The organism is Gelidibacter gilvus (assembly GCF_004115975.1).
Lineage (GTDB): Bacteria > Bacteroidota > Bacteroidia > Flavobacteriales > Flavobacteriaceae > Gelidibacter > Gelidibacter gilvus.
Window position 1 is genome coordinate 1 of sequence record NZ_SDDZ01000019.1, and the last position, 57,671, is coordinate 57,671.

The 57,671-nt window shown below is 36.1% G+C and carries 55 protein-coding genes (1 of these 55 running past the window's edge); 25 read left to right on the top strand and 30 right to left on the bottom strand.

The features are described 5' to 3' along the window. Positions 1-645 precede the first annotated feature (645 nt). Complete coding sequence (gene ligD, locus ESZ48_RS18085) at positions 646-3,360, top strand: DNA ligase D (protein WP_129018912.1); 2,715 nt, start codon at positions 646-648, stop codon at positions 3,358-3,360. A 553-nt stretch (positions 3,361-3,913) separates the two neighbouring features. Here ligD and ESZ48_RS18090 read toward each other — a convergent pair. Together ESZ48_RS18090 and gntA are read right to left on the bottom strand one after the other, a co-directional pair. Then, positions 3,914-4,513, bottom strand: a complete 600-nt coding sequence (locus tag ESZ48_RS18090; RefSeq protein ID WP_129018913.1) for a DUF1989 domain-containing protein — start codon at positions 4,511-4,513, stop codon at positions 3,914-3,916. Beyond that, positions 4,510-5,178 carry a guanitoxin biosynthesis heme-dependent pre-guanitoxin N-hydroxylase GntA gene (gene gntA / locus ESZ48_RS18095; protein WP_129018914.1) on the bottom strand — a complete coding sequence of 223 codons (669 nt, stop codon included), beginning with the start codon at positions 5,176-5,178 and terminating at the stop codon, positions 4,510-4,512. The genes ESZ48_RS18090 and gntA overlap by 4 nt, the downstream gene beginning before the upstream one ends. Positions 5,179-5,702: 524 nt before the next feature. Between gntA and ESZ48_RS18100 the strand changes: the two genes are divergently transcribed. Together ESZ48_RS18100 and ESZ48_RS18105 are read left to right on the top strand one after the other, a co-directional pair. Then, positions 5,703-6,104: a hypothetical protein gene (locus ESZ48_RS18100; protein WP_129018915.1), complete on the top strand. Its 402-nt coding sequence runs from the start codon at positions 5,703-5,705 to the stop codon at positions 6,102-6,104. Positions 6,105-6,398: 294 nt separating this feature from the next. Beyond that, positions 6,399-7,445: a glycosyltransferase gene (locus ESZ48_RS18105; RefSeq protein ID WP_129018916.1), complete on the top strand. Its 1,047-nt coding sequence runs from the start codon at positions 6,399-6,401 to the stop codon at positions 7,443-7,445. A gap of 109 nt (positions 7,446-7,554) precedes the next feature. Here ESZ48_RS18105 and ESZ48_RS18110 read toward each other — a convergent pair whose 3' ends face one another. Continuing rightward, positions 7,555-7,872 (bottom strand): hypothetical protein, encoded by a 318-nt coding sequence (locus tag ESZ48_RS18110; RefSeq protein ID WP_129018917.1) that lies wholly within the window; start codon positions 7,870-7,872, stop codon positions 7,555-7,557. A 340-nt stretch (positions 7,873-8,212) separates the two neighbouring features. Between ESZ48_RS18110 and ESZ48_RS18115 the strand changes: the two genes are divergently transcribed. The 4 genes from ESZ48_RS18115 to ESZ48_RS18130 all read left to right on the top strand — a co-directional run bounded on the left by ESZ48_RS18115 (position 8,213) and on the right by ESZ48_RS18130 (position 12,513). After that, complete coding sequence (locus ESZ48_RS18115; protein ID WP_129018918.1) at positions 8,213-9,343, top strand: helix-turn-helix domain-containing protein; 1,131 nt, start codon at positions 8,213-8,215, stop codon at positions 9,341-9,343. A gap of 161 nt (positions 9,344-9,504) precedes the next feature. Continuing rightward, positions 9,505-10,131 carry a DUF6448 family protein gene (locus ESZ48_RS18120; RefSeq protein ID WP_129018919.1) on the top strand — a complete coding sequence of 209 codons (627 nt, stop codon included), beginning with the start codon at positions 9,505-9,507 and terminating at the stop codon, positions 10,129-10,131. A 128-nt stretch (positions 10,132-10,259) separates the two neighbouring features. Next, positions 10,260-10,487 (top strand): heavy-metal-associated domain-containing protein, encoded by a 228-nt coding sequence (locus ESZ48_RS18125; protein ID WP_129018920.1) that lies wholly within the window; start codon positions 10,260-10,262, stop codon positions 10,485-10,487. A gap of 106 nt (positions 10,488-10,593) precedes the next feature. Further along, the gene (locus ESZ48_RS18130) at positions 10,594-12,513 is read left to right on the top strand and encodes a heavy metal translocating P-type ATPase (RefSeq protein ID WP_129018921.1); all 1,920 of its coding nucleotides are present in this window, start codon (positions 10,594-10,596) and stop codon (positions 12,511-12,513) included. 145 nt (positions 12,514-12,658) lie between these two features. On the opposite strand, the gene ESZ48_RS19820 is transcribed toward ESZ48_RS18130, so the two are convergent. The 3 genes from ESZ48_RS19820 to ESZ48_RS18145 all read right to left on the bottom strand — a co-directional run bounded on the left by ESZ48_RS19820 (position 12,659) and on the right by ESZ48_RS18145 (position 14,037). Continuing rightward, on the bottom strand, positions 12,659-13,117 hold the full coding sequence (locus ESZ48_RS19820; protein ID WP_129018922.1) for a TspO/MBR family protein: 459 nt from the start codon (positions 13,115-13,117) through the stop codon (positions 12,659-12,661). Between the two features lie 48 nt (positions 13,118-13,165). Then, positions 13,166-13,390, bottom strand: a complete 225-nt coding sequence (locus ESZ48_RS18140; protein WP_129018923.1) for a hypothetical protein — start codon at positions 13,388-13,390, stop codon at positions 13,166-13,168. A 293-nt stretch (positions 13,391-13,683) separates the two neighbouring features. After that, a complete protein-coding gene (locus tag ESZ48_RS18145) occupies positions 13,684-14,037 on the bottom strand; it encodes an IS30 family transposase (protein ID WP_129018924.1) in 354 nt (117 codons plus the stop codon). 301 nt (positions 14,038-14,338) lie between these two features. Here ESZ48_RS18145 and ESZ48_RS18155 point away from each other — a divergent pair, with 301 nt between their 5' ends. Beyond that, the gene (locus tag ESZ48_RS18155; RefSeq protein ID WP_129018925.1) at positions 14,339-14,776 is read left to right on the top strand and encodes an RrF2 family transcriptional regulator; all 438 of its coding nucleotides are present in this window, start codon (positions 14,339-14,341) and stop codon (positions 14,774-14,776) included. A gap of 140 nt (positions 14,777-14,916) precedes the next feature. Next, entirely contained in the window at positions 14,917-16,239 is a 1,323-nt protein-coding gene (locus ESZ48_RS18160; RefSeq protein ID WP_190246301.1) for an NAD(P)/FAD-dependent oxidoreductase, read from the top strand. Positions 16,240-16,593: 354 nt separating this feature from the next. Here ESZ48_RS18160 and trhA read toward each other — a convergent pair whose 3' ends face one another. The 9 genes from trhA to ric form a co-directional block, all read right to left on the bottom strand. Then, a complete protein-coding gene (trhA, locus tag ESZ48_RS18165; protein WP_129018926.1) occupies positions 16,594-17,232 on the bottom strand; it encodes a PAQR family membrane homeostasis protein TrhA in 639 nt (212 codons plus the stop codon). A 647-nt stretch (positions 17,233-17,879) separates the two neighbouring features. Further along, a complete protein-coding gene (locus ESZ48_RS19825; protein ID WP_129018976.1) occupies positions 17,880-17,969 on the bottom strand; it encodes a YceI family protein in 90 nt (29 codons plus the stop codon). A 16-nt stretch (positions 17,970-17,985) separates the two neighbouring features. Next, a complete protein-coding gene (locus ESZ48_RS18175; protein WP_129018927.1) occupies positions 17,986-19,725 on the bottom strand; it encodes a thiamine pyrophosphate-dependent enzyme in 1,740 nt (579 codons plus the stop codon). 31 nt (positions 19,726-19,756) lie between these two features. Then, positions 19,757-20,311 carry a YceI family protein gene (locus ESZ48_RS18180; RefSeq protein ID WP_129018928.1) on the bottom strand — a complete coding sequence of 185 codons (555 nt, stop codon included), beginning with the start codon at positions 20,309-20,311 and terminating at the stop codon, positions 19,757-19,759. 105 nt (positions 20,312-20,416) lie between these two features. Continuing rightward, a complete protein-coding gene (locus tag ESZ48_RS18185) occupies positions 20,417-20,848 on the bottom strand; it encodes an RrF2 family transcriptional regulator (protein ID WP_129018929.1) in 432 nt (143 codons plus the stop codon). Positions 20,849-20,850: 2 nt separating this feature from the next. After that, on the bottom strand, positions 20,851-21,174 hold the full coding sequence (locus tag ESZ48_RS18190) for a metal-sulfur cluster assembly factor (protein WP_129018930.1): 324 nt from the start codon (positions 21,172-21,174) through the stop codon (positions 20,851-20,853). Continuing rightward, the gene (locus ESZ48_RS18195) at positions 21,155-22,453 is read right to left on the bottom strand and encodes a cytochrome C oxidase subunit I (protein ID WP_129018931.1); all 1,299 of its coding nucleotides are present in this window, start codon (positions 22,451-22,453) and stop codon (positions 21,155-21,157) included. Before ESZ48_RS18195 ends, ESZ48_RS18190 begins: the two co-directional genes overlap by 20 nt. Before the next feature lies 1 nt (position 22,454). Beyond that, positions 22,455-23,264 carry a DUF2249 domain-containing protein gene (locus tag ESZ48_RS18200; protein WP_129018932.1) on the bottom strand — a complete coding sequence of 270 codons (810 nt, stop codon included), beginning with the start codon at positions 23,262-23,264 and terminating at the stop codon, positions 22,455-22,457. 4 nt (positions 23,265-23,268) lie between these two features. Further along, positions 23,269-24,225: an iron-sulfur cluster repair di-iron protein gene (gene ric, locus ESZ48_RS18205; RefSeq protein ID WP_129018933.1), complete on the bottom strand. Its 957-nt coding sequence runs from the start codon at positions 24,223-24,225 to the stop codon at positions 23,269-23,271. A gap of 147 nt (positions 24,226-24,372) precedes the next feature. Between ric and ESZ48_RS18210 the strand changes: the two genes are divergently transcribed. Further along, positions 24,373-25,164 (top strand): DUF2249 domain-containing protein, encoded by a 792-nt coding sequence (locus tag ESZ48_RS18210; protein ID WP_223266505.1) that lies wholly within the window; start codon positions 24,373-24,375, stop codon positions 25,162-25,164. Between the two features lie 63 nt (positions 25,165-25,227). Here ESZ48_RS18210 and ESZ48_RS18215 read toward each other — a convergent pair whose 3' ends face one another. The 4 genes from ESZ48_RS18215 to ESZ48_RS18230 all read right to left on the bottom strand — a co-directional run bounded on the left by ESZ48_RS18215 (position 25,228) and on the right by ESZ48_RS18230 (position 28,633). Next, the gene (locus ESZ48_RS18215; RefSeq protein ID WP_129018934.1) at positions 25,228-25,641 is read right to left on the bottom strand and encodes a hypothetical protein; all 414 of its coding nucleotides are present in this window, start codon (positions 25,639-25,641) and stop codon (positions 25,228-25,230) included. Between the two features lie 56 nt (positions 25,642-25,697). Continuing rightward, complete coding sequence (locus ESZ48_RS18220) at positions 25,698-26,279, bottom strand: c-type cytochrome (protein WP_190246302.1); 582 nt, start codon at positions 26,277-26,279, stop codon at positions 25,698-25,700. A gap of 128 nt (positions 26,280-26,407) precedes the next feature. Then, positions 26,408-28,015, bottom strand: a complete 1,608-nt coding sequence (locus tag ESZ48_RS18225; RefSeq protein WP_129018936.1) for an FMN-binding glutamate synthase family protein — start codon at positions 28,013-28,015, stop codon at positions 26,408-26,410. 318 nt (positions 28,016-28,333) lie between these two features. Then, on the bottom strand, positions 28,334-28,633 hold the full coding sequence (locus ESZ48_RS18230; protein ID WP_129018937.1) for a cupin domain-containing protein: 300 nt from the start codon (positions 28,631-28,633) through the stop codon (positions 28,334-28,336). A gap of 919 nt (positions 28,634-29,552) precedes the next feature. Here ESZ48_RS18230 and ESZ48_RS18235 point away from each other — a divergent pair. From ESZ48_RS18235 to ESZ48_RS18250, 4 genes are all read left to right on the top strand, one after another. Further along, complete coding sequence (locus ESZ48_RS18235; protein ID WP_129018938.1) at positions 29,553-30,353, top strand: (Fe-S)-binding protein; 801 nt, start codon at positions 29,553-29,555, stop codon at positions 30,351-30,353. A gap of 101 nt (positions 30,354-30,454) precedes the next feature. Beyond that, positions 30,455-31,201 (top strand): succinate dehydrogenase/fumarate reductase iron-sulfur subunit, encoded by a 747-nt coding sequence (locus tag ESZ48_RS18240; protein ID WP_129018939.1) that lies wholly within the window; start codon positions 30,455-30,457, stop codon positions 31,199-31,201. A 186-nt stretch (positions 31,202-31,387) separates the two neighbouring features. Beyond that, the gene (gene acnA, locus ESZ48_RS18245; RefSeq protein WP_129018940.1) at positions 31,388-34,174 is read left to right on the top strand and encodes an aconitate hydratase; all 2,787 of its coding nucleotides are present in this window, start codon (positions 31,388-31,390) and stop codon (positions 34,172-34,174) included. Between the two features lie 24 nt (positions 34,175-34,198). Beyond that, positions 34,199-34,534, top strand: a complete 336-nt coding sequence (locus tag ESZ48_RS18250) for a carboxymuconolactone decarboxylase family protein (RefSeq protein ID WP_129018941.1) — start codon at positions 34,199-34,201, stop codon at positions 34,532-34,534. Positions 34,535-34,860: 326 nt separating this feature from the next. Here ESZ48_RS18250 and ESZ48_RS18255 read toward each other — a convergent pair whose 3' ends face one another. The 4 genes from ESZ48_RS18255 to ESZ48_RS18270 all read right to left on the bottom strand — a co-directional run bounded on the left by ESZ48_RS18255 (position 34,861) and on the right by ESZ48_RS18270 (position 39,349). Then, entirely contained in the window at positions 34,861-35,550 is a 690-nt protein-coding gene (locus ESZ48_RS18255; protein WP_129018942.1) for an ATP-binding cassette domain-containing protein, read from the bottom strand. Continuing rightward, on the bottom strand, positions 35,547-37,091 hold the full coding sequence (locus tag ESZ48_RS18260) for an ABC transporter permease/substrate-binding protein (RefSeq protein WP_129018943.1): 1,545 nt from the start codon (positions 37,089-37,091) through the stop codon (positions 35,547-35,549). The genes ESZ48_RS18255 and ESZ48_RS18260 overlap by 4 nt, the downstream gene beginning before the upstream one ends. A gap of 419 nt (positions 37,092-37,510) precedes the next feature. Continuing rightward, a complete protein-coding gene (locus tag ESZ48_RS18265) occupies positions 37,511-37,795 on the bottom strand; it encodes a hypothetical protein (RefSeq protein ID WP_129018944.1) in 285 nt (94 codons plus the stop codon). A gap of 825 nt (positions 37,796-38,620) precedes the next feature. Next, on the bottom strand, positions 38,621-39,349 hold the full coding sequence (locus ESZ48_RS18270) for a sterol desaturase family protein (protein WP_129018945.1): 729 nt from the start codon (positions 39,347-39,349) through the stop codon (positions 38,621-38,623). 317 nt (positions 39,350-39,666) lie between these two features. Here ESZ48_RS18270 and ESZ48_RS18275 point away from each other — a divergent pair, with 317 nt between their 5' ends. Both ESZ48_RS18275 and ESZ48_RS18280 read left to right on the top strand, forming a co-directional pair. Continuing rightward, positions 39,667-40,017, top strand: coding sequence for a hypothetical protein (locus tag ESZ48_RS18275; protein WP_129018946.1), 351 nt, complete (start codon positions 39,667-39,669; stop codon positions 40,015-40,017). Positions 40,018-40,251: 234 nt separating this feature from the next. Continuing rightward, positions 40,252-40,413: a DUF1328 family protein gene (locus ESZ48_RS18280; RefSeq protein ID WP_129018947.1), complete on the top strand. Its 162-nt coding sequence runs from the start codon at positions 40,252-40,254 to the stop codon at positions 40,411-40,413. 204 nt (positions 40,414-40,617) lie between these two features. On the opposite strand, the gene ESZ48_RS18285 is transcribed toward ESZ48_RS18280, so the two are convergent. After that, positions 40,618-41,013, bottom strand: a complete 396-nt coding sequence (locus ESZ48_RS18285) for a hypothetical protein (protein WP_129018948.1) — start codon at positions 41,011-41,013, stop codon at positions 40,618-40,620. 2 nt (positions 41,014-41,015) lie between these two features. Next, positions 41,016-41,873 carry a TIGR02587 family membrane protein gene (locus ESZ48_RS18290; RefSeq protein ID WP_129018949.1) on the bottom strand — a complete coding sequence of 286 codons (858 nt, stop codon included), beginning with the start codon at positions 41,871-41,873 and terminating at the stop codon, positions 41,016-41,018. Positions 41,874-42,121: 248 nt separating this feature from the next. Between ESZ48_RS18290 and ESZ48_RS18295 the strand changes: the two genes are divergently transcribed. From ESZ48_RS18295 to ESZ48_RS18320, 6 genes are all read left to right on the top strand, one after another. After that, positions 42,122-42,733 (top strand): hypothetical protein, encoded by a 612-nt coding sequence (locus ESZ48_RS18295; RefSeq protein ID WP_129018950.1) that lies wholly within the window; start codon positions 42,122-42,124, stop codon positions 42,731-42,733. Positions 42,734-42,987: 254 nt separating this feature from the next. Next, positions 42,988-43,986: a hypothetical protein gene (locus tag ESZ48_RS18300; protein WP_129018951.1), complete on the top strand. Its 999-nt coding sequence runs from the start codon at positions 42,988-42,990 to the stop codon at positions 43,984-43,986. Positions 43,987-44,145: 159 nt separating this feature from the next. Then, entirely contained in the window at positions 44,146-45,360 is a 1,215-nt protein-coding gene (locus tag ESZ48_RS18305) for a DNA polymerase Y family protein (protein ID WP_129018952.1), read from the top strand. Continuing rightward, the gene (locus tag ESZ48_RS18310) at positions 45,360-48,317 is read left to right on the top strand and encodes a DNA polymerase III subunit alpha (RefSeq protein WP_129018953.1); all 2,958 of its coding nucleotides are present in this window, start codon (positions 45,360-45,362) and stop codon (positions 48,315-48,317) included. Before ESZ48_RS18305 ends, ESZ48_RS18310 begins: the two co-directional genes overlap by 1 nt. A gap of 289 nt (positions 48,318-48,606) precedes the next feature. After that, positions 48,607-51,996, top strand: coding sequence for a PAS domain S-box protein (locus ESZ48_RS18315; protein WP_129018954.1), 3,390 nt, complete (start codon positions 48,607-48,609; stop codon positions 51,994-51,996). Between the two features lie 11 nt (positions 51,997-52,007). Next, a complete protein-coding gene (locus tag ESZ48_RS18320; RefSeq protein WP_223266506.1) occupies positions 52,008-52,403 on the top strand; it encodes a response regulator in 396 nt (131 codons plus the stop codon). Between the two features lie 255 nt (positions 52,404-52,658). Here ESZ48_RS18320 and ESZ48_RS18325 read toward each other — a convergent pair whose 3' ends face one another. Then, a complete protein-coding gene (locus ESZ48_RS18325; protein ID WP_129018956.1) occupies positions 52,659-53,105 on the bottom strand; it encodes a hypothetical protein in 447 nt (148 codons plus the stop codon). Between the two features lie 458 nt (positions 53,106-53,563). Here ESZ48_RS18325 and ESZ48_RS18330 point away from each other — a divergent pair, with 458 nt between their 5' ends. After that, positions 53,564-54,016 carry a response regulator gene (locus ESZ48_RS18330; RefSeq protein WP_129018957.1) on the top strand — a complete coding sequence of 151 codons (453 nt, stop codon included), beginning with the start codon at positions 53,564-53,566 and terminating at the stop codon, positions 54,014-54,016. Between the two features lie 454 nt (positions 54,017-54,470). Further along, positions 54,471-55,217: a DUF3891 family protein gene (locus ESZ48_RS18335; protein WP_129018958.1), complete on the top strand. Its 747-nt coding sequence runs from the start codon at positions 54,471-54,473 to the stop codon at positions 55,215-55,217. A gap of 193 nt (positions 55,218-55,410) precedes the next feature. Here the strand turns inward: ESZ48_RS18335 and ESZ48_RS19405 are convergent, their stop codons facing one another. Continuing rightward, the gene (locus tag ESZ48_RS19405; RefSeq protein WP_190246303.1) at positions 55,411-55,575 is read right to left on the bottom strand and encodes a hypothetical protein; all 165 of its coding nucleotides are present in this window, start codon (positions 55,573-55,575) and stop codon (positions 55,411-55,413) included. Between the two features lie 53 nt (positions 55,576-55,628). Continuing rightward, entirely contained in the window at positions 55,629-56,096 is a 468-nt protein-coding gene (locus tag ESZ48_RS18340; RefSeq protein WP_129018959.1) for a hypothetical protein, read from the bottom strand. 204 nt (positions 56,097-56,300) lie between these two features. On the opposite strand from ESZ48_RS18340, the gene ESZ48_RS18345 reads away from it, so the two are divergent. After that, positions 56,301-56,957, top strand: a complete 657-nt coding sequence (locus tag ESZ48_RS18345) for an SOS response-associated peptidase family protein (protein ID WP_129018960.1) — start codon at positions 56,301-56,303, stop codon at positions 56,955-56,957. A gap of 44 nt (positions 56,958-57,001) precedes the next feature. On the opposite strand, the gene ESZ48_RS19830 is transcribed toward ESZ48_RS18345, so the two are convergent. Together ESZ48_RS19830 and ESZ48_RS18355 are read right to left on the bottom strand one after the other, a co-directional pair. Continuing rightward, positions 57,002-57,139, bottom strand: a complete 138-nt coding sequence (locus tag ESZ48_RS19830) for a helix-turn-helix domain-containing protein (RefSeq protein ID WP_129018961.1) — start codon at positions 57,137-57,139, stop codon at positions 57,002-57,004. Between the two features lie 12 nt (positions 57,140-57,151). Beyond that, positions 57,152-57,671 carry the 3' portion of a helix-turn-helix transcriptional regulator gene (locus tag ESZ48_RS18355; RefSeq protein ID WP_129018962.1) on the bottom strand. Its footprint extends 278 nt past the window's final position, so only the last 520 of its 798 coding nucleotides appear in the window; the start codon falls outside the window, past its right edge; its stop codon occupies positions 57,152-57,154.

The following is a 57,671-nucleotide window of genomic DNA, read 5'->3' on the forward strand; positions in this document are numbered from 1 at the left end:
TGGTATAATACAAAAAGAATCCATTCAAGCTTGGATTATTTAACACCACTTGAAATGGAACTTAAATTAAAACACATTATCAAAAATGCGGCCTAAAAAATTAGTCCCATTTTTATTAGGTAGTCCATAATCTAAATAGAACCTTAATAGTTTCATTTTAGTCGAATTATATTTATTTCATTATCCATTCGTTACCCTTAAAAACACGTTTAAAATTATATTTATTGTGTTACTTTTTAATTTGAAAAAGTTCTCCTCAGCATAGTATTGCGTTTAATTTAGTTGTCATAACACACATTTTGTTAATAACATAGCTAATACTTACAACAATATGCACACCGTATTTAAAAATATCAGTTAATGCGTGGACCGTGTAATAGAATTTAAAATCGAAGAGGTTGAGAAACCAATATTAAAATTAGCTCAGATATTATAAAATCTAATTTCGTCGTTATTGAACCTCTGCCCTTAGCGTTCAGATATGGCGATTGATTAAATCTGTAACTTTTATTCTCTATGTATAGGTCTGGGTTTAGTAGAGGCGTTAAAATTAAGAAAGAGATAATGGAAGTGTGCGGTTATTATAGTAGATGTACAGAAAACTAAGTTTGAACTAAGAATATCAAAATAACAATAGAGATTATTATGGCTTTAGATAAATATAACAAGAAAAGAGATCCAAAGGTAACTCCAGAACCTTTTGGTGGCAAAAGCGATAAACAGATCCTGAATTTTGTAATCCAAAAACATGATGCCTCTCATTTACATTATGATTTCCGATTGGAAATGGAAGGTGTGCTCAAAAGTTGGGCAGTGCCGAAAGGTCCATCAACTGATCCACAAATAAAGCGTCTTGCAATAATGGTTGAGGATCATCCCTATGACTATCGCAGCTTTGAAGGAATTATTCCCCAAGGCGAATACGGTGGAGGAACTGTCATTGTTTGGGATGAAGGCACCTATGAACCTGTTGATTTTGACGGAGAAACTAAAAACGAGAAAGACAAGCATCTGTTAAAGGAACTTGAAGGAGGCAAATTAAAATTTATATTAAAAGGCAAGAAATTAAAAGGTGAATTTGCACTTGTAAAAGTTCATGGCCGTGGAGAGAACGAATGGCTTTTGATGAAATTGAAAGACAAATATGCATCAAAGGAAGATATAACTAAAAAAGACAAATCTGTGGTTTCTAAAAAAACCATTGAGCAAGTTGCAAAAACGAGTTCTAACATCCTTGGTAAAGACAAAAAAGAGGATGAAACGAAATCCAAAAAAGAAAAGCCCTCTAAACAAACCTCAAAAAAACAGGAAGACAAGGACGAAAATGCAGACAGTTCAGCGATGGATATCGATAGTATTTTAAAAAAGGCTAAGAAAGCTAAATTTCCCCATGCGATTAAACCGATGCTTGCCACATTAGTAAACGAACCCTTTGATGATCCGGATTGGAGCTATGAAGTTAAATGGGATGGTTTTCGTACGCTGGGGTACGTCAATAAAGGAAAGGTAAGGTTATCGTCAAGAAACAATAAATCCTTTACCGAAAAATATTATCCCATTGCATCTGCTATGGAACAATGGAAGCTGGATGCCGTATTAGATGGCGAAATAGTTGTAATTGGAAAAGACGGCAAGGCAAATTTTAGTGCTTTGCAGAATTGGCGAAGTGAAGCAGATGGAAATTTGGTTTATTACGTTTTTGATCTTTTATGGTTCAACGGCAAAAATACAATGGATCTACCTTTGTCAGAGCGTCAGGCGATTTTAAAAGATATTCTGCCAACGGAAGATGACCATGTTCGTAACAGTGAGGCATTTATAACCAACGGCATCGAGTTTTTTGAAACTGCCAAGGAGATGCAACTCGAAGGTATCATGGCAAAACGTATGAGCGGAAAATATTTTGAAGGTAGTCGTTCGAAGGAATGGTTAAAAGTAAAAGTAAATTTAAGACAGGAAGTTGTTATAGGTGGATATACGAAAAATGCGGGCTCTCCTAAACCTTTCAGTTCTTTGCTTTTAGGAGTATACGAAAAAAAGCATTTACAATATGTCGGGAAAGTAGGTACTGGATTTTCCGTCAAACTACAAAAGGAGATGCTCGAAACTTTTAAACCATTAATTACCTCGAAAATTCCTTTTTCTACAACGCCCGACGTAAACAAACCTTCGCGATTCAGACCAAACCCTCCCAATGCAGAAGTCATTTGGCTTAAACCTTCTTTGGTCTGTGAAGTGAGTTTTACGGAAGTTACAGAAGATGGTGTTTTCCGCCATCCATCATTTCAAGGATTGCGTTCAGACAAAAAAGCATCTGAAGTGGTACGCGAAACCGCAACAGACACATCAAAAGTTGTAAAAGACGAAAAAGACAATCCTTCTAAGAAAAAGAACAAAATAATAAAATCTCCTGCTGATAAGAATAGGAAAACTTTACTAAATCCTACTGAGGAAACGCAAGTTAAGAAAATAAATAAACACGATTTAAAGTTCACGAAACTCAGTAAAATCTATTGGCCCGAGGACGGTTATACTAAGCGAGATATGTTCAATTACTACTATCAGGTCGCAGAATATATCCTCCCCTATTTGAAGGATAGGCCACTATCTCTAAACCGATTTCCTGGCGGCATACACGGTAAGAGTTTTTATCAGAAAGATGTAAAGGGAAAGGCTCCGGACTGGGCAGTGACTTATCCATACAGTACAAGTGACGGTGAGAAGAAAGAGTTTCTGGTGGGTAATAATGAAGATACTCTGTTGTGGGCGGCTTCATTAGGTTGCATTGAGATGAACCCTTGGTTAAGCACAATCCATAATCCGGATAATCCAGATTATTGTGTCATTGATTTGGATCCTGCCGATCAAACAACTTTCGATCAAGTTATCATAGCAGCGCAAGAAATTAAAAAAGTACTGGATGAAATGAAAATTCAGGGATTCGCTAAAACATCTGGTTCAACGGGGATCCATATTTATATTCCTTTGGGAGGAAAACATTCTTATGATGAGTCTCAAATGTTCGCTAAATTAATTGTCAGTATTGTACAAAAGCGACTCTCAGAATTTACTAGTTTGGAACGCTATATTAAAAATAGAGATGGTAAAATGTATCTCGATTATCTTCAAAATCGACCCGGAGCTACTATCGCCGCCCCCTATTCCTTACGACCTAAAATAGGGGCAACAGTCTCTATGCCATTGCATTGGGATGAAGTTAAGAAAGGATTGACAATGCAAGATTTTACAATAAAAAATTCGATTGCCAGAATTAGAGACCAAGGAGATATTTTTCAGGGAACTTTAAAAAAGGGCATCAATATGGAGGCTGCCCTTGAAAACGCAAACTCTCAATTATAAATTGAGAAAACAAACCGATTTAAAGTTTTTGAAAGAAAACTCTTGAAATATATTCGATTTATTCTTCAGATCTAAAATCTAGTTTGACTTTTTGAAAATTGGAAGTACATTTTTAATAATATTTAATATAACTAATATTTAAAATCTTGACAGATAACAAAGACAAAAAAGACTATAGAGATCGTTCAAAGATAAGCTCGAGCGAAACCTATGAAGTTGAATAATGGTCAAAAAAACGGAACATTACAATAAACGAGCTTAAGATTGCTATAAAAAATTCTGGAAGCAATGGCGTGACGGGACTGGAAAAATATTTGAACAAATAGAACTAAGAAATTTATTTGCTCAAAATTATGACAATGAGATAAATTAATGAACTTTTTCGTAAAATATCGATTGCTTACATCACGTCGATAATAAAAGGAGTTATTCCGTACTTTGATTATAAAGTACAGAGCAGTTTCTCTTACAATTTTATTCAGAACGCAATATTATAATTCCAAGAGACCGTCTAGCAAATTGGGAATAGATAATTTTATATAATTTACTCGAACTAAAAACCATCTCCCTCAGTAATTACATAATGAATTGGTTTGAAAGTTCCACCATTTGAATCTTCTGCTGAACAGGCGGTAAGCCCGACAATGAGATCCATTTCAGCAGTAAATCTTACCAGATCTCCAGGTTTTGAAGTCGGCGGCAAAACTTTTAATCTACCTTTTTCATCAAACTGGACGTTCATGAAAATATTGAATGCGGTAGGAATATCATCGATTTCAATCCCAAAAGATTTCAAATTGAGGTGCAAATTTTCTAAACAACTCGGATGGTATCCAGATTCGTTATACATAATTTGAAATGTTTCTGGACTGCAGGGTGCTAAAAGAAAATCATTGCGACCGTTTGTATCTGCCTTGATTTCCATCATTTTGTTTGACCGATTACTCCAGAGAAAATTACCTGTGCTCAGGAGAATACTTTCTTCAAAGTCCATGGTCTTACCGGAAGATATTTTCTCCTTTAAATCATGTTTATTAAAAAGAACCATGTCGCTTACCTGTTGACCACGGGGATCTAGAACAGTCAGTGTATTTCCTTTTTTCAGTTCAAAAGCTGCACCAGTTTGTGGTGGTATTGTGTGTGTATAATTCATGATTCCAAAGTTTTTTGATGAAATGGACATTTCCAGTTATTTTCAACTGCACGTCCACTGTACTGTTTAGCCTCCGTGTCTTTACCGAAATCGCGCAAAACAGGATTTATGGTACCCTGAAACCTTTTATCCCGTTGTCTGATTCTTTTTTTAATGGTCTGATAAGTCCCCATTTCCCTTAATTTCTCAAATTGCCAATGTAAGTTTAATACTATCGTACAGTAAGGTGCACGCCTTGCAAGCCTAGAACTTTTGGGATGCATTCCCACAATATAAAAAGCTCTGCCTTTTAAACTGAAACTAAATTTTGAATTATTCGGGTCTTCACTTACGCGAGGATCCCATGCTGTAGTATCATTATCGTGAAGTCTCTGTAAAAACTGCCAAAGCTTTTCCTCAAATTCTTCTTCAGTTTGAATATTCTCATATTTAAAACAGAATATAAGGGATTCAAATTCATTGGAATCAAAATCATAATGTTCAATGTAGGCTTCTATATCCTTAAGAACGGACGCCGTATTTTCAGCTGACGATAATTTACCATAAATCTTCAAATGATATTTGTTCATTGCAAAAACCGCATTTGCCATGATACAAGGATGCTTTTGTTTAACTATAAAATTTTTATATTTTTCTTCTATTTCATTATCTTCAACCAAATCCATAACTTACTTTTTAATTATACTTGGACATTTTCAAGTATCCATTGTCGGACAAATTCCCTACTATCATTATGTATTACGACTACATCCCGGCATTGGATCCGACTGCTACCTTTATGGAAAAATAGAAACTTGACATTTTGAGAAAATTCTTTGATCTTTAACAGCGTTTGAAATGTAAAATTATGATTTTTTCAAAGGCTGATTTAATTCTTTAAATAAAAATTTGAACTCAATACGCATCCTTCTCTTGTTATTTTATTTATTAAAACACCAAATTTCTTAAGTAAGTCCTAACTTGAAAAAGAGTAAAGTGTAAGAACGGTGCACAAGTTTCGTTGTCTGAAAAACGCAAATGAGAAGTTATATTATCAAGAATCGAACTCTTTCATATTAATCCTTCTAAAAGTCCACCAACAATAAAAAATCGTCCACTTTTTCTGTAAGAACATCAATATGTTTCTTAATTTTATATGACTTATAAGCGGGATAAACAAAACGCTTTTACTACTTTAATTTCCAACTCGATGCAAGTATCAGAACAAGTGGCTCATCTTTTTTTACTAGCAATTCCCATAGCGTGTATATCTTGGACCATAACGCAAGAAGAATTATTTAAAGAGCCTAGAGATATCTGTACTCGAAAATCTGAATCCTGTAAAACCCTGTTGCAGCGCAAATTCTTTTATGTTTTTACCTGCGAATATTGTTTTAGTCATTACGTGACTCTCGCGTTTGTAATTATGACTCAGTTCCATTTGTTATTTCCGGACTGGCGAGGATATATTATTGGAGGTTTTTCGCTCGTCTGGATTGCAAATGTTTATATGAGCCTATTTAGGTTAATTCGAGTGGAAATGAAAAAAGAAAACATAAAAGCAAATATTGAAAAAACAATATTACATGAGAAAAAAAATAAAACTGAATGAGATATTCTGATCTGTTTAAAAAAAAAACGAGCAACTCAAAAAACAAGTTAGAGCTGGTGTGGAGTTAATATGAATAAGGTTTCGAAAACACTTCTAAAGAAAAACATCTATGAAACCCTGAAAGCTACTCATCTTACTAACTTCTTTAAAAAGGGGTTAAGGATTCTTGGTTAGCGACTAAAACTTAAACTAAACCAAATTTTTGAAAAGCGATTTTTAAAAAATTTGATGAAGAATTGACTAATTACCTTGCCCGAAAGAAAAATTTTTAATTTTTTAAAATATTTTGATGTTATGAAAATTGGTATTATTGCCCACAATGATCATCCCATTTTCGAACCTTTTCAAGGCGGTTTAGAGATGTTTACCTCTTTGTTGGTAAATGAATTGGTTAAGCGTGATTATGAGGTTTACACCCTTTGCAATCGCGGATCTCAACTAAGCGGCGAAATGGTTTTTTATACGGAATTGGATCAAAATCTAAATGATGATCCGGTAGATTCTGAATTGAATAAATTCGGGGAATTTTATAGTTCCATCAATACTTTTTTGGCAATTAATTTTGATGTCATTCACAATCACTCTATCAGTCATCATGCCATTGTGTTGGGTAGCGTGATTGACATACCTTTCGTAACTTCGTTTCACTGTCCGATATTTGATAACATTTATGTGGCTATAAATGCAATAAAAAATCGGCCAAATCAAATTTTCACAACCGTTAGTAACCACTTAAAGGTTGACTTTCAAAAACATTTACTAAATGTTCGCACTGTATATAATGGTATTGATCTAAATGCATGGGAAATCTACGCTCCAAAAGAAGATTATTTCTCATGGTGTGGACGGATATGTAAAGAAAAAGGACTCATGGAAATCATGGATTTATGTCATGTTAATAATTTGAACCTTAAAATTGCTGGACCGATTTCCGACCGGAGTTATTTTGAGGAATTCATTACTCCAAGACTTGAAAAATATGATCATTGTGAATACTTGGGTCATTTAAACCAGAAACAGGTCAATCAATTATACGCGCAGTCCAAAGCGTTTTTATTTTCAAGTATCTGGCAGGAGCCGTATGGGATGGTTATAGCAGAAGCGCTTGCTTCTGGAACACCAGTTATCGCGAATGATATAGGCGCAGCAAGCGAAATTATTACAGACGACTGTGGTATTCTATTCGATATAAACAAACCTGAAACATTTGTCAGGGCAATCGCAGGCCTAAATACATTGGATCGTGTCAACTGTCGTGAAAGGGCCGAGAACTTTTGCTCTCATCTTAGGATGGTAGATGCATACGAACAAATTTATATAGAGATCGCTTCAGAAAAATAATAACTGATATTATCCTTAAGCAGTCAATCCATATAAAATTAAAAGATTAAATTTTATCGGGTATTTTGAGAGTAAATTTCAACTAGCCGACATTTCTGAAATGACATCCTTACTTCTGCGCCTCTTCGAGATCATATTTTTCGATTCTGTCCTTTCCTTCTTCCAGTTCTTGGCAATTTGGACACACGTGAACGATGCCGTCTTTAATATGATACCCATCAATATGTTTCTTAACGAAACCTTGCACAAGCATATATGAATCTTTGTGATTGTTGACGTCAACTTGTTTATCCTTATATAAATCTCTTATTTTACCATCGTATTCCTGAAAACCCCAACATAAATTACAAACACCTTCTGGCGCTTCATTAACAGTTTCTTCTTCGGGTTGTTTAAAAAACTCTACAATTGTTTTTACAATATCCATGATTTTTACTTTTTTAAGTGTTCTTGTAATTTACCATTTTATAAAAAGGAATACAAGAAAAACAAGAGATATCTCTCTGCGAATATTCCAAAATGATTGTAGTATTGTGTGTTCATTTATTTAGCTACCCTCATTTTTAAAACACAGAAAATCGCCGTAATCCAAATCAAAAAACTTTTTATTATTCAATTTTCTAAAAACAAAATTTATTAAATGGATAAAGAAGCTGCTGAAATAACAGAGATATTTAGATAAATTATCATAGTTTTGATTAAAATGAAGTCTGTTTTGCAAGAGACCAATAATTCTTCAGAAATCATATAATAGCAACGATAAGACGATGACCTATCTATTTTTCATAGCTTCATTTAATGCATTTTTCTTTCTTGCTTTATTGCTTCATAAAAGATCAAAATTACTTCATGATCGCATCTTGATTTTTTGGCTTTTATATATGGGAATTGCCACGGCCACTTATGCTTTAACCATTGACTTTTTCCCTAATGCGCCATTCTTATCCAGTGGAATTATCGCTCTATTTTTATTGCATGGACCTTTCTTATACTTATATGTCTCCGCACTTACATCAGGACGCAAGCACTTTCGCATTAAAAAGATTTGGCATTTTATACCGTTCGTAGCATTTATAGCATACTTGCTTATCGCTTCCAATTTCCCCGAATATGTAAAGGGAATAAGAGTGGACCATGTTTCCCATGAAGCAGAAACGCCTTTGCTATTTCTTTTCTTCCTCATTATAACCGCGATTTCAGGACCTGTGTATTTTCTCATGGCCTATAAAAAGTTTAACCAAAGCAGGAATTCTTCCCGTCATATTTCTTCTAAAGAAGTGAACTTCGACTGGCTGGGTAAACTGATTCTGATTTTTGGAATTGTTTGGACCGCTTTAATCGTTATCGCCGTAATCCATCACATTTTCAATTTGTTTTCAATGGCTTTTTGTACAAATGGACTATTTCTGTCTCTTTCAGTATTTATTATCTTGATAGGATATTTTGGATTAAAACAAAAGGAAGTGTTTATCAGTTTTTCATTAGAAGAACCCAAAGCACTAAGCGATGAAAATAAAACGAAGTATGGTACTTCAAGGTTAGAAGGTACCGAATTGCAAAAATGTTACCATCAAGTTGGCCGTTATATGGAACTTAAAAAACCATATTTAGATCCCGATTTAAGCTTACCAAAGTTGGCAGAAAATCTAAATGTACCTTCGCACCATCTTTCGCAAGTTATCAATGAAATGCACGGCAGCGATTTTTCTGATTTCATCAATCACTTTCGAGTGGACGAAGTAAAAAGAAAGATCCAAGATAAGAATTTTCAAAATTATTCCTTGCTAGGAATTGCGTTTGAAAGTGGGTTCAATTCCAAATCTGCTTTTAATCGCGTGTTCAAGAATTTGACCGGGATTACTCCTAGTGAATTCCGAGATTCCCTTCCTTCCGCCTAAATCCCATTTTTTCTACGTTTTAAGACCCAGTTTATAAACTGGGACGTCTACTTTGCCCATAATGGGTGCCAAATTACAATGCAGGTCGCTCAGCAGGGAGATGATCAATACATTTGTACACAGAGAATAAAAACTGATTATTAATTCAAAACAGATGTATTATGAAAACTCAAGAAAGAACAAAAGCCCGCACAATTAAATCCAAGATGTCTACCGTTTTACTGGCACTAGCATTTATGTTTATCGGCATTTCTGGATACGCACATTGCGATTCCTACGACGGCCCCGTCATTAAAGATGCTTTAAAAGCCTTAGATCAAAATAATGTCGAACTAGTTTTGAAATGGATCGAACCTCAGCAGGAAAAGGAAATCATATCCATGTTTAAAAAGACCTACAAATTAAAATCAGGCGATACGGAAGTCTATGCGATTGTTGAAAAACATTTTTTGGAAAACCTTGTGCGTTTGCACAGAGAAACCGAAGGCGAACCATATACCGGCTTAAAACCTGCAGGATCAATGACGAAATTGGTAGCAATGGCCGACAATTCAATAGCGAAAAATAGTGTGGAAGAAGTAATAACCACTGTAACCAATCATTTGGAACAAGTATTAAGAAAGCGATATGCCAAGGTAGCCAAACTCAGTAAAACCAAAGACCAATCCGTAAAACTAGGAAGAGACTATGTTGAGGCCTACGTACAATACACGCACACGCTTGAAGCATTAGAAAATTTAATACACGCCCCTATTTCACATTCGGGAGGTGGACATGCAGGACATTAAGAAAACTTAGTTCGATGACGGATGATGGAGAATGGATGACAGATGACCGATGACGGATGATGATGACGATGACGATGACGATGACGATGACGATGACGGAAAATAATTAACAAATAATAACAAAAAAAATGAAAACTATAAAAGAAATAAAAACCGTAAAATTTCAGTTGGAGACCCTTACCTGCCCTAGCTGTAGTCAAAAAATAGAAGGCGTTCTCAACAAAGAACAAGGGGTGGAAGAAGCAAAAGTACTTTTTAACTCCAGTAAAGTAAAGATACAGTATGATAGCGATGAAGTGACTTCCGATCGATTGAAGGAACTCATAGAAAAAGTTGGATATCCAGTTTTATCATAAATTAAAAAATACTAAGGCCGGAAATATCCTTGTTCTATCTTTTTTTCAAAAGAGAAGCGTGAATATTATCGGCCTAACTGATTATTATCATTAAACACAATAAGCCATGAAAGCTAAAGAAATTAACAGAATTATGTATGCAGCAGGAATCTTGCTCTTAGCTGCCTTAATGAGTTATTTATTCAATTGGAACCAATCCGTGTTAAATAGATTTTTAATTATTGCCACACTTTTAGCGGGGTATCCTACTTTCCTAAAAGCTTGGAAAGCCGCTCGTTTAAAAATGTTCAGTATTGATCTCTTGGTTACGATAGCAGTAATTGGAGCATTGATCATTGGAGAATATATGGAATCGGCCGCTGTAACGTTCTTATTTCTATTTGGGGCATTTTTAGAAGGACGGTCTTTGGAGAAAGCCCGTGCTTCCATTAAATCTCTAATGGATATGGCACCGCAAGAAGCCACCGTATTGCGCAATGGCAAACGCTTGGTAATAAAGGCGGAAGACGTGGTTGAAAACGATATGGTAATTATTCAAACGGGGCAGAAAATACCAATCGACGGGCGTGTGGCATCGGGTAATGCCTCGGTAAATGAGGCAGCAATTACCGGCGAATCCGTACCCATTAGCAAAGTTGTAGATGACCAAGTGTTTAGTGGAAGCATTTTGGATAGCGGCTATCTTGAGGTAATTGCAGAGAAGGTTGGTGAAGAAACCACGTTCTCCAAGATTATTGAATTGGTGGAGGAAGCTCAAGAAGGAAAAGCAAAAACCCAACGATTTTTAGAGAAATTCGCAGCCATTTATACACCGGGTATTATGGTTCTTTCCGTTCTGGTTTGGATCATAACAAGAGACGTACATTTATCACTTACCTTTTTGGTCATCGCCTGTCCAGGTGCCTTGGTTATTTCCGCACCGGTTTCTATTGTTGCAGGAATTGGAAATGCTGCCCGCAATGGAATTTTGATCAAGGGCGGAGAGGTCATGGAAAATCTCGCTAAACTAAATGCCATTGTGTTTGATAAGACCGGTACCCTAACAAATGGGAAGCCTGCGGTTACCGCTATTAAGGGATTTGGCTTGAGCGAAAACGAATTGCTATTAATGGCTGCAGAAGCAGAAGTGATCTCAGAACATCATTTAGGAAGAGCAATTGTAAAAGAAGCTGAGAGAAAAGGATTAAACCTTCTAAATAAACCTACTGAAGTAACTGTCTTAAAAGGCCGCGGAATTGAAGTAAACCTCTCTGGAAAACTGCTTTATATCGGAAATAGAAAAGGACTTTTTCAGAATAAACTCCATATTGAGAAAGAAGTAGAATTCTATGCCACAGAACAAGAGAAAGCTGGGAATACCGCTGTCTTTATTACTAATGATAAAAAAGTTATTGGAATTATTTCTATTGCTGATACCATAAGAGAAAAAGCGAAAGAAACCATTGCGCAACTTAAACGTGAAGGTATTGAACATTTGGTAATGCTTACGGGTGATAATAACCATACAGCCCATATCGTTGGTGAGCAATTAGGGATGGATAGTATTTACGGTGAACTGCTTCCCGAAGACAAGGCCCAAAAGGTTAAAGCGTGTATGGGAAAAGGAATACATCTCGCGATGCTCGGGGATGGCGTAAATGATGCCCCTGCAATTGCTTCAGCCGATGTTGGGATTGCAATGGGCGTTGCAGGCACTGATATAGCTATGGAAACAGCAGATGTTGTTTTGATGGCGGATAACCTCGACAAATTGGTTCATGCATTAAAACTTTCTAAAGCTACGGTGCGCAATATGAAACAAAACATGTTTTTTGCTGTAGGTACGGTCGCTTTATTATTGGCTGGTGTACTTACAAAAAACGTGAACTTGGCTTCCGGTATGTTAATTCACGAATTGAGTGTGCTCTTTGTAATTTTAAATGCCATAAGATTGGTTAAATACAAACCCTTCCGCTCAAATAAACACGCCACTGTAAAAAAGCATAAAAACAGTCTTCCAGCGCGGAAAGTCTGTGTTGAATGTTAGAAATACTTAGAAGAATATTTCTTTAGATTTAACGGAAAAAATCATAGAAAATTAATTTTGATTAAAATTATTGAACGTTGTTTCAATCATAAATCAATGACGTTTCATAAAATCAAAATTAATACCACTTAAATGGGTAACGCTATTAGTTTTTTATTAGAATATAAGCATTTAGGGATGTGGCAAAGATTAACCAAAGAAAATAGGGAACCACTAAAAGCGATTTAAGCTTCACATTTGACCAGTAAAAAAACATGAAGAACCCGACAACCACAGAAAGCGCAGTTATAAGAAAAAATCCTGCTAAAACTTGTTGGTATTGAAAGAATATAGGGTTCCAGGCAAGGCTCAATATATAATACACTATTAATAGGCCAAGAAGGAGTTTTTTATTTTCCACCAAAGGCCACAAATATGACAGATAAATACTGAAACAAATCAGTAATAGAGTCCAACATATGCCAATGACTAATCCTGGGGGAGTCCAAGGAGCCGTGTTAATCCCAACATACCATTCAGACCTTGGACCTTCCCCTCCTAGTAAACGTCCAAGTCCGATAGAAGCAAAGTTTAGTATTAAAAATAATATAAATCTGTAAATCATTTGCAGCTGTTTTTAAAATTCTAAATTATTCGAAAGTGATAATTTGTTTTATTCTATAATTTCGTAGTCAATAGACAGTTTTCGCAAAGCTCTTAAAGCAGAGCCCGTGTCTTTATCTTCCACCTCGATAGCTACAGCATCTCCCTCTAAAAGTATATCTGTAAGTTCATTCGATAAGGATTCATTAATGTTTAATGAAATCTCTACAATACATTTGGATATAGCTCTTCTATCAGGTCTCGGGGCATCACAAGACAATAAGTTTAGTTTCATAATATTAATTTATTTAAGCATGATACTAAAGTTGAAAATTAGCAATATTCAATTATAACTAAATCACTATGGACTAAATGGCCATAGGTTTTTTAAAACAGACTGAAAGTCGGTTGAATTCGTGAAATTTAGAGTAAATAACTTACGCCAGTATTGTCAGGAAACGAGCGAATTTGTGGAAATTCGTGAAATTCGTGTCAAAAATTTTTAGAAGCTAAAACGGCATGCTCAAAAGTATATAGTTTTAAATAAACTTAAGACTAATAAACCTATTCTCATTTTATGTCCCACTACTATAAAAAAAACGCAGCTTCTGTGTTAAGCAAAAGTTTTACCACGACTTCAATGGTGTTCAAAACTAAATCTTTTCTCGGTCCATTATTCAGTTTTTCCATAATATCTGGAACTCGTTTATCCATAATAGAAGAAAAATCTGTTTTCTTCGGAAAATACTGCCTTATCAAACCGCTGAAATTTTCATTTGCAACACATTTCCAAGAGCAACAAGGGTTTGAAAAGTAAAAATCTATTTGCCAAGCATCGGCCACATCCTTATCCCCAGCGAACTCATTTCTGAATTTTGTGCCGATATTCTCTATGCCTAGATCCTCAAATGCAGTAATCCTTATTATCACTGTAGTCTTCAATCATTTTATGGATCAAATCGAAAAGTTGTGTAATTTTAAGATTATGCAAAAATTGTCGTTAATCTATAATAGAAGGAATTCTACATGTCTGAAACCCCTGAACTGCGCCTTAAAAACCTTTATTTTGGCATTGATAGATTCCGCTGATATAAAGGAGAATTAAGTTACCATCAACCTAGTTTTTAAACCATAATTACGTCTGATTAAGATATCATTTAATAGCTACAAAAGACAAGTCCATCTTTTATGTATATTTGTAGGATAAGAAATCTTAATTGCATTCTTTCAAATCTATAACAGTATGATTTCAAAATCCTGCAAATACGCCATCCGTGCCACCGTTTTCATTGCTTCCAAAGCCAGAGAAAACATCAAGGTCAGCATTAAAGAAATTGCTGAAGAGATTGAGGCTCCTGTCGCTTTTACAGGAAAGATCTTACAGACCTTAAATAAAAATAAGATCGTTACTTCTCTCAAAGGACCTTATGGTGGATTTTATTGTGACGAAATTCAACTTGATTCTCCAATTATTGAAGTGGTCCGTACCATTGATGGAATGGGCGTGTTTACCGATTGTATCTTTGGTCTACATCAATGTTCTGATTCCCACCCCTGCCCTATGCATTTCCAATATGCAAAGAACCGCGATGAGATATACCATTCCTTCAAAAACACTACCATTCGAAGCTTGGCTGATAACCTAAGCACTGGTATTGCCTTCCTTAAAAACCCGAAATAAAGAACAAGTAATATCTTTCCCTAAAAAATGCTGTTTTAATAGAAGACAAATTTGTCTTCTATTAGAATATATGTATCTTTGTACTATAGAATGATACAACATTCATTTCATGAATGAAACCCAAATAAAATCATAGCCCGATGAAAAAAGACAAAATAAAATCCGAACGTAAACATATCGTAATTATAGGTGGTGGTTTCGGTGGAATAGCCACTGCAAAAGCATTAAAAAACGCAGATGTTGATATTACTATTATTGACAGACTAAACCATCATCTATTTCAGCCACTTTTATACCAAGTCGCTACAGCGGAACTGTCTCCAGGTGATATCGCTGCTCCCATTCGCGCCATCGTGAATGAAGATCCTAATATAAAAGTGATTTTGGGGGAGGTGAAAAAAATTGATCCTAAAGTAAAAACTATATATTTAAACAATGGTCATTCTATCCCTTTTGATCAACTGGTAATGGCCACCGGTGCTCAATACAATTACTTTGGTCACGAAGAATGGGCAGAATTCGCCCCTGGAATGAAATCAGTTAGTGATGCCTTAAAAGTTAGGGAGCAACTTCTAATGTCCATGGAAGAGGCCGAACAATTAGACGATTCCAATAGAAGAAAGTCGCTTCTGACCTACGTAATTATCGGCGGAGGCCCAACAGGTGTTGAGATGGCAGGAGCCATTGCAGAAGTTGCCGGTAATGGGGCAAAGCATGGCTATCATACCATTAAACCGGAAGATGCCAAGATCTACTTAATTGAAGCCGGCCCACGAATTCTAAACGCCTTTCCTGAATCTTTAGGAAAGAAAGCAAAGAAAATGCTAGAGAAAATGGGTGTAAAGGTTTTATTGAACACGCCAGTAACCCATATTGAAAAGAATAAAGTCCATCTTCAAGTTGGATTGATAGAAACCCCAAATATTATTTGGGCTGCTGGAATCAAGGCATCTCCTCTCTTAGATTCATTGAAAGTGGAACAGGATCACTCTGGTCGTGTACTTGTTGGATCAGATTTAAGCATTCCAAAATATCCTGATATTTTTATTATTGGAGATTCAGCACATAGCGAAAACAAAGATGGAATACCATTGCCAGCCTTGGCTCCTGTTGCTACACAACAGGGCAAATTTGTGGGTAAACTACTTGCTAAAAGCGAAAGAAGATCCGAGGCTAAGTTTGTTTATATAGACAAGGGAACCATGGCTACCATTGGCCGTGCAAAGGCGGTCGCGGATATTAATGGTTTAGAGTTCAGCGGCTTTTTTGCTTGGTTCCTATGGTCATTTATCCACGTACTCTCCTTGATTGGATTCAGAAATAAAATTGGAGTTTTTATGACATGGATGTGGAGTTATTTCACTCATAAAAGAGGTGTACGTCTCATAACCGATCGTTCTAGATGTGAGTCTTGTACTACTTATGAACGACCCCATAACGAACTCATGGAAATGCCAGTTTAAAATTGGTTCAAACAAAAGATAATAGCCGTTACAAATATGGAGCGGCTATTTTCTTTTAAAATTTGGGCATGTTTAAAATGAAATAAAAATTTATTTTATCCATAAAACTAACAACGGAAAAATCAAATACTTAATTTTTACTACTGTCCCCCCTTAAATCTCTCGAGTAAAGTTTTATATGTTAACGATTTATCTTAGAGATTAGCGCACATTCAAGTAATCATTGTAATAATAATTCCAACGCTCCAAGTTTCTTCTTTCATATCATTACATCGTGCTCATCAATAAAAGAAGGAAAGTAACGTTCAGATTGAACAATGGAATAAGTCAGCTATAGAGTTACTTTATTTACCTTTAAACCGCCATTAAAATTGCCACATAATGACAAACCGCTGCCGCTAGAACAAAGAAATGCCAGACGGCATGATTATAGGGATATTTTTTCCAAAGGTAAAATATAACACCCAAAAGATAAAGGACACTTCCTATAAGAATCATTGCCAATACTCCTGTTGGAATAGCATCAAAAAAAGTACGCCCTCCAACCACCATAATACATCCCATCGCGATGTAAGCGAGTGTAGAAATAACATTCCATTTTCCCGTAAAGAATATTTTAAAAATAATTCCCACTGCGGTCAGGCTCCAAAGTACAGTCAACAATGTTATACCAAAAGTATTGTTCATGTAAATCAATAGAAATGGAGTATACGTACCAGCTATTAAAAAATAAATACTGATGTGGTCAAGAATCTGTAAAACTCGTTTTGCTTCGGCATGTTGAAAGCCATGATAGAGTGTGGACGACGTAAAAAGTTGTAAAAAGCAAAAGCCATAAATCGCTGCGCCGATAACTCCTGGCGTATTATCACTTTTTATGGCTAAAGCTATCAGGATAGGAACCCCTACAATACCAAAAATAATTCCGAAGCCATGAATAATGCTGTTTACAAGTTCTTGCTGGATTTTTATATTTGGATTTGAAGCTTGCATAAGAATGGATTTTGGTTAAGTAGTTGTGGAACGAAATTTTTATAAAATTACAGTATTAGTAAAGAAATAGTCCACAGAATTGGGGGCCGTACTTTTTGTTTAAACAATCAATAATGGCATCAACTCTCTGATACCCAAAATCCCTCATTTCGTTTTTCGAAGGCGTAAGCGAATGGCCAATTCCATTATTTCTTATTAATCTGTACTCTATAATCTTTGGACGAATAGGATCCAATTTGGAAAGGTCTTTTTAAGTAATGGTCCAATAATCATAGGAGCGACATTGACAATATCTTCCAACTCGCCTAGCTTAATACATTCAAAGTTTAGATTATTTCCAAGACAAAATTAAATAATACATTCTTTGATTTCCTTCCAAGCTGCATTTTTCCCGTAGTTTCACAAATTGAATCTTAGCACTTAATTTGATTTCATCTCCAACGATAAGGTCTCTTCTGCATTTTTTCCATTCCAAATCAACCCAAAATCTCTACGATCGATCTTTCCTGAAAATGATAGTTCCACTTTTTCTCCTGAATCTTAACCAGTAGTTATTTTACTAAAATCAACTGTAATAATCATAGATTTCGTGATATTTTTAATAGTTTATTTTCCCATGGATTCTCTTGTCGGATATATTCAATTCCTCAGCAACAAAAAAAGTGTGGATATTTCTCCATATCAAAAAAATCAACTGACTTTAGTTCTTCGTTGCGCTTGACATCATCAGTTTTAATCGAATTAACTGTGGCCTCAAAACAATTCCTTCAGATATTTAATATTGGACTTTGCAATATCAATCACGTCGCCAGTATGACCATTCAACATTAATTTTCCCATACTTGTGGCAAACCCCTTTATTTGATCGAAATCTACTTTTGGAGGCATGGCCAAAGCATCAGGATCAGTAAAAACATTTACAAGAGCAGGACCATCGTGCGCCAGCGCTTCTCGCAAGGCGCCTTTAAGGTCTTGACATTCGGTTACACTCCATGCTTTAATGTCCATGGCTTCTGCAACCTTGGCAAAATCAGGGTTTTTCATATCGGTTTGCCATTGAGGATATCCAGCTACTTGCATTTCCAGTTTGACCATTCCCAAAGTACGATTATTGAAAATAATAATTTTTGCTGGGATGTTGTACTGGCTTATCGTCATCAAGTCCCCCAAAAGCATGCTAATGCCGCCGTCGCCACATAAAGCAATAATCTGACGGTCTGGTCGGGAAAGGCCTGCGCCGATGGCCATGGGCATTGCATTTGCCATGGAGCCATGATTAAAGGATCCAGTGAGGTAACGATTACGTTTTCCCTTTATGTATCTAGCAGCCCAAACGGCTGACATCCCTGTATCAACAGTGAAAATAGCATCATCCGCAGCGACTTCATCAATCACAGACGCCACAAACTCAGGATGGATCATTTTTTCTTTGGATTTTTCGTCTACATACGACGCATATTTTTCTTCTTGCTCTGCATGTAATTTCCGCATCTCTTTTAAAAACTCATCGTCAGATTTTTTATCAAGCAGGGGTAATAACGCTTGCACTGTATCTTTTATATCCCCAGCATAGCCATAATCTACTTTGGCGCGGCGACCGATGCGTTCGGGTTTATGATCGATTTGAATAATGGTGTTTTTCTCAGGCAAAAAGTCGGTGTATGGAAAATCAGTACCCAACAAAATTACCAGATCAGCTTCGTGCATAGCTTTAAACCCGGATCGATTGCCTAATAAACCGTTTAAACCTACAGCATAAGGATTGCTGGTTTTATCAAAAAATATTTTACCGCGAAAACTAAAACCCATAGGAGCATCTAGTTTTTCTGAAAGCAGCATCGCTTCTTCTTGAGCGTCTTTACAACCATAACCACAGAATAACATCACTTTCTTATTGGAGTTAATGACTTCCGACAATTGTTCCATTTCTTCTTTTCCTGGGATAAGTCTGGAGTTAGTGTAGTAATTTTTATGCGAAGTACTTATCTCCTCAACAGCGGCCTGAGATACATCGCCTGGCAAACCAACTACCGCTACTCCCCGCTCTTGAATAGCATGTTGAATCGCGGCCTGAAATGCCTGAGCCGCCTGTTGCGGTGTGTTGGCCATAACACAATATTTACTGCAATCGTCAAATAGTTTGACGACGTTTGTTTCCTGAAAATTATCCATCCCCATTCTATCGGAGTTTATGGTGGTGGCGATGGCTATTACAGGATTTCCCGAACGGTTCGCGTCGTATAGTCCGTTGATCAAATGTATATGGCCCGGGCCACTACTACCCATGCAACAACCAATACCATCTAGTTCGGCGTCCATAGAAGCGGCATATGCTCCTGCTTCTTCATGGCGTACATGAATCCATTCCAGTCTTCCATCTCGTCGTACAGCATCATTGATGGGATTTAAACTATCTCCAGTAACGGCGTACAACCTTTTAACACCTGCGTTGACTAAATTTTCTACTAATAAATCTGCTACATTCTTTGCCATATCTTTGATTTAACTAACACATAATTTGATTTTATTTGATTTCCTTCGCAGTTGCATTTTGACTTTGTTTCACGAATTGAATCTTCGCACTTAATTTGATTTCATCGCCAACAATAAGATCTCCTGCAGCATTTTTACCATCCCAAGTCAACCCAAAATCTCTACGATCGATCTTTCCTGAAAATGATAATTCCACCCTGTCTCCAGAATTTTTCCCAATACTAGTTTTACCAGAATCTATTGCAAGAGTTATTGATTTCGTAATATCTTTAATGGTTAAATCCGCTTGTATTTTCTTTTCGTTGGCATTAAAATCCTCTGCAACAAAACGGATGTACGGATATTTTTCCATATTGAAAAAATCAGATGATTTCAGATGTTCGTCGCGCTTGGCATCATCAGTTTTAATTGAATTAACTGAGGCCTTGAAACTAATTTTGTTGACTGATTCAAAATCATCGGTTTCAGTTTCTACCTGACCTTCAAAGACTTCCATTTGGCCAATAACGTTAGTAATAAAAAGCTTTCGTACTTTAAAACTGGCTTCACTATTTTTTTGTTCGATATTCCATTTTGTCATTTCCATCGTTTTGAAATTTAAAATTACAGATATAAAGATACGTAGATTATCATAGAAGATAGAATTATCCTTTAATAAAAAATGAGATATCTTTCATTTTTTCGACCATAATTAACCGATCAGATAGGCCAAACCATTTTCAACTGGCCCGCAAAGCGCACTAATAGTTTTGGTATCAAATAAGTCTTGTATAATTTCTCTTCCTTTTTTATAGTCATCATGAATAGGACAGGGATGTTCCGATGAGCATTTGCTTAAACCCAAGCCACATTTCTCAAATAGATCCTTCCCATCGATGGTGTCCACAATGGTAATTATAGGTTGCAGCTGTTGTTCCTTGGTAATGTAAAACCCTCCAGACGGCCCTCTGGTACTGTTAATTATATTTTGACGTACTAAATTCTGCAAGATTTTACTCACTGTGTGTTCACTAGCGTTGATATATTGCGAAATATCCTTAACACCTATTTTTTCTCCAGTTTCTTCTTTCGAAGCCAAATAAATAACAGCTTTTATGGCCGTTTTACACGTATTGCTTATCATTTTTATGAGGATAAAAATAAATTGCCCGCTTCAGAAATCATACTCTGATCCCAAGGTGGTTGAAAAGTTAACATAATCTGTATGTTATTATCCGGAAAAGGTTGTTGCACCGCTTGTGTCGCCGCTTCTACGATAGATTCTCCCATCGGACAAAAACGAGTAGTTAAAGTCATGATAACGATAATGTCATCACTGTCTTCTTTGAAGTCAGTTTCATAAACCAAACCCAGATCTACAATATTTAAATCGATCTCGGGATCCATGACATGATATAAGGCTGCGATTGCAATTTCATTTTTATCGGGATTATTTGTTTTTATATTCATTTAATTTTGCTTTATGAAAGAGAATTTTAAATACATTAAAGTTATACAGCACCGCAGTAATTAACAGAAATACGGCACCAATGTTTAAAAATAGAACATTCGTTCGAACAATCCCCAAACCGAAGATTATAAAACCAAACAGGTAGACCACGCCATTCACAATAAAAATCTTATTGTCAAAGAGTTCTTTAGGATTTGGAGTTTTTCCTAATCCAGCAATACTACTATATACTCTATTCCAAACAATAAAGGGCAAGGTCTTAAAGGTCATCCCCAATATGATGGTGGTTATCCAACCGAAAAAAATAGTGAATCCATATAACATGACTAACTGCAAGCTATTTACATTTGCAAACAGGATAATGATGGCAATCAATACAATTACCGGAACCATCGTTAATGCCACGGATAGCATAGAAATTTTCACTTGTTCATCTACCTTTTTACGAATACGTTTCGCATAAGATCGGTAAATGTGATTTCCGAATAGTAGAACACTTACTCCAATTAATAAGGTGGGCATAAAATATAGTTCTACTTTGACAGAAAGAAAAAACATAATTATAAAACTGATTAATCCCGTATTGATTAGTGCGTAAATGAGCCATAACCTCTTTTTGTTTTCATATTTAGAAATGAGGAACATAGGTATCAACCGGGAACCTACCCCAAAGATCATTAATAAAAACCACCCGATAATCCCTAAATGGGCATGGAGTGAAAGGAAGTTAATAGAATTTATTGATAAGAAATTTGAGCTGAAATTCCAGACTAATAAAAGCCCTAAAAAAGTCGTTGTGAATAGCCATAAAACCGAAGTGAATGCAAATACAGCGTGTACATTTCGGCTTTTGCTATGATATATGCTCAACGAAAGATTGAGGACGTAACTGATAACCGCGAGATTGATAAGTATACTACCAGCCTTTGCTACCAATCCCATATTAAACTCGTAAAAAGCAAAAACCAATAATGGAATCCCAAAAGCAGCAAAGATAAATGACAAATAAGCAAGGATGTTGCTGTGCAATTTGCCTTCTATCATTACAGGAAACAACTGATGACTGGCGCCCAAAATGATCATAGTTCCCCAGCCGAGTGCCATAGTATGCGTAATAGCCAACGTATGCGGATTAAAATAATGCGCTGTAAATGCCGACGTATTTATCAGCATTAAAATAGTTGCTATTAGAAATGAAAGTGCAGCATAACCATAAAAAGGCAACACAACTTTATAGGACGTGTTTTTAATAGGACTATTATTTCCGGCTAAAAACATCTTAATTCCTAAAAATTAAAAGTCGAACTTCTCCTTCGCTCATTTCCTTTATGCGATAATCAAAATCTCTGTCGGATAATTCAGGAAGCAAAAATACTGGAATTCGTTTATGATACACATAAAGTGCTTCATCCGCTGGCAGTTTATCAAGTTCCTCTAATATGGTCATCATCGGCTGGGGCATTTCTAATTGCCGCACATCTACAGTGACCAACTTATCAATAAACCGTTGCATCATGCCATCCCATCCACTGTGTGCACTATCTGTTTTTGGAGCTTCAACCGCGGTCTTATCAGATTTCTTATAGAAATAAGTTTCTACCAAATCATTACTTATGACATCTGCATAAACATCAAACCCTTGTTTTTCTAACATTTTTATTAAAGGAACGGGCTCAAAAGTATTGATCACTTTTAAAGCTTCTCCCTCGTGAACAGATTTGACTTTATCTAATATTAAAGTCAAAGGGTCCTTCCCTGAGGCTAATAATTCGCGGACATCAAAATCGATAATTTGATTTTTTCTAAGTGTCGTGATAAATTCAGGGAGTTCTTTTTTATCTTCAACAACAGCTTTGGTATCGGTATCAATTTCGAAACCTAAGGGCTGGAGCTTGCTAAAGAAGTCATCTACTTGACAGCCTCCCATCTCAGAAGCCATAGCAATGCTTGTTCTTCCTGCGAGTTCTTTTCTGAGTTCTAGGTTTCTTAGCGTTTCAAATTTTGGATTGATGCTTATGATTGCCTCCAATGCATCAGGATGTGCATTAATTAGGTAGGCGATTTTAGTATTTGCATTAATGGATTTCATCGCCCTATTGTATTTGATTTTCCAATTCGATCGCCTTAGGAAAAAGGATGTTATTTTCTAAATGGATGTGTAAATCTAGGTCATCTTCAAATTCATCCAACATACGGTACAGAAGCGTGTAACTGGCACATGCATCTTCAGGGAGCGTGTAATAGTTAGTGAGTTTTCTGATGTCATTCATTTCATTACCGACAAATGCATGTTCCGCTTCGTGTTGCATTATGAAGTGCTGAAACTCATTTGAAGTCAGCGTTTTTTGAGAAGCCGTTTCCTTTGTTCTATTTACAAAAGTCTTCAATAAAGGGAATAACCTTATTTCTTCTTTTTCCATGTGGGCAAGTAAATCTGCACCAACTGCTTTTACCAGATTATTGATTTCAATCAATTCGGGATGACGTTCGCCATGGACTTCCATTACCTTTTGGGCATAAGCTGTGATATCAGGCAAGTTTTTTCTAACATAACGATGGTGGACATTTACAATATAATCAGAAAGAAAATCTAAATCCCATTCGTCATAAGACATTGGGCGCGATGCCGGTTCTTTATCTGTCTGTTGCAACTCCTGCTCTACTTTGGTCACATCCAGACCTTTTTCAGCACAAGCTTCTTTTATGGTTTTCTTCCCTTCGCAACTAAAATCCAGACCATATTTTTTAAAAATCTCTGCTTTTCGTAAATCTTTTGCGGCCAATTCTCCAAGCGTTTCTTCAATTTCTCCAGAAACTCGTTTTTTGATTTTCACTTTCCACCATTGCGGTCCTTCTTCCAAATATTCCCAAGTAAAGATATTTCCTTTTTGACCCAATAGCTGATAATAAAGTGGTTTGGGATCATGATCATTGTGTATGGTCAAACTCTCTCCTTCATCCAATTGATCAAAACGATTAAATATAGTAGGGTGTTTTAGTTGAGGATCTAGTAAAGTAACATTTAAGATATTTTCAAGTGTTGTTTCCATTTTGTCATGTTTTATAAAATGTGATTTATGAGTTTTAGGGATGATTTTTTGTAAAATTAATTATATTTTCTAAATAAAAGTATTAAAGTGCTTTTATTCTTTAATAAAACGTTTTTTGATAAGTTATCTCAAATTAAATCAGTAAAATTGTCATTTAAAAATAAAAACATCTTTATAGCATACATTATTATGGATACTAAAACACAAACAGAAGCGCTGGATATGCGCATACATGTTCCAATTGAAAGACATAAAAAATTAATACAACTCTTTAAAGAATTACCTGTAGATGAGAACTTTATCTTTATCAATGATCATGACCCTATTCCTCTTTATTATGAGTTTCGTTCTATTTATGGCGATGTAGTAGGCTGGGAATACCTCAATCGTGGCGGCAGAGAATGGACGGTCAAAGTAACGCGTACGGAGGCTTCGCAGGGCAGAGAATTTACAGACATCTCAACCTTACTTGATCTTCGGAAAGCAGAAGAAAAGGAATGGAAGCAAATTGTATTTCATCGTTACGGTATGATGGAAGAAGGAGATACGATGGAACTTATTGCTGCCACAGAACCTAAAGACATTCATGGCATTTTTATAAATAAATTTGAAGGACAACACTCTTGGATATACAAAAAGCAAGAAACTAATGAAGTGGTTATTCACATCACTAAAAAAGTTAAAAGTGGTTTAGGAGATGATGGTTTTGCTGTAGTTCAAGAATTTGATTTGCGACCGTTCCCTCCAACAGAACGTCATGAAATGTTTTATAAAGGTTTTGCAGATACAAAACCTGGTGAAGCGTTTGAGTTTATCAATGATCATGATCCTTTGCCTCTTTACTATCAAATGGAAGCAGAAAGTAAAGATCCGTTTAAATGGGAATATATTATTAAAGGCCCCGATGAGTGGAAAGTTAGAGTTATTAAGACCAAGTAATAATATTTTTAAGGGAGCACAAAAGGCTCCCTATTTTTTTATAATGCAGAATGGGTCTCTCTATTATTCTTGAGTGAGACGAACAATGTTGTCAAAATCATAATCTGCCCTTGTTAATGCTCTTTTGGCTACTTGGATAGCAATAGGTGCCGGATTTGGAGGATGAACGGGAACCTCTTTTGTCGCCATAAGTTCTTCTAAAAGCTCTTGGTTTTGCCCTTGTGTTAAGGCTTCACAAATATCATACAATCCTCCGGGTTCCTCTTCAGCTAGATTGTGTTTTTCTAAGATATAGCGTATCACATTTATTAAAGACACTGTAGGTGGAGGCACCATTAATGCGGTAATAGCACCATGCTCCAATCGATACTGTGGAATGACCTCTTTTATTACTTTAGGATTTAATTTTAAACAACAAACATAACTCCTTGTAATTCGGTCTTTTTCACTGACTACGTTATAATCAAGACTATTCACTCAGACAGAGATTTTAAGTCTAATTGAGCAATACTTTATCATTAACGTAGATGTTATTATTCCCCTTTACGTGATTGATAATCTTCTAAGTCCGCATTCCCTTCTCCATTTTCTTTAAACCATTTTTCCATCATCTCATACTCTTCTGGAGATATATTTGGCAATTGTCTTACGAAAGCCGTAACGCCCCACATTTCCTCATCTCCATGAGTTGGTCCAAGTCCAGGCATTCCTGTATCTTTAATTCCATTTTTAATAATCCAAAAAAGTTCGGCATCTGTCCATTTTCCAACAACTGCTTTATCAGTCAGATCAGGAGCAGCTGGATAAATATACATCCAAGGATCTGATTTTCGACCTGGTGCTCCGTGACACGTTTGACAGGCTTTGGTGTAGGCTCCATAAAATTTCCGAGCAAGTTTTTTATCCTCAAGGTTTATGTCTTCAGGCACGTTAATATATTTCGAATGGCTACGAACAGAGCTTTCCATCGTTTTTCTAAATACCCACTCGATAGGAGCAATGTGTTTATCTGTAGCACCTACGTTATAAACACCCCCAAAAACAACGGTAATAAATACTGCTATTAAAAGCGTTACAATAATTAAAGTCAGCGTAATAAGTGATTTTTTTTTCATGATTGTTTGTTTCATTCGTTATTTGTAACTGAAGTCATGCCATTCCCTGTTGTAAATCAGAGCCAACCTCGACCAAGACGTCCTGATAAAATTAAATCCTTTATTATGAAAACAAAAAATACAGTAATCTAGAATTCTACTTCCGGATGGATTCCCCAACGCGTTTTATCAGCAAAGGCAAAATCCATTTTATATTTCTCTGGAATGTTTCCATTAAGCATAGAACCTGGTTTTATTGAGGGAAAAAGTTCTTCATAAGTAATCATATCATTAAATGAAATACGACGATAAATATGAGAACGTGTCATATTTTTAGGTTCATCCAAACCAGTTGCTCCTAAAAGTTCAACAAAATTTTTAATTGTTAATTCATGATATCTAGCCACACGGACTTTTTTATCTTCAGGAACCAAGCCTACTGTCAATTTAGGATCCTGAGTTGTAATTCCGGTCGGACATCTATTTGTGTTACATAGTAATGCTTGGATACATCCCAAAGCTAACATCATGCCTCGCGCTTGATAACATGCATCAGCTCCCAAAGCAATAGCACGGGCGACATGAAAAGCAGCGGTAATTTTACCTGATGCAATAATTTTAATATGTTGACGTATTCCCATGCCTCTAAGAATATTATGAACAAAATCAAGACCGTCAATCAAGGGGGCGCCTACATAATTGGTGAATTCGGGAGGTGCCGCCCCTGTGCCGCCTTCACCACCGTCTACTGCAATATAATCAGGATATATATCGAGTTCCACCATCGCTTGACAAATGGAAATAAATTCACTTTTATACCCAATACACAATTTAAACCCAACAGGTTTCCCTCCAGATAAATCTCTTAATTTCTGAATGAATTTCACCATCTCCATTGGGGTATCAAAAGCAGAGTGATACGGGGGTGACACCACTTTAGTATGTGGTTGAATGTGACGGATTCTACCGATTTCTTCAGAGTTTTTCTCTGCTGGCAGAATACCGCCGTGTCCAGGCTTCGCACCTTGGGAAATTTTAAGTTCAATCATTTTTACATTAGGATGTTTCGACTTTTCAGCAAAGAGTTCAGGATTGAACCTTCCATCCTCAGTACGGCATCCAAAATAAGCGGTACCAATTTGCCAAATCAAGTCGCCCCCATGTTTTAAATGATAATCACTCAAACCTCCTTCTCCGGTATTATGAGCGAAGTTGCCAATTTTTGCTCCAGCATTCAAAGCTTCAACCGCAACAGAACTAAGTGCTCCAAAACTCATGGCTGAAATATTTATTATACTGGCAGAATAAGGCTGTTTACAATCCTTATTACCTATCATTATCCGCGGATCATGATTTAAAGTATCAAAAGCCTTTGGTGCGATGGAATGGCAAATCCATTCATAGCCTTCGGCATAAACATCAAGCTGGGTCCCGTAGGGAATAGTATCACGAACTCCTTTTGCTCTTTGGTATACTGTAGAACGATCTACACGATTAAAAGGACGTCCGTCAATATCTGATTCAATAAAATACTGGTACATTTTTGGTCGTAGGTCTTCCAATACATAACGCAGTCTCCCGAGTACAGGATAGTTACGCATAATGGTATGTTTTGTTTGAAAAACGTCATAATATCCCAAAATGGTCAGGATTAAAACAATTCCAAAAAGCACGAACCAATTGGAACTTAAAAAAACGGCTAACGCAAATGTTATTAAAAGCGAAGCCGTGGATATTATAAAAAACTGTTTTTGCATAATTAAAGTATTATTAAATAATTCTCCAAGGTAGAACGTTGAAATATTCAACGAGAAAAAAGTTTTGGCTTTTTATGAAAATCTTTAGTTTTCAAATTTCTCTACTACTCCTAGTGTTAAACATCAGGAAATTATAATGATTAAAGTAATGACAGTAAGAAAAGTAAGAACAGTTAATGATTTCTGTTTATGTTTAATTGTATTGACCGTTTTTGAAATTTATTCTTTCTAAGTGCTCCATAAAACACTTTTTGCTGGATTGCTCTCTTTTTTTTAAATAGTATTTCTAAGTTAAGCTCACAAAAAATATTCTGATATTTACTCAATAAGTATTTTTATCTTGTTATCCACTGGCATAATGTGTATAGCTTCGGTATCCTCTATAATTTCTAGGTAATGTTCTATGCCTCCTGGAATTATTTTTGTTTCTCCTACTTCCAAAGCGTACTCCTTATCGTTTATTTTCAAGACAGCTTTTCCTTTTAGAATTACGAGGACAGACTCTTCCACTGATAAATGTTTTGGTCCGATCGTATTGGCCTCTGCCATCATTTTAAGGTTTTTGAAAACCTTTCCTTCGCTTAAAAGCTGGGTTTTCGGATTCTTTTTAACTTTCATATATATTTAAATTACCAGATAATAAGTTATTTCTTAACACAACAAATCGTACAGATAGCCTTGATTTAACTGCTAAGATCATTGTTATTTCTGCTAAAGTTACATAAATTTATACAGAGAATAAATAACAGTCGCGATTGATATCACAAAAATGTTTGGTGCTAAAAATACAGAAGTAGTGACCTTGAGAAAAATAAATCGCGAGTTCCAGAAGCAGAGAAAGCTGGATAAACTAGTCTCCGTAGTAGTCTCATGTAATGCGTATGTTCTGCATAGCGACCCTGGCATATACTAAAGACGTTTAAATATTAGTTTCCTTTACACTTTCGAAATTAACCTATCAGTCATGTGAGGATTTACCAAGGAAAGATTGAAGATACGAGTCAATCACTATGGGCTAAAGTAATACCCGTACGACAAACGTTCTGATGATCCTGTCGGACTATATTCAGGCGATTTTTACCATAATCTGAGACTAATTAATGTGTCAATCCCCACTTGCAACCAGAAAACTTCTTCAGTAAGGCTGTTACAGATCTTTATCGAAATTAATACCTGTCAAGCGTTTTAGAGCCAAAAAAAACTAAAACCATGCTTATTGAAGAATCGAAAATCCAGAAACAGCTCTCCTTTCTAATTTTCCTCGGTCATCTATTAATCATTGTACAACTTTTATTCTTGTATTAGAATAATGGGATCAAACTATGATAGGATGGTTAAATAGAAATAAATTTTTGTACTTTTAAGGATAGATTTGTCCCAGATAAACATGTCATATCATCTTCATCAATACTATGAATGATATTAAGGTATTTACGAACGATGGTAGCACCCTAACATCAATCCCTAGATACTGGTTCTAGAAGGGTTCATTCAAAATCAATGTCAGATACTTGCACGAAATAAAACACAGATCATAATGAATAATTCCTTAGAAAAAATAAACGTACCCACCATGGCCCAATACGCAGCCGAGGGCAAAAGACCAGAAATTCTTTTTTGGGTCGGGTGCGCTGGAAGTTTTGACGATAGGTCAAAGAAGATTACCAGAGCCTTTGTACGCCTGCTCAATCAGGCAAATATCGCTTTTGCCGTTCTGGGAACTGAGGAAAGCTGTACGGGTGATCCTGCAAAAAGGGCCGGTAACGAATTTATCTTCCAGATGCAGGCCATGATAAATATCAAAACCCTGAATGGTTACGGGATTACAAAAATTGTTACAGCCTGCCCACATGGTTTTAATACGCTCAAAAATGAGTATCCCGAATTAGGAGGACATTTTGAAGTCGTACACCACACCCAGCTACTTCGTTCTCTAGTTGAAGAAGGGCGTTTAAAGATAGATGCTGGAAAATTCAAGGGAAAGCGTATTACATTCCATGACCCCTGTTATTTAGGACGAGGAAATAGAGAATATGATGCACCCCGAAATTTATTACAAAAACTCGAGGTTGAACTGATCGAAATGAAGCGAAGCAAATCAACAGGATTTTGTTGTGGCGCCGGTGGAGCTCAATTCTTTAAGGAATCCGAACCTGGGGATAAAGAAATAAATGTTGATCGTGTCGAGGAGGCTATTGCAATCCAACCAGAGATTATAGCCACTGGATGTCCGTACTGTACCAACATGCTTACCGATGGTCTCAAGACAAAGAACAAAGAAGATGAAGTACAGGTAATGGACATTGCTGAAATGATCGCGAACGCAGCTGATCTTTAAAAAAAAATTAATGACTATTGCATAGATCAGTTTTTAGGAATATCAAGCTATCCGTTTAACATTATTACAATGGAATCCATCAGGAAAATAAAATAAACATCATGAAATTTACTTTAAAAATATGGAGACAGAATAATGCCATTTCCAAAGGAGAGATTAAAACCTATCTCGTAGAGGGCATCGAGAGTGATATGTCCTTTCTTGAAATGTTGGATGTGCTCAATGCTGGACTTATGGACAAAGGCGAAGAACCAGTGGCATTTGACCACGACTGTCGCGAAGGCATTTGTGGAACCTGTTCATTACAGATCAACGGGAGACCGCATGGACCAGAACGCTTAACGACCACTTGCCAATTGCACATGCGTAAATTTACAGATGGTGATATCATTGTTATTGAACCTTTTAGAGCCAATGCTTTTCCGGTCATCAAAGATCTGGTAATCGACCGCAGTTCATTCGACAGGATCCAACAGGCTGGAGGTTATGTTTCCGTGAACACCTCGGGAAATACTATCGATGCCAATACCATTCCCATAAACCATGATGATGCGGAAACAGCCTTTAATAACGCAACTTGTATTGGCTGTGGTGCCTGCGTGGCCGCGTGCATAAACTCTAGTGCGGTCCTGTTCGTTTCTGCAAAAGTAACTCAATTTGCATCATTGCCCCAGGGTAAGATCGAAGCTACAGAGCGCGCTCTAAGAATGGTGGCACAAATGGATGAGGAAGGTTTTGGAAGTTGTTCTAGCACTGGTGCATGCGAAGTTGAATGCCCAGCAGGAATCACGTTAGTAAGTATTGCCCGATTGAACCAAGAACATTTAAAAGCAAAGCTGAAGGGCTAAAATATTGTAGTTGCAAATCAATTCTAACCTATTTGGATATTATTTTCATTATGCGAAAATTATCTAAAATCTAATGGAACGGATTGTATAAGAAATTAAACGAGTAAATATATCTTCCGGTAACATGAAGGATCGAATATCCTGATAATTCGGAGAAATTAATAAAAAAAAATAACAATAAATATTATGGACAAAGATCCCTTTAAAGTTAGAAAAAAATTAGCGTTGTTAGACAAAGAAGTTGGTTATTATAGTCTTTCAGTGCTTGAAGAACAAGGCTATGAAATAAGTAAGCTTCCGTTTTCCATTCGTATCCTATTAGAAAATGCATTGCGGAATTATGACGGATTTACAGTTACTGAAGAAAACATCGAGACTTTGCTTAATTGGCGACCTGAAGCATCAGAAAAAGACATTCCCTTTAAGCCTGCACGTGTTTTGATGCAGGATTTTACCGGCGTTCCCGCAGTGGTCGACCTTGCCGCGTTGCGTGCAGAGGTAGCTCGAAAAGGGAAAGATCCCGACACGATAAATCCGCTAGTTCCAGTCGATTTGGTCATTGATCATTCCGTACAGGTCGATTATTTTGGAACGGACTATTCTTATGGTCGCAATATGGACGAGGAATTCAAGCGCAACATAGAGCGTTATCAGTTCTTAAAATGGGCGCAACGATCTTTTGATAATTTTCGGGTGGTACCTCCTGGAATGGGGATTTGCCATCAGATAAACCTAGAATATTTCTCTAAAGGCGTCATCGAGAGGGATGGTGAAGTATTCCCCGATACATTAGTTGGCACCGACAGCCATACGCCCATGGTAAACGGCATTGGTGTAGTGGCTTGGGGCGTTGGGGGAATTGAGGCCGAAGCGGCCATTCTTGGACAGCCATTGTATTTTATAATGCCTGAGGTAGTAGGACTTAAACTTACAGGAAAACTTCCTTTGGGTTCCACCGCTACTGATCTAGTCCTTACGATTGCCAATCTATTACGTAAACAAGGCGTAGTTGGAAAATTTGTAGAAGTTTTCGGTCCTGGCTGTAGCCATCTTTCAGTACCAGACAGAGCTACGATTGGCAATATGTCTCCAGAATTTGGATGTACAATTACATATTTTCCAATAGATGATAAAACGTTGGAATATATGCATCTGAGCAATCGTTCCAAAGAACAAATTGACTTGGTGGAAACCTATTGCAAGACCAACATGTTATGGCGAGAGAACGAGGAAAAGATTCAGTACACTACCGTTGTTGAGCTAGACGTATCTACCATTGAACCCACAGTAGCAGGCCCTAAACGTCCACAAGACAAGATATTGCTTCGGGAGTTTAAACCCAAATTCGTTGAGTTATTGAAAGAATCCTTTGGACGAGACTATATTGAACAAAATAAACGTGAATCAATGCTCTCCATCTTAGAATTTATAGATGAAGGAGGAGGACAACCGACACATAAATTACCGATACCAGCCCATGTTGGTACTGTCGAAACAATTGAAAAAGACGGACTAAAAACAATTTGGATAGATAGAGGTGTGGATAAGTTTAAGCTCTCAGACGGAGCAGTGGCCATAGCCGCGATCACTTCTTGCACCAATACCTCAAACCCCTTTGTGATGATAGGAGCTGGACTCGTCGCAAGAAAAGCCCGTGAGCACGGCATAGACGTAAAGCCTTGGGTAAAGACCTCTCTTGCCCCAGGTTCCAAAGTCGTTACGGATTATCTGGAAAAAGCAGACCTTATGAAGGATCTGGAGGCGCTGAAGTTTCATTTGGTAGGTTATGGTTGTACGTCCTGTATAGGCAATTCAGGTCCCCTTCCCCCTGCCATTGCCCAGGCTGTAGATGAATACGAACTCGTTGTAACTTCGGTACTCTCGGGAAATCGGAATTTTGAGGCTAGGGTACATCCGCAAGTAAAAATGAATTTTTTGATGTCGCCAATGTTAGTGGTCGCCTACGCTATTGCTGGACGGGTAGATATCGACCTTATCAATGACCCCATCAGCTACGACAGAAACCTTCAGCCGGTGTATCTAAAGGACATTTGGCCTACTGATGACGAGATCAATGAGATTTTGGGAAGCGTTCTTTCTCCAAAGGACTTCAAAAAGAACTACGACAAAATATTCGAGGGAGATGAGATATGGCGAGACCTCCAAGTTCCAGAAGGAAAACTGTACCACTGGGACGAAAACTCCACGTATATCAAGGAAATTCCATTTTTCAGGGATATCCCGACTGTCGCGTCGGATTTGGGAAATATAGAAAATGCTCGCGTATTATTGGTTCTAGGCGACAGCATAACCACCGACCACATATCTCCAGCAGGATCTTTTAATGAACACTCCTCAGCTGGAAAATATCTGATCGAACAAGGTGTGAAAAAAGAAAATTTTAATTCCTATGGTAGTCGCCGAGGCAACGATGAAGTTATGGTTCGCGGTACTTTTGCTAACGTTCGCATCAAGAACAAACTTGCCGATAAAGAAGGAGGATATACCCGCTTTTTACCTACAGGAGAGGAAATGAGCGTTTATGAAGCTTCCGTAAAATACATGCAAGAAAATACGCCACTAGTGATCCTAGCTGGAAAGGAATATGGAAGTGGATCGTCCAGAGATTGGGCTGCTAAGGGCACGTTCCTCCTGGGAATCAAATGTGTGCTTGCCGAAAGTTATGAGCGTATTCATCGTAGTAATTTAGTGGGCCTTGGCGTACTCCCACTCCAATATAAGGAAGGAGACACTGCTGAAAAATTAGGAATCAACGGCAATGAGATATTCACGATAACCGGTATTTCTGAAGATATAAAACCATTAAAGGAAGTACAGGTCATCGCAGAGAACGACAAGGGTGAGAAAATAGAATTCGAAGCCATTGCACGTCTCGATTCACTTATCGAAATAGAATACTATCGCAACGGAGGAATACTGCAGTACGTATTGCGCCAATTTTTGGAAAAATAGAAGTAAACTTAAAAAATAGTAATTATGGAAAATGAAAAACTTTATCCCAAGAGCACAAGAGAACTTAATGAGAAAAAAGCTGCCTTAGCACCAGACAATGTGGAGGCTTGGCGTAATTTCAGTAGTACGGTCTTCAAGGCGGGTGCCTTGGACGAAAAAACAAAACAGCTTATCGCCGTAGCCGTGGCACACGTTACCCAATGTCCTTATTGCATTAGAGCACATACTCCGCAAGCAATGCGTAAAGGAGCGAGCAAAGAAGAAATTATGGAAGCCATCTGGGTGGCGGCTGAAATGCGGGCAGGCGCAGCCTATGCCCATGCTACCCTGGCTATGGACGAGATGGAGAAACATAGATAAATCAATCTGTATTGTTTAGATTATAGGTTTCGTTTTAAAAAGATGACCACCCACAAATAGCATTTATTGATAACAAACTCAATTCTAAATAGCTAAATATCTTATACCGCGTATTATAGGCCGGGGTTTATTTATATGGTTATTAACTCTTTATTTTAATCACCTACCATCTGACCTAAATTATCAAACAAGCACAAAATAACTTTGTTTATTGCGGTACGGATCAATTCGAAAACCATCTTTAAAGGTGGTTATTCGAGTTGGTAATGTAGCACTTTAGTAAGTCTTTGGTTCGATTAATTACACAGGCGGATTTGTCAATGTTCTTATAAATCTGATGGAGATTCGTTAAGTGTTGTCTGAATTCTCCCCGCATCCATGTGAATGATTCGGGTAGATAGTCTTTTGGCTTCGTCGATATCATGAGTGACCATCACAAAAGTAGTATTCAGCTTTTGATGAATGTTTTTCACTAAATCTTGCAGGTTCATTCGTGTTTCGGCATCAAGCGCCGAAAAAGGTTCATCCATTAATACTATTTCAGGGTTGTGAGCAATGGCTCTGAGAATACCCACCCGCTGACGTTGTCCTCCACTTAGTGTGTCAGGAAACTTTTTTAAAACGCTGCGGTCTAAGTTGACGAGTGGTAGAAGCTCGTTGATTCGCTCCTCACTATCTTTGGCGTCACGTTTAATCAGATTGAGGCAATAACACATGTTTTGATAGGCCGTTAAATGAGGAAAAAGGGCACCTTCCTGAAGAACATACCCCATTTTACGTCTCAGTTGATGCAATTCCCAATCGGCTATGCTTTTGTTTAAAATTTCAATTTCTCCTTCGCGTCGTAGTAGCAAGCCATTGATTAACCGCAACAATGTTGATTTTCCACAACCACTTTTTCCAGTGAGGCAAATAAACTCGCCTTTATCCACAGTAAAAGAGATATTATTCAGAACACTTTGTTCTCCGTATGAAAAACCCACCCCAGTAAAACGTATGATAGTTGAATTGCTCATTTCTGCTGTTCTTTTAAGTGTTCGAGAAATAATTTTGCCACTATCCGAGGGTCTTTTTTTAGCACTTCCACTTCATAGTTCATTTGGGTCATTGTTTCGGTGCCTATCTGTTGATTCAGCTCCATAAGCAGCGGTTCTAATTGAGGGAATCTTTCCAGTATTTCCATTCGAGCAATTATTCCGGCCTCGTAGCTTGGGAAATAGTTTTTATTGTCGACCAGCACTTTTAAATTCAGTGCTACAATCTTTGCATCCGTAGTAAAAGCATCAATGGCATTCACTTTTCCTTCTACAATGGCATTATATCTCAAATTAATATCCATCTCGTGAATGGACGAAAAATTAAACCCGTAAGTCTTCACTAGGCCTTCGTACGCATCGGAGCGTTCGAAAAAATCGAACTCTGCACCAAATTTAAAATGCGGGCTATAACGAGCCAGATCTGAAAAATTGTGAATCTTAAATTTTTGCGCCAGGCTGTCAGGGATAGCCAGGGTATAGGTGTTGTTAAAACCAAGTAATCCTAACCATTTTAGATGATAGTTTTCTTCATACTGTTTTTGTATAAGGGAAAATTCTACATGATTATCAGTTGGCAATGGCTTTTCCAAGACATTCATCCATCCAGTTCCGGTATACTCAACATACATGTCCACTTCTCCATTAGTCATTGCTGGATGAATATTTGTAGTTCCTCCACCAATACCAAATTTCCTGACTACTTGCAGATCCGTTTCGTTTTCAATCAACTGCGCTATTATTTCGCCTAAAATGAATTGCTCACTTGTTGGTTTGGAAGCTACAATTATTGTATTTATATTTTTTGATTGAAGAGGTCTTGTGTAGACTGTGGCGGCAATAACTACAACAACTAGCAATGTCATGTTTAAGTACACTACAAGCTTTTGTTTTTTTGAAGCATTCTTACTCACTAATCTTACTAATTTATTTTCAAAAACACCTACCCACTGGTCGCTCAGAACCGCCAATAGCGATACCCCAAGGGATCCAGCAACAATCATGGGCGTATTCATTGTATTAAGTCCTCTGAAGATAGCCTGTCCTAATCCTCCTGCTCCAATCAGTGCAGCCAAACCTGTTAGCGCCACGAGCATAACTGTTGTAATGCGTAAACCAGAGAGTATTGATGGTAACGCCAGTGGAAAGTATATGTCTTTGAAAATCTGATATCTGGTAGCCCCCATTCCTTTGGCAGCTTCCACAATATCTGGTCGCACTTCACTCAAACCGGTGGATGTGTTTCTTACCATGGGTAATAATCCATATAACACCAAAACGATTAATGCATTTTTCAGTCCAATGCCCACCAAAGGGATTAATAAGCCGAACATAGCAATCGATGGAATCGTATAAAGAAAGTTTACTAACGGTAAAACAAATTTTCTGGATTTTGATGAATAGAAGACCCAAATACCGAGCAAAATTCCGACAATTGTTGTAATGGCAAGTGCGCCAAACGAGATCAGAATATGCTCCGACAATAGCTGTAAAAAATACTCTTTTCGTTCAAATATTATCATCGTTCTGTCATTCCATTAAATCCTTGGGAAACCGTCCAAAATTTAGTGAGCGTTGGTTAATTAGTGGGTTTCCATTTTAATGAATTAATTATTGTGAAAGCTTCATTATTTCTATCCGCATGATCTCGATCAATTTGCCTGCAACTTGACTTATTTTTATTCCCTCACGAGCCCCACTATTCATTTTTAAATTGTAATTACTTAACACGAAATTATACAATAACGCTATTAAAACATAGACATAACAGTAGGAATGCATCTGCTCTCCATTTCAGTCTATTGAGCAGAGCTTTCCTTTAAGTGCCTATCTTATAGAAGTAGATTCACTTACTTATTCTGAAAATCTTTCGTTCAGAGATGAGGCAAAAAATAATTAGCACCAGATATCATTATACTTTTATTTATTTTTTTTCCATTTTCTATGTCCTAGTAATAAATTTGTAGAATTTACTCTCAACTCCATCTATAGTTTTCTCTTGATATAAAAAAGCTAAATTATTCTCATCAAATATTTCATAGAATAGTTCCCAAGAGATATCCTTTAGAGTCTCATCGGCATTGTCTGAAAAGTGAATGCGTAACATTTCTCCTGCTTTTACTTTGTCAACAACGCCCTCCACCAAAGCAGGTTCTCCGTAGCGTTCTTCCGTCCATTTTTTAATAATGTCGTGATCATCGGTGATTTTGGATTCAATTGAACTCATAGCTCTTTATTTTAGATTCTGTAATGCTCTTTAAATGTTTTTGTGGAAATAGGATTTAACGAACCCTTCCCGCTCGAAGAAAAGTATTCAGTAAAATAACTATTTTATTGATGATAGGCGTGTCTTTATCTTTTGTGACTTTATAATTTTAGTCATCCGGCCTATTCGCAACTCTTAATCCGGCACTTTAAACCTTGACCTCATTATTTGATGTTTGTGAATGGGAAAAATTTCAGTTGACCAATTAAATTTCGACCTAAGGTTCTTTAGAACAATGCCTTCTTCTTGCCAAGATTGAATTTAAGACTATTCTCAACAATTAAACGGCTTTACAGAATATTTTTTTAAAAGTAGAAATTAAATTTAAATCGAAGTTATTTTCGGGTGTGCTAATAACGGATTGATTACTAAGGATATGTTTGGGTTCTAATTTAGTGATTGTTAATTTTGCTGAAAAGGAAAGCCCACCTCTCAGTTATGCTCGTAAATCGTCTTGTTTGCTCCAGTCTACAGTGCCGATCATGCGCAGCACACAATAAATCAGCATCGTTGATAAAGTAAGCCGCATGTAACTTTTGAAATTATTAAGAAGTTCATTTTGTTTGCTATTTCTCTAATAATATTGAACAACTCAATTAAAAATTCATTCTTATATTTGACAAATATTCCACATTCTGTAAGCTTAATTTAAGCGCTGTGTTGAGGCCTAAACTTTTTTTAACGAGTTAAGTTGAGGAAATTTAGATTATATTCCTTGAAAGAAGCATTGCTAAAGAAAGATAATGAGCAAGAAGGGTTATAAGAAATTTCAAAACGCAAGATTTTCTATTCCATTTTACTGCTCTGCGTTCCCATGAGCTTATCCCAAAACGTAAAATATAATCCATAATTGGTATTGAACTCTTTGTGATGAAAATGATGATGGGTGGCGTCGATCCACAACTTTCCGAAAGCACTTTTTCTGAAAAATTCGGGATAAATTTCAATGTCCAAGTGATTGATGACACTACTAAATGTCATAAATATCAGATATAATAAAAGCACATAAATATTGATAGGAATAAGCAATAATAGTACGGGAACTATTATTGCTTCCAACAAACTTTCCCAAGGATGAAATGAAAACGCTGTCCAAGGGGTGGGCGTTAAACTCTGATGATGGACTTTATGAACAATTTTATAAATTTTGGGCACATGCATGGCCCGATGCAACCAATAATAATAGGTTTCGTGACAGAGCAGTATTAAGAGCAGACTTACCGGCAAATACCAATATCCGTAGGCCGAAGGTTCTAAATAAATGGCGGTCAAATCATGCAACCAAAGCCAATACACTACGGCTCCAAAAAATGCAAAAATCGCTGAAGAGATAATGCTCCAATATATTTCTTTTTTTACCTGATTCTTTTTCGCAGGTCTTCGACTTAATAATTTTTGTGAAGTGCTATCTTTCTTAAGTCGGAAGTAATACATATGAAAACTTCCTGCGGTCGCAAAATAGCGAATCAGCAGAATGCCAAAAAAAATAAAAATATAACCGATAAAATCTCCCATTATAATTGATATAGACTTAACAAACTGAATTTAAAGTTAGGAAAACAATTTCATCTGATTCACTTTTCTATTGTTAAATCAGATTTAAGAAGACGTAGTTTTTCTATTATGAATAATCAAACAATTATGAACATTACAAATTAATTAGGTTGGCTTATTTTTAATGTCTTCTTCAAACCCACTTTTACTTTGATATTCAAACTTATTAGTCAAATTAAATTTCGATTGAGGCAATCTACTCCCTAATTAAAATGAATCTTTGTTATGCATTCAATATTAGTTGTAGTGCAAATATTAAATGTTAAAAGTATAAAGTTATGATGGACAATGAATATGCAAAGCACGAGTTGGATTATATCAAACGTTATGAAGCCATGGGTTATACAGATCAATATCGCATAGTGGAGGATCTATTAGAAAACCTTAATTCAAAAAAGAGATACGCTCCTGAAGAGGTCCTACTTATGAAAGAACATCGTTACGAAGGCATGAGTAATCCTTCAGACATGTCCTTATTATATGTTATTAAAACAAAGGATGGCAGCCAAGGAACCATGCTGGCAAGCTATGGTGCGAATGCTGATAACTCCATTCATGAATTTATGAATAGCATTCCAGAAGAAAACGTTAGTGACGAAGAAATGATTCCTCCGGATGCTCAGGAATAAGAATAAATTAGAATCAAACCATCCAGATATTGAAATTTAATTTGGTTAGATAAGAATTCGTCAGACAGTGCTCTGGTAAAAATAATAAAAATAGTGGAAAATAGATGTGATTGTGATTTTTTAAAGGAATGAATCTCTTGTCCCAATAATAAACCACAAAAGATTTACAACATAAATTTTCTAAATTCCTTAATAATTCGTAATTTTTAGTATTAATTTTAAAATATAGCTATCATGTTCAAATGGTTTATTGTTTGTGTCGTTATTGCAATTATAGCAGGAATTTTTGGATTTGGTGGAATTTCTGATGCTGCATCTGGCATTGCCAAGATTATATTTTTTATATTTATTGTTGGCGCTATTATTACCTTTTTGTTATTTAAAAAGATTTTCTAATTGCTTTAGAAATATGCACCCTTTTTAAAATACTGATCATGTTCTTTTTTTTAATAAAGGTCTGGTGGTCAATCTCGGACTGCACGTATTTTGCTGTTGTTTTTAACTAGTTATAAAGACAACGCTGTCCGATAGTATAAGCTAATTTTAAACGAGATTACAAAAAAGGCGCGCCAGATTTAAGGGTAAAAACATCCGTTTTGATCACGGAATGGTGTACCCTAATACGCGCGTTTCAAGATCTTTTGTTTCAGGTTTTCTGCTAAATATTACATAACCATTGGCCGAGGCTTTCCTTGGCAAATAGGCAAAATTCATTTGGGATCTTTCTTCTTCTGGCTCTCCTCTTAGGACAATTTCTATGAGGACATTTTCTGCCGTTTCATTGCCAGCATTTGTGGCTTTAATAAGCACTGAATATGCACCGTCTTTTTCTGAAACTTCTCCTAAAACCACAACAATATCGGGAGGCGTTTGCTCTTCATCGATCATCTGATACAATAAAAAACCAAATGTAAAAACCACAAGAATCCCTGAGATGATGGTTATCGTCCATTCCAGCCAGTTTTTCTTTTCCTGTTTATCTTTATTTTTTTTCATAATTACGTTTGTATAAGTAATCTACCAGCTGAAGCTCCTAAAGTGGCCGGAAAACCTAATACTACAGTTTGAGCAAGGACACCACCAAGTTCCAATCCTGCAAAACGACCAAAGAACCATAACATAAATGCGGAGGACGATAAGGCAATGGCATACATGATTAAAGTACCGGCTAAAGCTTTTCCATGTTGACCTGGTTTTGCTATCATTTGCTCAGTACCCGTAAAGTTTATATAATATAATACGGAACCTCCAATCCCAATGGAAAGCAAAGCAATTATAAAAATTTTATAGACTTCCGATTCCATGGCTATCACAATTACTTCTTCTGTGGGAGCAACGTTTGACGCAATCAGGATTGTGCCACAGAGTGCAATACTGATCTCACGGATAAGATCTGGCCGTTGAGATTTCTCCGTTTCCTTCTGCTTCTCCTCCTCTTTTTCCTTGTCCTTTTCTTCTGAACCCAATTGTGATTTTCCGACCGAAATGCCAATAGCTACTGTTATCGCCTCCACAATAACTTTACCACTTATCTCGCTGAGCGACATCACATTTGAAATGCGTCCTGTAATCCATAAAATAAAAATCGTAAGAATTATGGCCAACCCCATTTCTTCAAAAGATTCCAGTAAACATTCCACGAAAGCATTGTCACGTCGAATGCCAACATAGCGGTTATACAACATCAGCAGCCCTATTCCAATAATAAAATAGAGGACTAGTTGCATCGTATTGGCGATAAAACCCGCCCACCACAATTCCATAGTATATAGCATAGGCAAACTAAAAAGCAGTCCACCCGTGATACCGCGACCATATTCTTTTAGGGAGTCTTGGATTGGTTTTTTAGAAGTCATATGTATCAAAAACAAACTTAAATATTATAAAAAATGATTTTTATCATTGGTGATATAATAATGGCAATCTCTTATCTAAATTTGATAATTGCTATTCTTAACTTTAGGAAAGCATAGCACATCGTTCAAAGAAATTTCTATTTCATATTATAAATCTCTACAAAATATCTTAAATTTCAAGATATAATTTTAGAAAATTTTAAATTATTTAAAACAGCACATTCTTCTGTTCACTTACCGAATCAAAAATGAAACATCCAATTATTCCCGAGCAACTAAAAGGTGGTTCTCATGACATTGTGAGCATGCACTGTGCAAATACAGTGGACAAGGCTCAAGACAATTACGAGGAACTTCAACGTCGATTAACAGCTGTTAATGAATGGCACACTTTTTCTGAAAAGATAAAGGCAGAATTTGTTTTGGTCGACCCAATTAACGACCAATCTACTGACGAACTCAAAGTAGGGAATCTGATAAGAATTGATATTCCTGGCCCGGGAAGTCCAAGTGGCAGTGGATATGATTGGACTGAAATCACTAACGTTGAAACAGGAAATGAAGGCCACGAATTTCCATTCTTCTCTTTTACCGTCAAGCCCTGTCCTGCTCCTGACACCAATGATGATACGGTAGCACATTTTTATAATAAAGAATCCACCAACACCTTTATTGTAAGAAGAATCGGAACTTGTATTTACGTCGAAGTGCACGGTAGAAATCAAATAGAAAACACGTCAGATGCGCCTCTTTTGGATATTGTCAGAAATAAGGCCGTTGCCATTGGCAGTAAGTTTGGGATAGGCAGCTTAAATTGGACGGGGTTTACCAGTGGTTTACTTGAGCCATTCGATTATTAACGAGCCATAATTACGTTCTATAAAATTTGACATCTTTCATAATTATTGATCGCAATTTTTTGTGATATCTTGACTTTTTCGGTTCATGATGTTGAAATTTCATCAGTTGACGATGCTGTAATTTACTTTTTAGTCTTGTAATATTTCCTAAAATTAGTTTGAGATGGTTAGTGAAATTAGGTAAAAAATAAAGGTATTGCGATCAGTTAAATTGAATTTTTAGTGTAAATTTCCACTGAAACTCATTGACTATTATGAATATAGCTTTATTGATTATAGGCATTTTAATTCAGGTTATAGTTTTAATAGATCTTTTCAAAACTATCATCTATATTAATGGCGCTGGCTATTTATCTGGTCGGGCTTCAAAAACTATTTGGCGTCTTTTTTTCTGGGCTGCAAATGGAAATGGAGAAAGCAAATGGCTTAACTTGTGCGGGCCCGTTATTTTGCTTTTTCTTCTTTTTATGTGGGTTACCCTAATTTGGTTGGGCTATAGTTTGATTTATATATCAGATCCCAATTCGGTATTGAATACTGCTACAGGCGCCCCTGCATCTATAATTAGTAAAATTTATTATGTCGGATATACACTGACTTCCCTGGGTAATGGAGGCTACAGTCCTGCGGATGGCACTTGGCAACTTTTTTCTAACATCGTGAACTCTATGGTTTTTATTGGTTTAGCAATATCTTACCTCCTTCCTATACTCCAAGCGGTTATCGATAAACGATCGCTTGCTCTCCAAATTGCGATGTTAGGATCTACACCTCTAGAAATTATTCAAAATGGTTATACCGGCAAAAATTTTAATCCAGTTTATCAACGCTTTGCAAATTTAGAGAGTCTTTTGATAACGCATGGTGAAAGACATTTAGCCTATCCAATTCTACATTATTTTCACTCCAATAAAAAGCTTTATGCATTATCGTTGAATTTGGCTGCGCTTGATGAAGCGATGATCATCCAGAAAATTTACCAAATTGATAGTTCAGAGAACAGTTTTCATTGGAAAATTTTGGCTGACACTTTGGAGAATTTCTATGAGCGCATAGATTCTGTGGTTCTTATTAAGGGTGAAGAGGTCCCTCCTTTTGACTATAAAAATAATCTGCCCAAAGATTTTCCAAAAATCTTATTAGAGGATCCGAAGTTGGAAATAAGTCAATTTGCGGAAAGACGAAAAAAAGTGCTTGGTTACGTCCGTAAAGATGGATGGGAATGGGAAGATGTCATCCGACCTTCAACATAAATGTCAACTACACTGGTTTATTTTACACTTTTTATTTACAAAATAGGTAGAAACTTTTAACGCCGTACCATCCATCTCATAACTAAGGAAGTATATATAGTTATGCACATACTACAAATAATAGCAACACTCGGCTACATTTATGAGTAATTTTGCTTTATGGAAAAAAACATATTGCATCTTGACTTAGATACCTTTTTCGTATCGTGCGAAAGATTGATTGATAGTCGTCTACTTAATAGGCCTCTATTGGTTGGTGGCACGGGAGATCGCGGTGTTGTGGCGGCCTGTAGTTATGAAACTCGCCGATTTGGGGTGCATTCAGGAATGTCCATGAAAGTGGCACGGAACCTATGTCCAGAAGCCACTGTGATACGGGGAGATGCTTCCATTTACACTAAATATTCCCATTTGGTTACGGAGATCATCAAAGAAAAAGTGCCCGTATTTGAAAAAGCGAGTGTGGATGAATTTTATGCCGATTTATCAGGCATGGATAAATTTCATGGTTGTTATAAATATGCCTCAGAACTGAGACAAAGCATCATCAAAAATAGTGGGTTGCCAATTTCATTTGGTTTATCGGTAAATAAAATCGTTTCCAAAGTTGCCACGGGAGAGGCGAAACCTAATAACCAAATGAAAATCGATGCAGGTTATGAAAAATCATTTCTAGCGCCTTTATCGATTCGGAAAATACCTTCGGTAGGAGAAAAAACCTATCAGGTATTGCGAAATTTAGGTGTTGATAAGATCAAAGTCGTACAGCAAATGCCAATTGAAATGATGACCAGCGCCTTAGGTGCCAACGGAACAACCATTTGGAAAAGAGCTAACGGTGTTGATAATCCGCCGTTAGTGCCTTTCCACGAACGCAAATCCATTTCAACAGAACGCACTTACAATAAAGATACTATTGATGTCAAGATGTTGAGAACCACCATTTTTGCCATGGCCGAAAATTTGGCTTTTCAGTTACGACGAGGGAACAAAATAGCGGGTGTTATCAGTGTGAAAATCCGTTATTCAGATTTTAATACCTATAGCAAGCAAGTAAAAATCCCCTATTCAAGTGCCGACCACGTCATTATTCCGAAAGTGATGGAGCTTTTCGAAAACTTGTACCAACGCCGGTTGTTAGTGCGATTGGTGGGCGTAAAACTCAACGACATTGTAAGCGGCCACTATCAGATTAATTTATTTGATGACACCGAAGAAATGCTCAGTCTTTATAACGCCATGGATCATATTAGAGGCCGTTATGGAGAGGCCAGCATCATGCGCGCTTCTTCAATGGGCGCCAAAACTATCGGAAGATTTCAAAACCCATTCAACGGAGAACCGCCAACCTTATTAGCCCATAGAAATCAATAATGTACCTCAATTGTCACACATATTACTCTCTTCGATACGGTACTTTTTCTGAAATTGAACTGTTGGAACTTGCCAAAAATAATGACATTCATACTTTGGCACTGACCGACATTAACAATACCTCGGCCTGTTTAAATTTTATTAGAAAAGCGAAAGACTACGACATCCATCCTGTGATTGGGATTGATTTTAGAAATGGCCCAAAACAAGTGTATGTAGGCCTGGCTAAAAACAACGCAGGATTTCAAGAGCTCAATGAATTTTTATCCCATCATTCCGAAAACAAATTAGACTTACCAGAACTCGCGCCCCAATTTGATAATTGTTATATCATCTATCCTTTTGAGCGTGTTTTGCAATTAGAAAAAGAAAATTTTTCTGAACATGAATTTATTGGTATTTCCATTGAGGAATTGAGAAAATTACGGTTCTCTAAATTAAAAACTTTCGAAAGTAAGTTAGTGATTTTACAAACGGTTACCATACGATCAAAAAAAGATTTCAATGCACACCGACTGTTAAGGGCTATTGATAAAAACACTTTGTTGAGTAAACTTGATAAAGTCGAAGAGTGTCGACTTACGGATAAAATGTCTTCCTTAAAAGACATTCAGGAAGCTTTCACAGATTTTCCACATATTATTGAAAACACGAATAGACTTTTAAGTAATTGTCAGATTGAATTTGATTTTGGCGCCGATCGGAAATCGCAAAATTTAAAATTGTACACCGATTCGACCGAAAACGATTATGCACTTTTAGAAAAACTGTGTCAGGAGAATTTACATAAACGCTATTCATGTCCGGACGACATTGTTTTAGCCCGATTGAAAACAGAGTTGGACACAATCAAATCTCTGGATTTTGTCGCTTTCTTCCTTATCAATTATGATATTGTTTCCTATGCCAATAGCAAAGGGTATTTTCATGTGGGCCGAGGTAGCGGTGCCAACAGTATTGTCGCCTATATCATTGGCATTACCGATGTTGATCCGATTGAGCTGGACTTATATTTTGAACGATTTATTAATCCGTTTAGAGCCTCGCCACCCGATTTTGACATTGATTTCTCCTGGAAAGACAGAGATGATGTGACGGATTATATTTTCAAAAGATTTCCGAACACCGCTTTATTGGCCACCTACAATACGTTTAAGTACAGAGCGGTAGTCCGTGAATTGGGTAAGGTTTTTGGATTGCCAAAAGAAGAAATCGATAAACTAAGCAAAGGCAATTACCGAGCTTCTGATTTGGATGACATCTCCAGTCTGGTGTTGCGTTACGGAAAATTGATTGAGGGATTTCCCAATCATTTGAGTGTCCATTCTGCAGGCATCCTTATTTTAGAAAATCCTGTGCATTACTACTCCGCCACCGACATGCCACCCAAAGGATTTCCGACCGTACAATTTGATATGATCATTGCGGAAGATGTGGGCGTCTTCAAATTTGATATTTTAGGTCAGCGCGGACTGGCCAAAATTAAGGAGGCATTGGAGATCATCGCAGAAAACAGACCTGACGAACCACCGATCGATATTACAAATGTGGAAGCCTTCAAAAAAGATAAGAATATAAATAATCTTTTAAAATCTGGCGGCGCCATTGGAGCTTATTATGTGGAATCTCCAGCGATGCGCGGGTTGATGCAAAAACTACAAACTCAGGATTATTTGGGATTGGTGGCCGCCAGTTCCATTATCCGACCGGGCGTTTCTGGTTCTGGAATGAAGGACGAATTTATAAAGCGCCACCGATATCCCGAACATCGAAAAAACGCCCATCCTATTTTGATGAAAATCATGCCTGAAACCTATGGCGTGATGGTCTATCAAGAAGATGTATTGAAAGTGGCCAATCAATTCGCCGATTTAACATTGGGCGAGGCGGATGTTTTAAGGCGCGGCATGAGCGGAAAGTTTCGATCGCGAACCGAATTTATTGCGGTAGAAGAAAAGTTTATTTCCAATTGTCGAAAAAAAAAATTCAGTGACAATTTGATCTTCGAGGTTTGGGATCAGATCAAAAGTTTCGCCGGTTATGCCTTTGCCAAAGGACATTCAGCCTCCTATGCCGTAGAGAGTTATCAAAGTTTATTTTTAAAATGCTATTATCCATTAGAGTTTATGACGGCCGTACTCAATAATGGAGGTGGCTTTTACAGTGTAGAACATTACTTACATGAAGCGCAGAAACAAGGAGCGGAAATTTGCTTGCCGTGTATCAACACGAGTGAGCATCAAAATAAATTAGTTGGCACGTCAATTTATTTAGGTTTTGGTTATTTGAAAAATCTGGAAACCTATACCTGCCAAAGATTGCTGACAGACAGAGGTTTACATGGAGCGTACAGTTCATTAGATGACTTTATAGATAGAGTTACAATCAGTATTGAACAACTGACCATCCTCATTAGGGTGGATGCCTTTAGATTTACAAAACAGACCAAAACCGAATTGCTCTGGCAAGCTATTTTCAAATTAAACGCCAATGGCACCAACAGTCAGCAAGCCAAGTTGTTCAAAATTAAACACAAAGGATTTAAATTGCCAAAGCTGAATAATAACTGGGTTGAAAATGCCTATGACGAAATGGAACTCTTAGGTTTTCCACTGTGTAATTATTTTAGCTTGATTAAAGAAGAAATGAAAAATGGCGTTTTAGCAAGTCAGATGAAAGATTTTATCGATGAAGAGATTTTAATTTATGGCAGCTTGGTAACGACAAGATTTAATAAAACTTCTCAAGGTAAACTCATGAGATTAAGCACTTTTATAGATGTGAACGGGGATTATTTTGACGCCGTTCACTTTACTGATGTTGTCGATAAATATCCAGTAAACGGATTGGGAGTTTATGCCTGTTTCGGTAAAATCACAGATCGATTTGATTTCTATAGCATGAATATCGTGTGGAGCAATAAGCTGACGATACTTTCAGATCCTAGAAATAATTGATAATCAATTTACAAGAATTCACATAGATTAATCTATTAAATGACATTTGTTTCTGTCAATATAATTATTTATCTTTCAGTAAACACTGGATATTCTGCTCTATAGATACCTGCAGCCAAAGCTTGTTTTCATTACCCTTGAAAATCTTATGGCATTCATGCTTAAATCTTAAAAAGCGCGATACTTAATAACCAAACAAGGCTCGAATTTGCTCCCATTACCGCTCGTAAATTACCTATTTCAAGTGCACTTTGATAAATTCTAGTTCCAATTTTTAAAAGTGAATTATATGAATCAAAAATCCAAGCATATTAAAATTCTTCTTCTAGAAAATGATGAAGGAAGTTTATTGTCCACTTCACGTTGGATCAAGAAACGTGAAACCGACTTTGAAGTTTTAGTATTAAATTCAAAATCCGAGTATTTAAAAGCTTTAGACGGTTATAAACCAGACATTATTCTATTTGACCATTCATTTACATTTTTGGATTATGAAGAGGCATTAAGACTTCTAAAAGCTACTAAATTAGAAGTACCATTTATCTTGTTTTCAGAAAATATAAGCATTGATTTAGGTCTTAAAATATTGAAACATGGAGTAAGTGATTATATCTTAAAGGACAACCTTAAAAATCTTCCTTTTTTCATAGAAAAAGCGATTAACAAAAATAATCTAGAACAGGAACACCTTCAAAGCTATAAGAAAAATACCGAAAGTGTACGCAAATTCGAAGGCCTCATAAAAACGAGTTCTGATGTCATCATAATTTTGACACCAGACGGAGAAATTAATTACATCTCACCTTCCGTAGAACAGTTACTGGGTTTATCAGTCCAGAAAGTTCATCACAGAAAATTGGTCGACCTTCTTAATTTGGATGATCCTGAAATTTTCATTGATGCTTTCACAAATAGTATAGGAAGTGTTGAGAAATGCACTACCTCGGTCTTAATCCAGGTCAAAACTAAAAATAAACAATCAATTTGGCTACAGGCTAACTTCACAAACCATCTCGATGATTCCTCTCTTAATGGCATAGTGCTACGTTTAAAAAACGTCACACTGGAAAGGCAAAATGAGATAAAAATTTTAGAAAACGAAAAAAAATACCGTGCATTTTTCGAGAACAGCTTAGATGGAATATTACTTACAAACATTAATGGTATTATACATGCCGCCAATCCAGCTGCATGTAAAATATTTCAGATGACCGAAGATGAAATTTGCAAAAAAGGACGTTCCGGCATTGTAGACCTCAATGATCCCAGATTTCATCAAGCTATTAAAGAGAGAGAGTTAACTGGTAAGACCAAGTCTGAAATTAATATGTTCAGAAAAGACGGGAGTTCCTTCGTTGGTGAGTTAACCTCTACAATTATTGACACAAATAAAGGTTACGCCTCTTTAGTCATAAAAGATAACTCAGAAAAGAAAGCATTCCAACATAAACTTAAAAAATCAGAAGAGCGTTATAAATCCTTGTTTAATAATAATCCTCTACCCACGTTTGTATTTAACGAAAACGATTTGAGTATAGTTGATGTAAATAAAAGTTGTAGCACAAACTATGGATTTACAAGAGAAGAATTTCTCACCATGAATTTAAAAGATCTCCAAAATCAAACAGAAAATAAGCACTTAGACAAACTGGTTGAGGAATTCAGAAACAGCCCGGAAACTTCATTTCATGCCTATTCCACACATTTGAAAAAAGACAAAAGTGAAATTTTAGTAGAAAATAGTTCTCATCGGTTTATTATAGACGGAATCCCATATGTGGTTGCGGTCTGCACTGATATTACGGAAAAAGAAAGAAATCTTAAAAAACTCACCGATACGTCGATTAGATTAAAGGTTGCTGAAAAAATAGCGAAAATCGGATATTGGGAGTTAGATTTAAATGATAATTCCCTTTTCTGTTCAGATTATATTTTTAATATATATGGTATACAAGACAAAAATGTTAAACCCACCATGGATCTCTTTTTAAAGATGATGCATCCTGTTGATAAAAAAAAGTATGCGAAAAAATTAAATGAGCTTCAGCTAGGTATTAAAGGAAATGAGTTTGAATTCAGAATAATTTTAGAAAACGGGGCTGTTAAATGGATACACTCCCGTTCAAAAGGTGTCCAAAAGTCCGAACACCAAACACATTGTATAAAAGGAATTATCCAAGACATCACTTCAGAGAAAATTGCATATGAAAAACTTCTCAAGAGTGAATCCAGATATAAAGGCCTTGTGCAATCTCAAACAAACTATTTTGTACGAATAGATATCGACGGTAATTATTCTTTCACAAACAAAAAATTCATCGAAGAATTTGGATGGGCTTTTAAAGATCATGATCCTATTGGGAAAAGTTCACTCACAGATATTATGCCATACCATCATCAAAAATTACGTGAAACTGCAGAACATTGCATTTCAAATCCCAATGAAAATTGCCAAATGGAAATTGATAAACGCATGGAAGACGGCGGCGTTAAAACGACCCTTTGGGATATGATTTATTTAACAGATATTAGCGAAGACGGCGAAATCCAGGGTGTCGGAATCGACATCTCAGAACGCGTGAAAGTAGAACGTGAAAACAAATTTCAAGCAAATCTATTAAATAAAATTGGGCAAGGAATAATGGCCACGGACTCTAACGATAGGGTAACCTACTGGAATAAAGCCGCAGAAGAAATTTACCTGTGGAAACAAGATGAAGTTTTAGGTAAAAATATTTTTAAGCTTTTGTATGGTAATAATGAAAAGCATAAAGACACGCTACGGTTGCTTAAATCTGGAAAAATTTGGACGGGTGAATTAATAGCCAAACTTAAAGATGGTTCTACTTTACCAACACAGATTACCAAATCACCGCTTTTTGACGAGAATGAGACTTTTTTAGGAGTGATTAGGATTTCATCAGATATTTCTAAATTGAAAAAATCTGAAATTAAATTGAAAAAACTCAACAAGGAACTCAGTGAGTACACTAAAGAACTATTTTCTGCTAATGAAGGATTAGAGCAGTTTTCCTATATAGTTTCTCATAATTTAAGAGCTCCCATTGCAAACATCTTAGGTATTGGTGATTTATTAAATAATAATATTCAGCCTGAAGATATCCATGAACTATTACTCCATGAATTATTCTCTAATATTGGACGTTTAGATGATGTTATGCAGGATTTACATGAAACTTTAAAATTAAAAACTGAATTTCCAAAAAACCTAGAAAAAGTAAAATTTGAAAGTTTAATCCAAAACATTATAAAATCGAACAAGAATTTAATAGATACGGAAAAAGTAATAATAATCACAGATTTCACGGCAATTGATGAAATTTACACGGTTAAAAGTTATCTATACAGTACTTTTTTTAATCTCATCTCAAACAGTATTAAATACCGTAAACCTAATGTTCCGCCTGTCATCCACATAAGTACTGAGATAAATAAAGATGAAATAATCATTCATTTTAAGGATAATGGTTTAGGAATAAACTTAGAGAAAAAAGGAGATCTCATTTTCGGTTTTTATAAGCGTTTTCACAATCATGTCGAAGGAAAAGGATTGGGATTGTTTATGGTTAAATCACAGATTGAAATGTTGGGAGGTCATATAACGGTTAAAAGTCTGGAGGGTGAAGGCGCTGAATTTATAATAAATCTGCAAAAATAACTATGAAAGATATGGACACAAATTTCAATTACATGGTTGTAGATGATGATCCCACTAATAATTTAATATGCAGATTGATGATTAAAAAATTTGATCCAGATGCAGAAATTAAATTATTCTCCAAGCCGGAAGAGGGATTACATTTTATTGAAAATTATGTGGGCAGTCTCACAGTACTTTTTCTTGACATAAACATGCCTACACTTTCTGGTTGGGAATTCCTGGATAACTTTATAGAATTTAGAAGTGAGATTAAAAATAAGTTCGAAATTTACATATTAACTTCTGCTATTCAGAGTTTTCAGAAAGAAAAAGAATTATACCCCTTTGTGAAAAATATTTTAGCTAAACCACTTAAGGAAAAGTATTTGTTGGACATAAAAAATTCGATTGGAAACGCAATATAAGGCATAGTTATCATTTTGCATCCAAACTCAGAAGGGGAGTTAGGCAAAACAAAGGCGCTGGGCCCAAAGAAAAATTATTCCCTATTTCGAGTTAAAAAAAATGCAGACTTTCTTGAAGTTAGATTGGCAAAAGAACAAAATAAAGCTCAGGTGATTCTACTATAATTCCTGTACAACTTACAAAATGTGCAAACCAAAAAATCCCATCTGAAAAGAAGGGATTCTAAAATTTACGTTTAAAAGATAACTATATTTTTAACTATCACCAGTGGAGTGCCAATCTCTGATTTCATTATTCACATCTTCTCGATTTCTGTTGGTACGCTTGGCTATACGCCCAGTCATGTCATCAAACCCATCTAATCGGTAATTGACGTCTTCATCTGTGATATTGGGATAGCGCTTTCTATAATCTTCTTCGATGTCTTTCCAACGGCTCTCGTTATCACTCTTGACCAGCTCAGTCTCTTGCAGCCTATTCTGATCATAACTCACTTCCCCCTGAACTTCATTTGTCCGTTGATCCATTCGGTGGTTATTATCTTGAAGACGTTCAGGATTTTCAGTTTGTATTTGCTCGGTACTGCGATCTTTTTTCTGTTGTTCAATGTCACGATCATATTCTTGCTGCTTCTGGTCGCGATCTTTATCCTGTAATTCTTTATCTCTGTCGTAATTACGATTATCATCGTCTGTGCTCATAACTTTGAATTTTAAATTAATATTATATGACCTCAACACAAAAAGTGATTACTTAATAGTATTGGATCAATCATGAATAAAATTAATCAATTTCAATCCTATTTCTGATCTCAATGCCTTGTATTTTTGACCCAATTGACAACACGACATTAGAAGTTGAATTTAGATTAATTTGATCAAGTTCTCTCGTAGTGTTCTCGTTTGTTAACTGCTCAAAAATGTCGTTTAATAAGTTTTGCTACTATTGGCATCCACTGTCTCATCTGGTCAATAAAAAATTCTGAAAGTATGATGTATGATCAACTAATTTCTGTATTTTATCTGCACATTAGTTGTCATGGAAATAATAAACACAAAATTTTAAACCACAATAAAATATATTATCTTACTTTAACCTCACCACTTCTCTATATAACCAAATTAATGCTAAACTCTGTATAATTTTAAGTCTGTAATATATGTCTTCCATAAGTTTAAATATTGCGTTTGTAGATAATGATCAAGATGACCAGTGGTTATTTGAAGAAGCATTAGATGAATTACCAATTAAATGCACCCTTAAAGTATTTAAAACCGGCCAGGAATTCATGAACTATTTGGATACCTCACCAGAAAAACCCGACATCATCTTTTTAGATTTAAACATGCCTGTGAAGAGCGGGTTTGAATGCCTGAAGGAAATAAAGCAAAATGAAAAACTCAAGCATATCAACGTCATTATTTATGCATCGCATATCAATGAAGAGTACGTGGAAAGGACATTTGATTTTGGCGCAAATCTATATATAAAGAAACCCAGTAATTTCAATGAAATAAAGAAAACATTAAACGAAGTATTAATGAAGAACTGGGAAGTCCATAATTCGAATCTCAATAAATATAATTTTGTCTATGATATGTCAACTGATTAATGACATTCTTTTATACTTTTAATTAGAGTTTTGATGCGTTATAATTTCCAGAAAATTAAAAAATATTTATGAAAAACCGCAACTTAACTATTACGTTCGGAGTTTTATTTATAACACTTTTGATCACTTTAATTTTTAAGTTGGAAAATGTATCTCAAGGAATGAATATATCGGGTTTTTTTTAGGTGGAATTATAATCTTTGGAATTATAGTGGAGTGTGTCGTTCTAACAAAGATATTAAGATTGGTTAATCAAAAAATCCCGTTTTGGCCGACGCTATTGATGACTATGACGCTATGATTTATTACTTTTCGTTTTCAACTGTATTTGTCAGAATAATATCAAATACACAAATGTTCTAAGCGATACAGTACTTAGATCGAAAATAAATCACATTTAATTTTCAAATCAACATCAGCGCCTATTCTTTAAAGAATTTTAACAAAGTTACATATGATCGTCAATAAATCGGTAGAAGGCATCCACATCATCTTTCACGAAGCCCATGGCCTATTAGCCGGAAAAATAGCTAATGAAATCTCAGAAAAATACCGACCCATACATTGGTTCGAAACCCTGATTGCCATATGCGAACACGACGACAGACAGTTGAACTTTGCCGAGAAAAACTATCTGTCTGACATAGGCGTGCCTTTGGATTTTACTGAGGAAGAGTTTACCGTACATGATATAGTGGAAAGAATGCATCGTATTTTAAAAGCTTCAGAAAACAAATCCTTGTGGATCAAATTACTCATCTCCTATCATTTGGAATTCATCTATTCCGAAATGAAAGAAAAAAGCAAAAGAATTACTTCTTTGTTTGCCGAACAAGAAAAAGTACGGAAGGTTATTTTAGATGATTATAAAGTATCAGATAAGAAAGCAAGAACCTATTACGAGTTTTTGCGATTTTGTGATCGGGTGTCGCTCATTTTATGTAAAGATGAAACACCGGAACGTGGGAGATTACTTGAAATCAACACCTCCATTGATGGAAAAACATATTTCATAAAAAAAACAGAAAATGAGGAGCTTATCATTTCCCCTTGGATTTTCGATGTTGATGCATTTGAATTATCAATTGAAGAACGGATTTTAAAAGAAACCCAATTCACCTCCAACCTTCAATTTGAAGCAGTCCTAATGGATTGTAAACCCCAATTCAAGAAATGGAAAATTATGAAATCAGCGGATTAAAGTTTTTTTTTAGAACCTAAATTTTCATAATATGTAAAAACAACTCCTTAGGAACTTCAATTTATAAATTTTAACTTAAGCTTGTTGACGTTATTATTTTAATGATCTCGTATCAAAAAGGAAAATCCCGATAATTATTATCGGGATTTTAATAGGCACCATTGATGCCTAAAGCACTTTAAATAATTCTAACTCATTTTTTGTGCCTTTTCTCTTCAGCTTCTGCCCGTTTCGCTAGATCTCGATCCTTGCCTCCTGGCTTTTCGCCGTACTGATTTTTATGTTCTGGCTTTAAGGGGCCTTTTTTGATGTCCTTATGTTTTTCAGGATCAAATTCTTCATTTTTCTTGTCAGTCATCTGTTCTAATTTAAATATGATTTGTTAATACTCAGTCTTTCACCATTATGACTTCAAGAATCCCAATTTCTGATTTCATCGTTCACATCATTACGAGTTCTATTGGTTCTTTTGGCAATCCTGTCGGTCATATTATCAAATTCGCCACTTCGATAATCCACATCTTCATCCGTAACATTCGGATGTTTTTTACGATAATCACTTTCAATGTCATTCCAACGACTTTCAAGGTTTCTATATGAATGATCCGAATTCATGTCCATACCACGTCGGCTTGGATCGGTGTCACGGGAATTTTCATAATTCTTACTTTGATCATCACGGTTTTCACTTTGATCACTTCTACGATGATCTCTATCATGATCATTTTCATTCTGATCATTGTGTTGTGAACGTCCATCTTTTTCATCATTTAAATAATTACCACGTTGTTCATCACTATTACGCTGCTGGTCATCTCTACTTTGATTCTGTCCAGAATGGCCCTGATCAGGGTCGCGACGGTCGTTTTCTGTGTTCATAATGCAAGATTTATGGATTAATAAATAATTTTGAAATTCTAAATTACACTTTCATTTGAATATTTATAGGCTCTATCCTTTTAAAAATTTGCTCAATAAAACACTAATAATAAAGGTTTCAACAATTAAATTAATAGATTAAAAAAGGCAAATATTATAATTTTTAGCAACCACTTTAAGTTTAAAATTTCTGTTATTTTAAACATGTTGTCACAAATTTCCAATACGGCCACCAAAGAGATCATCGAGCAAAAATTACATGCAAAATTTGATTATGGCCATCTATACAAACCTCAGTTTAAAATTAATGGTTTGAAGGAGTCCATATTATGTATTATAACTTCAAAGGACACTGATCGTATCCAATTTGGCATTTGGGGTGTACTTCCCGGAGGGTACAAAGACACCTGGAAAAAGTTCCAATCTGCCTATAATACACTCGATATTGAATTTGATTCCATTACTGAATTGTCATGGCTATACGATGCCTTAAAACACAGAAGATGTTTAATAGTAGCAACAGGATATTTCACTACGGAAATTGAACACCAGTACCTCCAAACGTTTCATAATATTTCAAAACATCAGAATCTAATTTGCTTTGCGGGCATATATAATATTCTCGAAGACGGTTTTATTTCCTGTGGCATTTTGACCCAATACGATAGGTATTCAAAGTATCTTTTAAAAAATCCGAAACCAATAATAATTAAAGAAGAAAATTATAACAACTACCTAAATAGCGAATTATCTCTGGAGGATATTTTAGATGTCAACTTTGAAATCCATCAAAAAGACATTTTACAACTGAAAATCTCTAAGCATGAACTGCGAAGTCTTAAAAAAAGAAGTAAAATATAAAGTTGTAATCTTGAGAAATCATTTCCTAGGCGTGCATATCAATTTTATGAAGCAGAAGGAAAAATCTGCTTTAAGCGCTGCTGATATAATTTTGGCGAACATTTAAATCGTTTTTTAAATATCCGACAGAAGTAACTTCTACTGCTTAATCCTACAGAGTACACAATTTCAGATATATTCAAATTTGTGTCCTGTTACATGGTCAAGGCCTTTTCCAAACGAACGTTTCTAATGTGTATAGTTACTGTACACCCGTGTTTTTCTTTAAAGCCCGCTTGTAATTTTGAGACCGACAATCCACTTTTTTTACACAAATCATTTATGGTATAATCCTCTTGAGGATTTTCCTTAATTTGTGCTGTGATCATTTCCAATTGCTGAATTTCATAACCACTAAGATGATTGGAAATTGAAGATTGTTCACAAAGAATTTCTTTAAACTTCATCCCTATGATGATATTTATATAACCCCTGGCCATGAATTTATTTTCAGATGATATATAATCCAAATGTTTAAGCTTTCTTGCCATCTCGCAGATCGCTAAATTTGGAATCAATCTTTTTTGAGATGTAAACGGATTTAAGAAAACATTCTCCTTCTGCAAGTTTTGGAGCAATTTTAAATGGTCTTCATCCAAGTGGGACTGATAGACTTTGAGAACCAAAAAATCATAATCTACCAGAGATTTACATTTAAAGGAAATATTTTCGGCT

What these genes read in the sequence shown, in the direction of transcription:
- ESZ48_RS18100 (WP_129018915.1), top strand. Translation starts at nt 5,703, where the DNA reads ATGCAAGTATCAGAACAAGTGGCTCATCTTTTTTTACTAGCAATTCCC.
- ESZ48_RS18335 (WP_129018958.1), top strand. Translation starts at nt 54,471, where the DNA reads ATGATCGTCAATAAATCGGTAGAAGGCATCCACATCATCTTTCACGAA.
- ESZ48_RS18115 (WP_129018918.1), top strand. Translation starts at nt 8,213, where the DNA reads ATGACCTATCTATTTTTCATAGCTTCATTTAATGCATTTTTCTTTCTT.
- ESZ48_RS18305 (WP_129018952.1), top strand. Translation starts at nt 44,146, where the DNA reads ATGGAAAAAAACATATTGCATCTTGACTTAGATACCTTTTTCGTATCG.
- ESZ48_RS18285 (WP_129018948.1), bottom strand. Translation starts at nt 41,013, where the DNA reads ATGAAAAAAAATAAAGATAAACAGGAAAAGAAAAACTGGCTGGAATGG.
- ESZ48_RS18190 (WP_129018930.1), bottom strand. Translation starts at nt 21,174, where the DNA reads ATGAATATAAAAACAAATAATCCCGATAAAAATGAAATTGCAATCGCA.
- ESZ48_RS18295 (WP_129018950.1), top strand. Translation starts at nt 42,122, where the DNA reads ATGAAACATCCAATTATTCCCGAGCAACTAAAAGGTGGTTCTCATGAC.
- ESZ48_RS18280 (WP_129018947.1), top strand. Translation starts at nt 40,252, where the DNA reads ATGTTCAAATGGTTTATTGTTTGTGTCGTTATTGCAATTATAGCAGGA.
- ESZ48_RS18110 (WP_129018917.1), bottom strand. Translation starts at nt 7,872, where the DNA reads ATGGATATTGTAAAAACAATTGTAGAGTTTTTTAAACAACCCGAAGAA.
- ric (WP_129018933.1), bottom strand. Translation starts at nt 24,225, where the DNA reads ATGGAAACAACACTTGAAAATATCTTAAATGTTACTTTACTAGATCCT.
- ESZ48_RS18255 (WP_129018942.1), bottom strand. Translation starts at nt 35,550, where the DNA reads ATGAGCAATTCAACTATCATACGTTTTACTGGGGTGGGTTTTTCATAC.
- ESZ48_RS18265 (WP_129018944.1), bottom strand. Translation starts at nt 37,795, where the DNA reads ATGAGTTCAATTGAATCCAAAATCACCGATGATCACGACATTATTAAA.
- ESZ48_RS18235 (WP_129018938.1), top strand. Translation starts at nt 29,553, where the DNA reads ATGAATAATTCCTTAGAAAAAATAAACGTACCCACCATGGCCCAATAC.
- ESZ48_RS18330 (WP_129018957.1), top strand. Translation starts at nt 53,564, where the DNA reads ATGTCTTCCATAAGTTTAAATATTGCGTTTGTAGATAATGATCAAGAT.
- ESZ48_RS18200 (WP_129018932.1), bottom strand. Translation starts at nt 23,264, where the DNA reads ATGAAATCCATTAATGCAAATACTAAAATCGCCTACCTAATTAATGCA.
- ESZ48_RS18345 (WP_129018960.1), top strand. Translation starts at nt 56,301, where the DNA reads ATGTTGTCACAAATTTCCAATACGGCCACCAAAGAGATCATCGAGCAA.
- ESZ48_RS18180 (WP_129018928.1), bottom strand. Translation starts at nt 20,311, where the DNA reads ATGGAAATGACAAAATGGAATATCGAACAAAAAAATAGTGAAGCCAGT.
- ESZ48_RS18125 (WP_129018920.1), top strand. Translation starts at nt 10,260, where the DNA reads ATGAAAACTATAAAAGAAATAAAAACCGTAAAATTTCAGTTGGAGACC.
- ESZ48_RS18300 (WP_129018951.1), top strand. Translation starts at nt 42,988, where the DNA reads ATGAATATAGCTTTATTGATTATAGGCATTTTAATTCAGGTTATAGTT.
- ESZ48_RS18225 (WP_129018936.1), bottom strand. Translation starts at nt 28,015, where the DNA reads ATGCAAAAACAGTTTTTTATAATATCCACGGCTTCGCTTTTAATAACA.
- ESZ48_RS18230 (WP_129018937.1), bottom strand. Translation starts at nt 28,633, where the DNA reads ATGAAAGTTAAAAAGAATCCGAAAACCCAGCTTTTAAGCGAAGGAAAG.
- trhA (WP_129018926.1), bottom strand. Translation starts at nt 17,232, where the DNA reads ATGCAAGCTTCAAATCCAAATATAAAAATCCAGCAAGAACTTGTAAAC.
- ESZ48_RS18090 (WP_129018913.1), bottom strand. Translation starts at nt 4,513, where the DNA reads ATGAATTATACACACACAATACCACCACAAACTGGTGCAGCTTTTGAA.
- ESZ48_RS18175 (WP_129018927.1), bottom strand. Translation starts at nt 19,725, where the DNA reads ATGGCAAAGAATGTAGCAGATTTATTAGTAGAAAATTTAGTCAACGCA.
- ESZ48_RS18325 (WP_129018956.1), bottom strand. Translation starts at nt 53,105, where the DNA reads ATGAGCACAGACGATGATAATCGTAATTACGACAGAGATAAAGAATTA.
- acnA (WP_129018940.1), top strand. Translation starts at nt 31,388, where the DNA reads ATGGACAAAGATCCCTTTAAAGTTAGAAAAAAATTAGCGTTGTTAGAC.
- ESZ48_RS18160 (WP_190246301.1), top strand. Translation starts at nt 14,917, where the DNA reads ATGAAAAAAGACAAAATAAAATCCGAACGTAAACATATCGTAATTATA.
- ESZ48_RS18220 (WP_190246302.1), bottom strand. Translation starts at nt 26,279, where the DNA reads ATGAAAAAAAAATCACTTATTACGCTGACTTTAATTATTGTAACGCTT.
- ESZ48_RS18315 (WP_129018954.1), top strand. Translation starts at nt 48,607, where the DNA reads ATGAATCAAAAATCCAAGCATATTAAAATTCTTCTTCTAGAAAATGAT.
- ESZ48_RS18120 (WP_129018919.1), top strand. Translation starts at nt 9,505, where the DNA reads ATGAAAACTCAAGAAAGAACAAAAGCCCGCACAATTAAATCCAAGATG.
- ESZ48_RS18130 (WP_129018921.1), top strand. Translation starts at nt 10,594, where the DNA reads ATGAAAGCTAAAGAAATTAACAGAATTATGTATGCAGCAGGAATCTTG.
- ESZ48_RS18320 (WP_223266506.1), top strand. Translation starts at nt 52,008, where the DNA reads ATGGACACAAATTTCAATTACATGGTTGTAGATGATGATCCCACTAAT.
- ESZ48_RS18310 (WP_129018953.1), top strand. Translation starts at nt 45,360, where the DNA reads ATGTACCTCAATTGTCACACATATTACTCTCTTCGATACGGTACTTTT.
- ESZ48_RS18155 (WP_129018925.1), top strand. Translation starts at nt 14,339, where the DNA reads ATGATTTCAAAATCCTGCAAATACGCCATCCGTGCCACCGTTTTCATT.
- ESZ48_RS18290 (WP_129018949.1), bottom strand. Translation starts at nt 41,873, where the DNA reads ATGACTTCTAAAAAACCAATCCAAGACTCCCTAAAAGAATATGGTCGC.
- ESZ48_RS18195 (WP_129018931.1), bottom strand. Translation starts at nt 22,453, where the DNA reads ATGTTTTTAGCCGGAAATAATAGTCCTATTAAAAACACGTCCTATAAA.
- ESZ48_RS18105 (WP_129018916.1), top strand. Translation starts at nt 6,399, where the DNA reads ATGAAAATTGGTATTATTGCCCACAATGATCATCCCATTTTCGAACCT.
- ESZ48_RS18275 (WP_129018946.1), top strand. Translation starts at nt 39,667, where the DNA reads ATGATGGACAATGAATATGCAAAGCACGAGTTGGATTATATCAAACGT.
- ligD (WP_129018912.1), top strand. Translation starts at nt 646, where the DNA reads ATGGCTTTAGATAAATATAACAAGAAAAGAGATCCAAAGGTAACTCCA.
- ESZ48_RS18185 (WP_129018929.1), bottom strand. Translation starts at nt 20,848, where the DNA reads ATGATAAGCAATACGTGTAAAACGGCCATAAAAGCTGTTATTTATTTG.
- ESZ48_RS18140 (WP_129018923.1), bottom strand. Translation starts at nt 13,390, where the DNA reads ATGAAACTAAACTTATTGTCTTGTGATGCCCCGAGACCTGATAGAAGA.
- ESZ48_RS18240 (WP_129018939.1), top strand. Translation starts at nt 30,455, where the DNA reads ATGAAATTTACTTTAAAAATATGGAGACAGAATAATGCCATTTCCAAA.
- ESZ48_RS18250 (WP_129018941.1), top strand. Translation starts at nt 34,199, where the DNA reads ATGGAAAATGAAAAACTTTATCCCAAGAGCACAAGAGAACTTAATGAG.
- ESZ48_RS18270 (WP_129018945.1), bottom strand. Translation starts at nt 39,349, where the DNA reads ATGGGAGATTTTATCGGTTATATTTTTATTTTTTTTGGCATTCTGCTG.
- ESZ48_RS19820 (WP_129018922.1), bottom strand. Translation starts at nt 13,117, where the DNA reads ATGATTTACAGATTTATATTATTTTTAATACTAAACTTTGCTTCTATC.
- ESZ48_RS19405 (WP_190246303.1), bottom strand. Translation starts at nt 55,575, where the DNA reads ATGACTGACAAGAAAAATGAAGAATTTGATCCTGAAAAACATAAGGAC.
- gntA (WP_129018914.1), bottom strand. Translation starts at nt 5,178, where the DNA reads ATGGATTTGGTTGAAGATAATGAAATAGAAGAAAAATATAAAAATTTT.
- ESZ48_RS18260 (WP_129018943.1), bottom strand. Translation starts at nt 37,091, where the DNA reads ATGATAATATTTGAACGAAAAGAGTATTTTTTACAGCTATTGTCGGAG.
- ESZ48_RS18340 (WP_129018959.1), bottom strand. Translation starts at nt 56,096, where the DNA reads ATGAACACAGAAAACGACCGTCGCGACCCTGATCAGGGCCATTCTGGA.